Source organism: Comamonadaceae bacterium OTU4NAUVB1 (genome assembly GCA_024372625.1).
Taxonomy (GTDB): Bacteria; Pseudomonadota; Gammaproteobacteria; order Burkholderiales; family Burkholderiaceae_C; genus Variovorax.
Genome location: CP099603.1, coordinates 345,423 through 401,794 on the forward strand (window position 1 = coordinate 345,423; position 56,372 = coordinate 401,794).

Annotated in this window: 51 protein-coding genes and 1 riboswitch (2 of these 52 cut by a window edge); of the genes, 22 read left to right on the forward strand and 29 right to left on the reverse strand. The window is 71.9% G+C overall.

The features are described 5' to 3' along the window. Positions 1-61: the end of an NAD(P)-dependent oxidoreductase gene (locus NF681_01500; protein ID UST52280.1), read on the forward strand. It extends 839 nt beyond the left edge of the window; only the last 61 of its 900 coding nucleotides appear in the window; its start codon lies beyond the left edge, outside the window; the stop codon is at positions 59-61. A 41-nt stretch (positions 62-102) separates the two neighbouring features. On the opposite strand, the gene NF681_01505 is transcribed toward NF681_01500, so the two are convergent. Further along, positions 103-1,101, reverse strand: coding sequence for an aldo/keto reductase (locus tag NF681_01505; protein ID UST52281.1), 999 nt, complete (start codon positions 1,099-1,101; stop codon positions 103-105). Positions 1,102-1,247: 146 nt separating this feature from the next. Between NF681_01505 and NF681_01510 the strand changes: the two genes are divergently transcribed. Beyond that, entirely contained in the window at positions 1,248-2,231 is a 984-nt protein-coding gene (locus tag NF681_01510; protein ID UST52282.1) for a tripartite tricarboxylate transporter substrate binding protein, read from the forward strand. Between the two features lie 67 nt (positions 2,232-2,298). Further along, positions 2,299-3,261, forward strand: coding sequence for a PHB depolymerase family esterase (locus NF681_01515; protein UST52283.1), 963 nt, complete (start codon positions 2,299-2,301; stop codon positions 3,259-3,261). Positions 3,262-3,322: 61 nt separating this feature from the next. Here the strand turns inward: NF681_01515 and NF681_01520 are convergent, their stop codons facing one another. The 3 genes from NF681_01520 to NF681_01530 all read right to left on the reverse strand — a co-directional run bounded on the left by NF681_01520 (position 3,323) and on the right by NF681_01530 (position 6,804). Further along, the gene (locus NF681_01520) at positions 3,323-4,402 is read right to left on the reverse strand and encodes a tripartite tricarboxylate transporter substrate binding protein (protein UST52284.1); all 1,080 of its coding nucleotides are present in this window, start codon (positions 4,400-4,402) and stop codon (positions 3,323-3,325) included. Between the two features lie 96 nt (positions 4,403-4,498). Then, positions 4,499-5,575, reverse strand: a complete 1,077-nt coding sequence (locus NF681_01525; GenBank protein UST52285.1) for a hydroxymethylglutaryl-CoA lyase — start codon at positions 5,573-5,575, stop codon at positions 4,499-4,501. Then, positions 5,572-6,804 carry a CoA transferase gene (locus NF681_01530; GenBank protein ID UST52286.1) on the reverse strand — a complete coding sequence of 411 codons (1,233 nt, stop codon included), beginning with the start codon at positions 6,802-6,804 and terminating at the stop codon, positions 5,572-5,574. The genes NF681_01525 and NF681_01530 overlap by 4 nt, the downstream gene beginning before the upstream one ends. A gap of 106 nt (positions 6,805-6,910) precedes the next feature. Here NF681_01530 and NF681_01535 point away from each other — a divergent pair, with 106 nt between their 5' ends. Continuing rightward, a complete protein-coding gene (locus NF681_01535; GenBank protein UST52287.1) occupies positions 6,911-7,810 on the forward strand; it encodes a LysR substrate-binding domain-containing protein in 900 nt (299 codons plus the stop codon). Positions 7,811-7,812: 2 nt separating this feature from the next. Here the strand turns inward: NF681_01535 and NF681_01540 are convergent, their stop codons facing one another. From NF681_01540 to NF681_01565, 6 genes are all read right to left on the reverse strand, one after another. Next, a complete protein-coding gene (locus NF681_01540) occupies positions 7,813-8,340 on the reverse strand; it encodes a hypothetical protein (GenBank protein ID UST52288.1) in 528 nt (175 codons plus the stop codon). Continuing rightward, positions 8,337-10,025, reverse strand: a complete 1,689-nt coding sequence (locus tag NF681_01545; GenBank protein ID UST52289.1) for a hypothetical protein — start codon at positions 10,023-10,025, stop codon at positions 8,337-8,339. The genes NF681_01540 and NF681_01545 overlap by 4 nt, the downstream gene beginning before the upstream one ends. 100 nt (positions 10,026-10,125) lie before the next feature. After that, complete coding sequence (locus tag NF681_01550) at positions 10,126-11,358, reverse strand: HDOD domain-containing protein (protein ID UST52290.1); 1,233 nt, start codon at positions 11,356-11,358, stop codon at positions 10,126-10,128. 130 nt (positions 11,359-11,488) lie between these two features. After that, positions 11,489-12,061: a manganese efflux pump MntP gene (gene mntP, locus NF681_01555; protein UST52291.1), complete on the reverse strand. Its 573-nt coding sequence runs from the start codon at positions 12,059-12,061 to the stop codon at positions 11,489-11,491. A 10-nt stretch (positions 12,062-12,071) separates the two neighbouring features. Then, positions 12,072-12,240, reverse strand: a riboswitch (yybP-ykoY riboswitch). A gap of 78 nt (positions 12,241-12,318) precedes the next feature. After that, positions 12,319-12,609, reverse strand: coding sequence for a hypothetical protein (locus tag NF681_01560; protein ID UST52292.1), 291 nt, complete (start codon positions 12,607-12,609; stop codon positions 12,319-12,321). Between the two features lie 92 nt (positions 12,610-12,701). Then, the gene (locus NF681_01565; protein ID UST52293.1) at positions 12,702-14,732 is read right to left on the reverse strand and encodes a sigma-54-dependent Fis family transcriptional regulator; all 2,031 of its coding nucleotides are present in this window, start codon (positions 14,730-14,732) and stop codon (positions 12,702-12,704) included. Between the two features lie 286 nt (positions 14,733-15,018). Here NF681_01565 and NF681_01570 point away from each other — a divergent pair, with 286 nt between their 5' ends. Together NF681_01570 and NF681_01575 are read left to right on the forward strand one after the other, a co-directional pair. Then, positions 15,019-16,539: an aldehyde dehydrogenase family protein gene (locus tag NF681_01570; protein ID UST52294.1), complete on the forward strand. Its 1,521-nt coding sequence runs from the start codon at positions 15,019-15,021 to the stop codon at positions 16,537-16,539. Then, complete coding sequence (locus NF681_01575; GenBank protein ID UST52295.1) at positions 16,536-16,946, forward strand: DUF779 domain-containing protein; 411 nt, start codon at positions 16,536-16,538, stop codon at positions 16,944-16,946. The genes NF681_01570 and NF681_01575 overlap by 4 nt, the downstream gene beginning before the upstream one ends. 9 nt (positions 16,947-16,955) lie before the next feature. Here NF681_01575 and NF681_01580 read toward each other — a convergent pair whose 3' ends face one another. Beyond that, the gene (locus NF681_01580; protein ID UST52296.1) at positions 16,956-17,846 is read right to left on the reverse strand and encodes an alpha/beta hydrolase; all 891 of its coding nucleotides are present in this window, start codon (positions 17,844-17,846) and stop codon (positions 16,956-16,958) included. 269 nt (positions 17,847-18,115) lie between these two features. On the opposite strand from NF681_01580, the gene NF681_01585 reads away from it, so the two are divergent. From NF681_01585 to NF681_01600, 4 genes are read left to right on the forward strand one after another with little or no spacing between them, the layout of a single operon-like run. Next, positions 18,116-20,611, forward strand: a complete 2,496-nt coding sequence (locus tag NF681_01585) for a TonB-dependent receptor (GenBank protein UST52297.1) — start codon at positions 18,116-18,118, stop codon at positions 20,609-20,611. Positions 20,612-20,642: 31 nt separating this feature from the next. After that, entirely contained in the window at positions 20,643-21,329 is a 687-nt protein-coding gene (locus NF681_01590) for a Fe2+-dependent dioxygenase (GenBank protein ID UST52298.1), read from the forward strand. Between the two features lie 53 nt (positions 21,330-21,382). Then, a complete protein-coding gene (locus NF681_01595) occupies positions 21,383-21,694 on the forward strand; it encodes a PepSY domain-containing protein (protein UST52299.1) in 312 nt (103 codons plus the stop codon). Between the two features lies 1 nt (position 21,695). Then, complete coding sequence (locus NF681_01600) at positions 21,696-22,232, forward strand: cytochrome b/b6 domain-containing protein (protein UST52300.1); 537 nt, start codon at positions 21,696-21,698, stop codon at positions 22,230-22,232. Positions 22,233-22,262: 30 nt separating this feature from the next. Here NF681_01600 and NF681_01605 read toward each other — a convergent pair whose 3' ends face one another. Continuing rightward, complete coding sequence (locus tag NF681_01605) at positions 22,263-23,786, reverse strand: YdiU family protein (protein UST52301.1); 1,524 nt, start codon at positions 23,784-23,786, stop codon at positions 22,263-22,265. A gap of 971 nt (positions 23,787-24,757) precedes the next feature. Between NF681_01605 and NF681_01610 the strand changes: the two genes are divergently transcribed. From NF681_01610 to NF681_01620, 3 genes are all read left to right on the forward strand, one after another. Beyond that, a complete protein-coding gene (locus NF681_01610) occupies positions 24,758-25,276 on the forward strand; it encodes an MOSC domain-containing protein (protein ID UST52302.1) in 519 nt (172 codons plus the stop codon). A 190-nt stretch (positions 25,277-25,466) separates the two neighbouring features. Then, positions 25,467-26,255 (forward strand): H-NS histone family protein, encoded by a 789-nt coding sequence (locus tag NF681_01615; GenBank protein ID UST52303.1) that lies wholly within the window; start codon positions 25,467-25,469, stop codon positions 26,253-26,255. Between the two features lie 168 nt (positions 26,256-26,423). Continuing rightward, positions 26,424-27,368: a hypothetical protein gene (locus NF681_01620; protein ID UST52304.1), complete on the forward strand. Its 945-nt coding sequence runs from the start codon at positions 26,424-26,426 to the stop codon at positions 27,366-27,368. A 41-nt stretch (positions 27,369-27,409) separates the two neighbouring features. Here the strand turns inward: NF681_01620 and NF681_01625 are convergent, their stop codons facing one another. The 4 genes from NF681_01625 to NF681_01640 form a co-directional block, all read right to left on the reverse strand. Beyond that, positions 27,410-30,235, reverse strand: a complete 2,826-nt coding sequence (locus NF681_01625) for a hsp70 family protein (protein UST52305.1) — start codon at positions 30,233-30,235, stop codon at positions 27,410-27,412. Then, the gene (locus NF681_01630) at positions 30,204-32,078 is read right to left on the reverse strand and encodes an Hsp70 family protein (GenBank protein ID UST52306.1); all 1,875 of its coding nucleotides are present in this window, start codon (positions 32,076-32,078) and stop codon (positions 30,204-30,206) included. Before NF681_01630 ends, NF681_01625 begins: the two co-directional genes overlap by 32 nt. After that, a complete protein-coding gene (locus tag NF681_01635; GenBank protein ID UST52307.1) occupies positions 32,075-32,692 on the reverse strand; it encodes a DUF2760 domain-containing protein in 618 nt (205 codons plus the stop codon). Before NF681_01635 ends, NF681_01630 begins: the two co-directional genes overlap by 4 nt. A gap of 181 nt (positions 32,693-32,873) precedes the next feature. Next, entirely contained in the window at positions 32,874-33,902 is a 1,029-nt protein-coding gene (locus NF681_01640; GenBank protein UST52308.1) for a lipid A deacylase LpxR family protein, read from the reverse strand. A 365-nt stretch (positions 33,903-34,267) separates the two neighbouring features. Here NF681_01640 and NF681_01645 point away from each other — a divergent pair, with 365 nt between their 5' ends. From NF681_01645 to NF681_01665, 5 genes are all read left to right on the forward strand, one after another. Then, the gene (locus NF681_01645; GenBank protein ID UST52309.1) at positions 34,268-35,182 is read left to right on the forward strand and encodes a dihydrodipicolinate synthase family protein; all 915 of its coding nucleotides are present in this window, start codon (positions 34,268-34,270) and stop codon (positions 35,180-35,182) included. A gap of 31 nt (positions 35,183-35,213) precedes the next feature. Continuing rightward, on the forward strand, positions 35,214-35,828 hold the full coding sequence (locus NF681_01650) for a TRAP transporter small permease subunit (protein UST52310.1): 615 nt from the start codon (positions 35,214-35,216) through the stop codon (positions 35,826-35,828). A 2-nt stretch (positions 35,829-35,830) separates the two neighbouring features. Next, a complete protein-coding gene (locus NF681_01655; GenBank protein ID UST52311.1) occupies positions 35,831-37,093 on the forward strand; it encodes a TRAP transporter large permease in 1,263 nt (420 codons plus the stop codon). Positions 37,094-37,173: 80 nt separating this feature from the next. Then, positions 37,174-38,172, forward strand: coding sequence for a TRAP transporter substrate-binding protein (locus NF681_01660; protein ID UST52312.1), 999 nt, complete (start codon positions 37,174-37,176; stop codon positions 38,170-38,172). A gap of 138 nt (positions 38,173-38,310) precedes the next feature. After that, complete coding sequence (locus NF681_01665) at positions 38,311-38,979, forward strand: GntR family transcriptional regulator (protein ID UST52606.1); 669 nt, start codon at positions 38,311-38,313, stop codon at positions 38,977-38,979. 47 nt (positions 38,980-39,026) lie between these two features. Here NF681_01665 and NF681_01670 read toward each other — a convergent pair whose 3' ends face one another. Genes NF681_01670 through NF681_01700 form a run of 7 tightly spaced genes read right to left on the reverse strand, consistent with a single transcriptional unit; the run spans position 39,027 to position 45,319 of the window. Beyond that, positions 39,027-40,268: an amidohydrolase family protein gene (locus NF681_01670; GenBank protein ID UST52313.1), complete on the reverse strand. Its 1,242-nt coding sequence runs from the start codon at positions 40,266-40,268 to the stop codon at positions 39,027-39,029. Next, entirely contained in the window at positions 40,265-40,843 is a 579-nt protein-coding gene (locus NF681_01675; GenBank protein UST52314.1) for a GAF domain-containing protein, read from the reverse strand. Before NF681_01675 ends, NF681_01670 begins: the two co-directional genes overlap by 4 nt. Beyond that, a complete protein-coding gene (locus NF681_01680; GenBank protein UST52315.1) occupies positions 40,840-41,544 on the reverse strand; it encodes an ABC transporter ATP-binding protein in 705 nt (234 codons plus the stop codon). The genes NF681_01675 and NF681_01680 overlap by 4 nt, the downstream gene beginning before the upstream one ends. 3 nt (positions 41,545-41,547) lie before the next feature. Then, on the reverse strand, positions 41,548-42,330 hold the full coding sequence (locus tag NF681_01685; GenBank protein UST52316.1) for an ABC transporter ATP-binding protein: 783 nt from the start codon (positions 42,328-42,330) through the stop codon (positions 41,548-41,550). Next, the gene (locus tag NF681_01690) at positions 42,323-43,210 is read right to left on the reverse strand and encodes a branched-chain amino acid ABC transporter permease (protein ID UST52317.1); all 888 of its coding nucleotides are present in this window, start codon (positions 43,208-43,210) and stop codon (positions 42,323-42,325) included. The genes NF681_01685 and NF681_01690 overlap by 8 nt, the downstream gene beginning before the upstream one ends. Beyond that, positions 43,210-44,091, reverse strand: a complete 882-nt coding sequence (locus NF681_01695; protein UST52318.1) for a branched-chain amino acid ABC transporter permease — start codon at positions 44,089-44,091, stop codon at positions 43,210-43,212. The genes NF681_01690 and NF681_01695 overlap by 1 nt, the downstream gene beginning before the upstream one ends. A 13-nt stretch (positions 44,092-44,104) precedes the next feature. After that, the gene (locus NF681_01700) at positions 44,105-45,319 is read right to left on the reverse strand and encodes an ABC transporter substrate-binding protein (protein ID UST52607.1); all 1,215 of its coding nucleotides are present in this window, start codon (positions 45,317-45,319) and stop codon (positions 44,105-44,107) included. 187 nt (positions 45,320-45,506) lie between these two features. Here NF681_01700 and NF681_01705 point away from each other — a divergent pair, with 187 nt between their 5' ends. Continuing rightward, positions 45,507-46,583, forward strand: a complete 1,077-nt coding sequence (locus tag NF681_01705) for a LysR family transcriptional regulator (GenBank protein UST52319.1) — start codon at positions 45,507-45,509, stop codon at positions 46,581-46,583. Here NF681_01705 and pobA read toward each other — a convergent pair. After that, the gene (gene pobA / locus NF681_01710; protein UST52320.1) at positions 46,580-47,755 is read right to left on the reverse strand and encodes a 4-hydroxybenzoate 3-monooxygenase; all 1,176 of its coding nucleotides are present in this window, start codon (positions 47,753-47,755) and stop codon (positions 46,580-46,582) included. The two genes, NF681_01705 and pobA, sit on opposite strands and share 4 nt — an antisense overlap. 115 nt (positions 47,756-47,870) lie before the next feature. Here pobA and NF681_01715 point away from each other — a divergent pair, with 115 nt between their 5' ends. Then, a complete protein-coding gene (locus NF681_01715; GenBank protein UST52321.1) occupies positions 47,871-48,641 on the forward strand; it encodes a helix-turn-helix domain-containing protein in 771 nt (256 codons plus the stop codon). A 52-nt stretch (positions 48,642-48,693) separates the two neighbouring features. On the opposite strand, the gene NF681_01720 is transcribed toward NF681_01715, so the two are convergent. Both NF681_01720 and NF681_01725 read right to left on the reverse strand, forming a co-directional pair. Next, positions 48,694-49,500 carry a CHASE3 domain-containing protein gene (locus tag NF681_01720; GenBank protein ID UST52322.1) on the reverse strand — a complete coding sequence of 269 codons (807 nt, stop codon included), beginning with the start codon at positions 49,498-49,500 and terminating at the stop codon, positions 48,694-48,696. 134 nt (positions 49,501-49,634) lie between these two features. Next, the gene (locus NF681_01725) at positions 49,635-50,621 is read right to left on the reverse strand and encodes a tripartite tricarboxylate transporter substrate binding protein (protein ID UST52323.1); all 987 of its coding nucleotides are present in this window, start codon (positions 50,619-50,621) and stop codon (positions 49,635-49,637) included. A 241-nt stretch (positions 50,622-50,862) separates the two neighbouring features. On the opposite strand from NF681_01725, the gene NF681_01730 reads away from it, so the two are divergent. After that, positions 50,863-51,873 (forward strand): aldo/keto reductase, encoded by a 1,011-nt coding sequence (locus tag NF681_01730; protein UST52324.1) that lies wholly within the window; start codon positions 50,863-50,865, stop codon positions 51,871-51,873. 330 nt (positions 51,874-52,203) lie between these two features. Further along, complete coding sequence (locus tag NF681_01735) at positions 52,204-53,706, forward strand: Fic family protein (protein UST52325.1); 1,503 nt, start codon at positions 52,204-52,206, stop codon at positions 53,704-53,706. Positions 53,707-53,718: 12 nt separating this feature from the next. On the opposite strand, the gene NF681_01740 is transcribed toward NF681_01735, so the two are convergent. From NF681_01740 to gudD, 3 genes are all read right to left on the reverse strand, one after another. After that, positions 53,719-54,837 (reverse strand): SMP-30/gluconolactonase/LRE family protein, encoded by a 1,119-nt coding sequence (locus NF681_01740; GenBank protein ID UST52326.1) that lies wholly within the window; start codon positions 54,835-54,837, stop codon positions 53,719-53,721. A 68-nt stretch (positions 54,838-54,905) separates the two neighbouring features. Further along, positions 54,906-55,697 carry an aldolase/citrate lyase family protein gene (locus tag NF681_01745; protein ID UST52327.1) on the reverse strand — a complete coding sequence of 264 codons (792 nt, stop codon included), beginning with the start codon at positions 55,695-55,697 and terminating at the stop codon, positions 54,906-54,908. Between the two features lie 76 nt (positions 55,698-55,773). Beyond that, a protein-coding gene (gudD, locus tag NF681_01750; protein ID UST52328.1) for a glucarate dehydratase crosses the window boundary here: on the reverse strand, positions 55,774-56,372 show its end. It continues 736 nt past the right edge of the window; 599 of the gene's 1,335 nt are visible here — the last part of the coding sequence; its start codon lies beyond the right edge, outside the window; its stop codon occupies positions 55,774-55,776.

The following is a 56,372-nucleotide window of genomic DNA, read 5'->3' on the forward strand; positions in this document are numbered from 1 at the left end:
CCCGCAAGCGCTGGTGCCCGAACTGGTCGCGCAACTGACCCGCCGCGGCGACGGCCGCTGAACCGGCCACGGCCACAGCCGACTTCGCGGCGCCGGCGCGCCTCACGCGAGCACGCCGGCGACCCGGCCGCGCCAGAACGCCGCGTCGGGCAGGGGACCGGTGCCCGCGCGGGCGTTGTCGGCCATGTGCTCCGGCCGGCTCGTGCCGGGGATCACGCAGGTCACGGCCGGATGCGACAGCGTGAACTTCAGCAGCACCTGGGCCCAGCTCGCGGCGCCGATCTCCGCCGCCCAGGCCGGCAGCGGCCGCTCGCGCAGCCGGCGCAGCAGGCCGCCGCCGCCGAAGGGCTGGTTGACGATCACCGCCACGCCGCGCTCGGCGGCCAGCGGCAGCAGGCGGCGTTCGACCTCGCGGTCGTCGAGGGCGTAGTTGATCTGCAGGAAGTCCAGGGGCTCGGCGCGCAGCACGGCCTCGACCTCGTCGAAGGCGGCCGTCGTGTAGTGCGTGATGCCGACGTGACGCACGCGCCCCTGCGCCTTCAGCTCGCGCACCGTGGCCAGCTGGACGCGCCAGTCGACCAGGTTGTGCACCTGCATCAGGTCGATGCGCCGCGTGCCCAGCAGCGCGAAGGAGCGCTCCATCTGCGCGAGGCCGGCGGCGCGGCCGCGCGTCCAGACTTTGGTCGCGACGAAGGCCGGCGGTCGCGGCGCCGGCAGCTCGGCGAGCAGTTCGCCGGTGGTCTGCTCGGAGCGGCCGTACATGGGGGAGCTGTCGAGGACGCGGCCGCCGGCGTCGAACAGCGCGCGCAGCACGCCCGGCAGGCGCTGGTGCTCGGCGCTGCCGGGCGCGTGGTCGAAGCCGACCCAGGTGCCGCAGCCGATGACCGGCAGGGCCTCGCCGGTGGAGGGGACGGGGCGGGTGTGCATGGGCGGGGTCGAGGAGGTGGCGGGCGGCGTGGTGGACGGCACGGTGGCGGGCGCGGCGGCGCCGGCCGGCAGCATGGCCGACAGCGCGAGTCCAGCGGCGCCGCGCAGGACCTGCGCGCGGGTCGGGCCCGACCGGGCGAGCGGGGAAGCGGAGCGGTTAACGGGGGCGGGCATGCTTCGGTCTACCGGAATTTGCCCCACCGGTCTGCAAGCCGAAGGGGTCGGATGGCGGCGAACAAGCCGCCTTCATGGCAAATTCCCGGCCGGACCCCGTCCACGCCGGCGCACCCGGCGATTCCAAGCATCCGGAGACACAACCCATGAGAATCCCGCCGACCCTGACGCGACGGCTCGCGCTGCCGCTGCTCGCCACCCTGTTCGCCGCCCCCGTCCTCGCGCAGGGCGCCTATCCCGACAAGCCCGTCACCATCGTCGTGCCGCAGGGCGCGGGCGGGGCCAACGACGCCATCGCGCGCATCGTGGTGCAGAAGCTGGCGGTGCTGCTCAAGCAGAGCGTCGTCATCGACAACCGGCCGGGCGCCGGCGGCAACATCGGCACCGCCTACGTCGCCAAGGCCAAGCCGGACGGCTATACGCTGGTGCTGACCACCAACAGCGCGCACGTGGTCAACCCGTGGCTCTACAAGAACATCGGCTTCGACCCGGTCAAGGATTTCACGCCGATCGGCACGGTGGCCACGGCCGGCTACGTGCTGGTGGCCAACCCGGCGTTCCCGGCGAACAACGTCAGGGAACTGATCGCGCGTGTGAAGGCCGCGCCGCCGGGCTCGATCAGCTACGCGTCGGCGGGCAACGGCACGCTCAACCACCTCATCGGCGAACAGCTCAAGAAGCAGGGCGGCATCGAGATGGTCCACGTGCCCTACCGCACCTCGGCGGCGGCCGTGACCGACGTGGTGGGCGGCCAGCTGCCGCTGTCGGTGCAGAGCCTGCCCTCGTCGATCGCGTTCATCAAGGGCGGCAAGCTGAAGCTCCTGGGCGTGGCCAACGAGAAACGCATCGCCGCCTTTCCCGACGTGCCCACCATCGGGAAGACGCTGCCGGGCTTCGGCACCACGCCGTGGTACGGCCTGCTCGCGCCGGCGGGCACCCCGCAGCCGGTGGTCGAGCGGCTGCAGGCCGCCCTGGCCGAGGCGCTCGACGGCAAGGACGTCCAGGACCAGCTCGCCGCCCAGGGCTGCGAGGTCTTCAAGGGCACCCCGGCCGCCTTCGCGACGCTGATCCGCACCGAGCTTCCGCAGTGGGAGCGGGTCGTGAAGGCTTCCGGCGCGACGCTGGACTGAGCGTCCTCGGGCGGCGCGGCGGGACGGTCGTCTACCATGGGGCGTCCTGTCCGTCACGTGGCTCCGAATGAAATTCTCCCTGCGGCGTCTGTACGAACGCGTCGTCTCTCTCCTCCGCCGGCACCTGCCGTCGCGCCGGGCGCCGGCGCCCCCCGTCACCCTGGTGCCCGAACGCTGGACCGAGGAGCAGGTCACGCTCGAAGGCCGGCGCATCGACTACCGCCTCTACGTGCCGCCGCTGGTCTCCGGTGCGATCCCCCCGCGCGCCCTGGTGCTGATGCTCCACGGCTGCCAGCAGGACCCGCTCGATTTCGCGCTCGGCACCGGCATGAACGACCTGGCGCGCACCCGCAACGTCGTGGTGGTCTATCCGGCGCAGAAGAAGGCCTCGAACACCCACGGCTGCTGGAACTGGTTCAAGACCCAGCACCAGCAGCGCGACCGGGGCGAGCCGGCGATGCTCGCCGGCCTGGTGCGCGCGGTGGTGCAGGCCCACGGCGTCGACCCGGCGCGGGTCTACGTCGCCGGGCTGTCGGCCGGTGGCTCGATGGCGGCCATCCTGGCGGACTGCCACGCCGACCTGTTCGCCGCCGCCGGCGTGCATTCGGGCCTGCCGCGCGGCGCGGCGGGCGACGCCATGTCGGCGCTCGCGGCGATGCGTCACGGCGTGCGGCCGGCCGTCGGCCGGGTCGGTGGCCGGCCGACGATCGTGTTCCAGGGCGATGCCGACGACGTCGTGCACCCGTCCAACGGCGTGGCGGTGGTCGAGGCCGCGCGCGGCCTCGACCTCATGGGCGGCGCCGGCGCCCGGCGCCTCCAGGGCGTCTCGCCCCGGGGACGGCGCTACACCCGCACCTGCCATCCGGCCACGGCCGCGGCGGGACCGGTGGAGCACTGGGAACTCCACGGCATCGGCCACGCCTGGTCGGGCGGCGATGCGCGGGGCAGCTACACCGAGCCGGCGGGCGTCTCGGCCAGCGCCGAGATGCTGCGCTTCTTCCTCGAGAACCCGCGCCGGCCGGGCGACTGAGCCCGGTGCCGGCACCGTCGCCGGCACGGTCGCGGTCGCGGTCGCGCCGGCGGTCGCCCGGTCAGTCCGCCTCGATCTTCGCCGCCCGGATGACCTCGGTCCAGCGCGTCGACTCGGCCTTCACCAGCGCGTCCATCTGCTGCGGGTTCAGGTAGTCCGCCGTCGCGCCCTGGTCCTGCGCCTTCTGTCTGAACGCCGGCGTCGAGACCACCTTGGCGATGTCGGCGGAGAGCTTGTCGACGATCGGCCGGGGCGTCCTGGCCGGCGCGAAGACGCCGAACCACGAGGTGGCGTCGAGCCGGGGCAGGCCGGCCTCGGCGGTGGTCGGCACGTCGGGCAGGCTCGCCAGGCGGGCCTTGCCGGTGGTCGCCAGCACGCGCAGCTTGCCCGACTGGATGTGCGGCACGAAGGGCGGGGCGGTGCCGAAGGTCAGGTCGACCTGGCCGCCGAGGAGGTCCTGCAGCGCCGGACCGGTGCCCTTGTAGGGGATGTGCGTGAGCCGGATGCCCGCCTGCTGCTCCAGCATGGCGCCGGTGGCGTGCTGCAGCGAACCGTTGCCCGACGAGGCGTAATTCAGCTTGCCGGGGTTCGCCTTCGCGTAGGCGATGAGTTCGGCCATCGACTTGAACGGCAGGTCGGCGCGCACGACGACGATCTGCGGCGCCGACAGCACGTTGGCCACCGGCGTCAGGTCCTTGGCGTCCCACTGCGGCGCCTGCTTGCTGACCAGCGGCGTGATGACGTGGTAGCCCGAGTACTGCATCAGCAGCGTGTAGCCGTCGGGCTCGGCGCGCTTGGCCGCCACCGCCGCGATGCCGCCGTTGGCCCCGCCCCGGTTGTCGACCACCACGGTCTGGCCGAGCGCCGTGCCCAGCGGCACGCCGAGCATGCGCGCGGCCAGGTCGGTGGTGCCGCCGGCGGCGGTGGGCACCAGCATCAGCACCGGCTTGTTCGGGTAGTCGGCCGCGCCGCCCTGCGCGCGCGCGGCGGGCCCGGCGGTGCCCAGGGCGGCGAGCGCGAGGCCGGAGAGCGCGAGCACGCCGAACGCGCGCCGTGACGCGCGGGCGGTGACGGCGCGGCCGCGCGGTGCCGTCGTGGTGGGTGCGACGCTGGCGAGGGAAGTGCGTTGGAAATCGGTCATCTTGAAAATTCTCGGGTTGTCTCGTTGGATCGATCGTCCGGCCGCACGGCCGGGATGTGGCCAGGGCCTCGGCCGCCCGCGCGGCCGAGCCGTGGCTCAGGTCTCGGCCGGCGTGCCCGCGTCACGCGCCAGCGCACGGTCGCGCCAGGTCGCGAAGTCCGGCGGCGGCACGTGCAGGTCGAGCCGGCGCCCGGCCTTGGCGATCTGGCTCGGGATCTCGTGGCCGATGAGCGCGGGCAGCCGGTGCGCCGCCGCCAACAGCAGCGACAGGTCGCAGCCGGTGTCGTAGTCCATCAGTTCGAGCGCGTGCACGATCTCCTCGGTGCAGACGTTGCCGCTCGCGCCCGGCGCGTAGGGGCAGCCGCCCAGGCCGCCGAGCGAGGCGTCGAAGCGGTCGGCGCCGGCGTCGATGGCGGCCAGCACGTTGGCCAGGCCCATGCCGCGCGTGTTGTGGAAGTGCAGCGTGAGTTCGGTGCCAGGCAGCCGGGCGCGGAATTCGCGCGTCAGCGCCGCGACCTGCGTCGGGTAGGCCATGCCGGTGGTGTCGCACAGCGTGATGCCGCGCGCCCCGGCCTCCACGAAGCGGCGCGCCCAGTCCAGCACCACCGACGGCTCGACGTCGCCCTCCATCGGGCAGCCGAAGACGCACGACAGCGACACGTTGACCGGCACCCGGGCCTCGCGGGCCATCGCGAGGACGCCCGACAGCGCGGCGAACGACTGGGCGCGCGTCATGCGCAGGTTGGCCAGGTTGTGCGTCTCGCTGGCCGACATGACCAGGTTGAGCTCGTCGGCGCGCGCCTCGATGGCGCGCTCGGCGCCGCGCCGGTTGGGCACCAGGCAGGTGTAGACCACGCCCGGCACGCGCTCGATCTCGCGCAGCACCACCTCGGCGTCGCGCAGCGCGGGGATCGCCTGCGGCGAGACGAAGGCCGTGGCCTCGATCTTGGCCAGCCCGGCGGCCGAGAGGGCGTTCACCAGCGCGATCTTCTCGGCCGTCGGCACGAAGGCGGCCTCCATCTGCAGCCCGTCGCGCGGGCCGACCTCCTGGAGGTAGAGGCGCCGTCGCGCGCCGCGCCACACGTCGGGCGCGTCGGCGGCGTGCACGGCGGAGCGTCCGGTGGCCGGGTTGGCCGTCGGGGTGGGGACGGGGGTGGGCGTGGGCGTGTTCATGCGATGGCTCCTCTGGAACGCAGCAGGGTGATCTGTTCGGGGGTCAGGCCGGCCTCGCGCAGCACGGCGTCGGTGTCTTCGCCGAGGCGTGGCGCGGCCGAGCGCACGCCGCCGGGGGTGAGCGACAGCTTGGGCACGATGCCCGGCACGTCGATCTCGTGGCCGTCGCGCGTGGTCTGGCGCAGGATCATGTCGCGGGCGCGGTAGTGCGGGTCCTCGTGGATGTCGCGCGCGGTGTAGACCTTGCCGGCCGGCACGCGCGCCTCGCCCAGCCGCGTCAGCACCTCGGCGATGGGAAGCGGCAGCGTCCAGGCGCCGATGGCGGCGTCGAGTTCGTCCACGCGCGCCACGCGCCCGGCGTTGTCCTGCAGGTCCGGAGCGGTGGCCAGGTCCGCGCGGCCGACCACCTGCATCAGTCGGCGGAAGATGCTGTCGCCGTTGCCGGCGACCAGCACATAGCCGTCGGCGCACTTGTAGGCATTGGAAGGTGCGATGCCCGGCAGGGCGCTGCCGGCGGCTTCGCGGACGGCGCCGAAGGCGCTGTACTCGGGCAGCAGGCTCTCCATGACGTTGAACACCGCCTCGTGCAGCGCGACGTCGATCACCTGGCCCGGCCCGCCGTGCGCCTTGCGGTGGTAGAGCGCGAGCAGCACGCCGATGGTGCCGTGCAGGGCCGCGAGCGTGTCGCCGATGGACACGCCCACGCGCACCGGGACGCGCCCGGGCTCGCCGGTGAGGTGGCGCAGGCCGCCCATCGCCTCGCCGATGGCGCCGAAGCCGGGCAGGTCGCGGTACGGGCCGGTCTGGCCGTAGCCGGAGATGCGCAGCATCACCAGGCCGGGGTTGAGGGCGCGCAGGTCCTCCCAGCCCATGCCCCAGCCTTCGAGCGTGCCGGGGCGGAAGTTCTCGATCAGCACGTCGGCCTCCGCGATCAGGGCGCGGGCGACGTCCTGGCCCTCGGCCGAGCGCAGGTCGAGCGCGACCGAGCGCTTGTTGCGCGACTGCACCTGCCACCACACGGCCGTGCCATCCTGCAGGAGGCGCCAGTTGCGCAGGGGGTCGCCGCCGCCGGGTGCCTCGATCTTGACGACGTCGGCGCCGAATTCGCCCAGGGTCTTGCCGCAGAACGGGCCGGCGATGAGCTGGCCCATCTCGACCACGCGCAGGCCGGCGAGCGCGCCGGTCGCGCCGGGCGTGGCCGGAGAGGATGAAGGGGTTGGATCGGTCATGGGACGCGATCATCGGCACCCGGGCGGCGCGCGCAAAGCGGCCATTGGCGACGCTGCCATCGCGAACGGCGATGGCGCGGCCGTGGCGGGTGTGTAATGGCCCGCCATGCGACTCGATCCCGTTTCATTGCGCCTCTTCGTCGCCGTCATGGAGGAGGGCACCATCGCCGCGGCCGCCCGGCGCGAGCACCTCGCGCCGGCGGCGGTCAGCCACCGCCTCAGCGAGCTGGAGGGCGCGCTGGGCACCGCGCTGTTCCAGCGCAGCAACAAGGGCACGCGCGCGACCGCGGCGGCGCACACGCTGCTGGGGCTGGCGCGCGGGGTGCTCCACGGGCTGGACGACATCGCCGAGCAGATGGCCGGCCACGCCGGCGGCGTGCGCGGCCACGTGCGCGTGTTCGCCAACATCTCGGCCATCACGCAGTTCCTGCCGGACGATCTGCGCCGCTTCATGGACGCTGCGCCCCGGGTGCAGGTGCACCTGCAGGAGCGCATCAGCAGCGCGATCGCGCGCGCGGTCGCCGACAGCCGCGCCGACATCGGCATCCTGAACGCCGGCGCCCACGGCGAAGCGCTGACGGTGCTGCCCTACCGCGAGGACGAACTGGTGCTGATCGTGCCGCGCGGTCATCCGCTGGCGGCCCGGCGCAGGGTGCGGCTGCGCGACGCGCTGGCGCACGATTTCGTGGGCGCCCACCCGGGCAGCGCCGTCAACGACCGGCTGCACCGCGCCGCCGCCGAGCTGGGCCTGCCGCTGCGCCTGCGCATCCAGGTCGGGGGCTACGACGCGATGTCGCTCATGGTCGCCGCCGGCATGGGCGTGGGCGTGCTGCCGCGCCTGAGCGCGCGGCTCTATCTTTCAGCGCTGAATGTCCGTGCCGTGACGCTCGACGAGCCGTGGGCGCGACGCCAGCTGGTGGTGTGCGTGCGCGCGCTCGACGCACTGTCGCCCGCCGCCCGCAGCCTGGTCGATCACCTGTGCGGGGGCGCGGCGCCTGCGGCCTGAACTCAGCGGACCGGCACGACGATCAGCCGCTCGCCCCCGGGCGCGGTCTTCAGGTTGGGATTGAGAGCGGGTGCATCGCCGGCGGTGCCGACCGGCACGCGGATCGACGTCGCGCTGCCCATGCCGTGCTGCGTCGTGAACACGCTCAGGTAACCCGCGGTCGTGCCCTGCAGCGTCACGTCCACCTCCAGCGTGGTCGCCCGGCCGGCCGGCAGCGCGCGGGGCGCGCCGTCCTGCAGCAGCACCAGGCCACCGTCGGCGGCCAGGCGCACCGACGCGCCGGTGGGATCGGTCACCTCGTCCAGGACCAGCGTGACGCGCACGGTCTGGCCGGCGGCCGTCGCGGGCTGCACCCGGTAGCGGACCTCGATGCCGGAGCCGTTGGCCTTGCGCGGCGCGGTCTCGAACCGCGCCGGGGGCTTGACGCCCGCGCCGGGGCGCTGGCCGGTGGCATCGGCGCAGGCCACCAGCGGGACGGCCAGTCCGGCCACGAGCAGGGCGGTCACGAGGCCGGCGAGCGGGCGTTTCATTGGATGGAGACGTTGAAGCATGGCGAGGCCGTCGTGTTGTTGTAGTCGTGCACGGCGATGACGGCATCGCCGGCCGGCAGGGTGGCGGTGAGGGTTTCGCTGGTGCCGACGGCGCGGGCCTGGGCCACCAGGCCCGCGCCGTTGCCCCAGACCGCCAGTTCCGGATCGGTGCCCGCGCCGCCGCTGACGGCGATGGTGTAGGCCCGCGCGGTGGGCGCGGTGAAGCGCAGGTAGGCGTAGTTGCCCAGCCGGTTGGTCGTCCCCGCCTGGTAGTCGACGCAGACCCGTGTCGTCGCGCCCGGCGCCACCGAGCGGTAGAGCGGCAGCGCCATGGCGACGCCGCCGTTGTTGGCCTCGGAGGTGCCGAAGGGATCGCTGGTCGAGGTGGCGATGGCCTGGCCGCCCAGCAGCCCGGCGAGCACCGGCGCGCTCGCGGGCGCGGCGGCGCCGAAGGCCGCGGCGAACGCGTGGATGGACGTCACCGCCGCGCCGCGCCGGAACGGACCGGTGAAGGCATCGTGGATGGGCTTGAAACCGACCTGGCGATTGAGGTGCCAGAAGATCGACTGGATCGAATCCTCGCGGTACCAGCCGGCACCGGCCGCGGCGCCGTTGCCCAGCACGATCTGCACGCCACGTGCCTGGGCGGGACCGTACGAGTCGGTGTAGTCCGCGCGCTCGAGCGCGATGCCCGACCAGGCGTTGCCCCAGCCTTCGGAAAACGCGACGCGGCGATCGAGCAGGTTGTTCAGGGCATGGGGGCCGCCCGGCGAGTCGTCGCGGCTGAAGGCGGACTGGTAGTAATGGCCCCATTCGTGGGCGATGACCGAGGCGTCGTACTCGTCGGTGTCGACGTTCTCCCGGCCCACCACGTAGATGGTGGCGCCGACGCCGCCCGATGCGCTGCCGACGAAGGCGGTGCTGCTGATGTCGCCCACGGCGACATCGCCGGCGGCGGCGCGGTTGCTGACGCTCCAGAACACCCGCAGCGGCGGGAACACCGTCGGGCCCGCCACCGCCTGGACCTTCGCCTGCGTGGTGTAGATGGTGTCCAGGATCGCGAACGGCGCGGCGGCGCGCGGCGCGCCGTACGCGGTGCCGGTCCAGCCCGAAGGCGCCGTGACGTTGCGCACCGCCGTGCCCGCGTCGACCTCGAAGGCCGGCGTCTCGATGGCGTAGAGGGCGCCGCCCTGGGTGTTGTCGCGCACCGACACGTTGAAGGTGGTGCCACCCGTCGGCTGGCTCAGCTCCGCCTTGACGCGCACCCGCACCGACGTGCCACGCGGGACGACCACGCCGTACGCGCCGTTCGCGTCGGTGCGGGTGGTGGCCAGCACGGCGTCGTTGGCGCCGACGATGTCCACGGTCGCGCCACGGATCGGCCGTGGCGTCACGGCGGCGTAGTCGAGCGCGCCGCCCTGGTTGGTGGGCACGTGGTCGTAGGTGGCGACACCGCCGAGCGACTGGGTCGCTGAGGGGGCGGTCGTGGCCGCCGGAGCGACCGCCGCCCCGGTGGGCGCGGCATCGCCGCCGCCGCCGCCGCCGCCGCAGGCGCCCAGCACCAGCGAGGCCAGGGCACCCGCCCAGACCCGGCCGGGCGGGAGGCCGAAGGAGCGCCCGGTGCGCCGGCGTCCGCGGGTCCGGCCCGCGTCGGAAAGGTCGAGGTCGTTGCTGAATGCGTTCATGTGTCGCCGATTGTCTTCGCAATACGCTGAAATATGGGTCACATCGCCATCGACCCACCCCGCGCGCGTGGCGGCGCTGCCACGCGCGGCGCCGCCGCCGTCAGTGTTCCAGGCGCTCGGCCCAGGCCAGGGCCTGGCCGTGCGTGCGCACGGCGTGGGCCACCGGGATGCCGAAACGCTCGGCCAGGATCGACAGCGTGGCCATGTCGTTCTTCTCGCAGGCCCGGGCGATCTGCAGGTAGCGCCCGAGCGGGCCGCGATCGTGCAGCACGGTGTCGGTCACCACGGTCGGCAGGCACAGCAGCCCGAGCGCCTGCTCGAGCGGCACCTGCAGCAGGACGTCGAGCATCGAGAACATGCCGGCGATGAAGGCGAGGTCGGCTTCGCCCGAGGCCGGGCCGTCGCGCACCAGCAGCTCCATCATCCGGCCCCGCACCACGGCCAGGGTGCTGGCCGCCGGGGCCACCGCGCCGGCGCGGGTGCGCGCCAGCAGCAGGGCGGTCCAGCGCAGCAGCCCGGCCATGCCGATGGTCATGACGGCCTGCCGGAACGACGTCACCTCGCTGCGGCGGCCGAAGCCGGCCGCGTTGAGGTGGCGCAGGAGTTCGAAGCTCGTGGTGGGCTGGCGCTGGAGCAGGGCCTCGATCCGCGCGACGTCGGCGTCCTGCGCGACCATGTTCATCAGTTCGAGCAGGCCGGCATGGCCGAGCGGGGCCGTGGCGGTGCGACGGGCCGGCTCGGCGAACCACAGGCCCTCGTAGAGGGTGACGCCGGCATCGGCCAGGGCGTCGAAGACCGCGGGCGTGCGGACCTGGACGGCGACCGTCTCGGCCTGCTGGCGGCGCTGCAGCGCCCGGGCGACCGTGGCGGCCCGACCGACCTCCAGCGCCGCCATGTCCAGGATCACGAACGAGGTGAGCGGCATGAACGCGGCGTGGGTGGTCTGCAGCAGCTTGGCGTCGAACGCCAGCCGGAAGCCCCGCCCGTGCGCCGACTCCAGCACCGCGCGTTCCTGCAGCAGGCTCGCGGATGCCATGCCCGCGCTCTCGCGCACGTCGAAGACCGTGGTCGCCGCATCGAGCCCCGCGAGGTCGCAGGCCGCCAGCTCGGCGCACGTGCAGCGCAGGAACGTGGGCCGCGTGAGGTTCGGCACGCCGTCGCCGGCCTCGTCCTGCTGCGTGAACGCCGCGATCGATGTCGCGCTGCCGCGCGGGCCGGCGGTCGAGACCCGGTACGCCGCCACCCGGCCCTGCGCATCGACCATGACGCGGCGCAGGGCGGTGCCGGCGGGGATGGAAGGCGGAGCGGAAGTTGTTTGCGGCGTGTGCGCCATGGCGATGCGGACCCGGAAGGAGAGGGGCGCCAGGGTGGCGCGGGCGACGGGCCGGATCCCGGCGCCGCTCGGAAGGCGCGCCGGGGCGCTTCCGGCCCTGCCTGTAGCTTCGGCCGTTCCGGGTAGAACTTTAGGCCAAGCCGTGGAGGTGCTCGTAGAGGATGGCGCTTCCGATGCCGATCAGCAGCACGCCGCCGATCCCCTCGGCCCAGCGCCCGGCGATGTTGCCCAGCACGCGCCCGACCATCACGCCGATGGTGACCATCACGAAGGTCGTGAAGCCGATCGCCAGCGCGACCGGGACGATGTTCACATCGAGGAAGGCCAGCCCGACCCCGACGGCCATCGCGTCGATGCTGGTGGCGAAGCCGGTGATGGCCAGCAGCCAGAAGCCGTGGCGCGCCGGTTTCTCGTCGACCTCCTCAGGATCGGCGTTGAGGGCGGCGAGCACCATGCGCAGCCCCAGCAGGGTCAGGAGCCCGAACGCGATCCAGTGGTCCCAGGACTTGACATAGCCGGCCGCCGCGTAGCCCAGTCCCCAGCCGATGAGGGGCGTGATGCCTTCGATGACGCCGAAGATGCCGCCGGTTCGCAGGGCTTCGGACCAGCGGGGTTTCCGCAGGGCCGTGCCCTTGATGACGGCGGCGGCGAAAGCGTCGGTGGACATCGCCAGGGCGAGCACGACGGTGGAGGCGAGATTCATGAAGCGGGAACGTCTGCGGCCGGGCGAGCGCAAGGGCACGCCCCGCTGCCCGACCTGCGTCGCGGTGGCATGCCGATGGTCTCGCCGACCGTTCAACGGCTGCCCGCGCCACGGCATGTGAAATGCCGAGCATGTTGACACGGGCGCCTTCATGTCGATGAAGGCTGGCTACTCCCCAAGGGAGCCGGGAGTCTAGCCGCTCCCGGTCGTCGTCGGCCGTCCGCCAGCAGCCTTTCGCTGTACTGGACGCCGCAATGTCACGCGGCCGACGGCAGCGACGCCCGGCGATTGCCGTCCAGGGAGTAAAGCGGGACCTGCTTTTCGGCCGCGACGGCGGGCTCGGCGACCTTGTCCTCGCCTTCCATGCGCTGCGGCCGGTACACCTCCGCTTCCAGGCGCTGCACCCGCTCCGCGTACATGCGCGCCAGCGCACCGTGGTGCTCCGCCGCCGCCTCGTGCTCGAGCCTCGCCATCTGGGCTTCATTGAGCATCAGGACGGCACGCTTGAGATGGGCGCTCGGGTGAGCGCCGAACAGATTGAAGAACATCGGAAACCTCTTGACCAAGCATCGATGGATGGATCATCCACAACTTTCGTACCCAAGGCATGTGGGATGAATCCTATGCACCCCACAAAGTACTAATAAACGACACCATCGCGCGCGCCGGCGCCGCCGCCCACGCGACCGAGGTGGCGGTACACGGTGCTGCGATGGACGCCCAGGCGCGCGGCGGCCCGGGCGACGTTGCCCGCCGTCGCCTGGAGCGCCTGGTCGATCTGGCGCCGCGCCGCGTCGGCCAGCGGCAGCGGGGCGGGCGGGACGCGGTCCGGGGGCGCCGTGCCGTCGGGCGGATGGCCGGACGGCACGCGGATGGGCTCGATCGTGGACGCGGCCACGGGCGCTGACGGGCTCCCGGCCTGGAACCGAGGAGGCAGCGCGTCCCGGCCCAGCGTGCGGTCCGGGTCGGCCAGCGCCGCCAGGACCCGCACCACGCTCGCGAGTTCGCGCAGGTTGCCGGGCCACGGATGCGCCTCGAGCGCCTCGAGGGCGTCCGCGCCGAGCGCGAGGCGCCGGTCGCGCCCGCCGGCCTCGGCGAACAGCCGCCGCACCAGCGCGCCCCGGTCGCTGCGCTCGCGCAGGCTGGGCAGGCGCACCTCGTGACCGTCGACCCGGTAGCGCAGGTCGGCGCGGAACCGTCCGGCCTCCACGAGCGCGGCCAGGTCGCGGTGCGTGGCGCAGACGAGCTGGAAGTCGACCCGCACCGCGCGGCCGCCGCCCAGGGGCTGGACCGTCCGGTCCTCCAGCACCCGCAGCAACCGGGTCTGCAGGACCGGCGGCATGTCGCCGATCTCGTCGAGCATCAGGGTGCCGCCGCTCGCCTCACGGATGCGGCCGACGGACCCCTGCCGGCGGGCGCCGGTGAACGCGCCCTCGTCGTAGCCGAACAGCTCGGACTCGATCAGGCTCTCGGGCAGGGCCGCGCAGTTGACGATCACCAGCGGGCCGTCGCGGTGCCGGCTGGCCGCGTGCAGCCGGCGGGCGAAGACCTCCTTGCCCACGCCGGTCTCGCCGGTCACCAGCACGGCGACGCCGGCGTCGAGCACCTTGACGGCCTGCGCCAGCGCGCGCGCGACGCGCGGGTCCTCGGCCACGGGGTCGGCCACGGCGTCGGCGTCGAGGACGGTGCCCGGGTCGTCCCGGGCCGGCGGCCGGAGCGCCGCGCGTCGGTGTGACCCGGCGCTCGCCACCCGGCGCCCGTCGCCGCGCTGCCGGCGCGCGACCAGCGCGCGCCCGTCGGGCAGGGCGAGGCCGAAGTCGGCGCCATCGCCGCCTCCGGAGGCGTCGCCCCGGCGTGCGGCGTGGCCGAACCAGCGCGCCAGCGGCTGGTCCAGGAGGTCCTCGATCGGCCGTTCCAGCAGGGCCAGCGCGATGCGGTTCACCGCGACGATCCGGCCATCGACGACCTCGATCAGCCCCTCGCGCGGGCTGCCCAGGACGGCCGGCCTGGCGTGAAAACGCAGCAGCTCGCCATCGCCCGCGGCGGCGCGGGCCAGCATCATCCGATGCTCGATCTGCTGCGACGCCATGCGCACCAGGCCCAGCGTGTGGCCGTCGATGCGGATGGCGTCGCCGGAGATGTCCAGCACGCCGGCGAGGTCGCGGCGTCCGGCGAAGATCGGCGCCGCCGCGCAGCCCAGCGCGCCGTGGCTCGACAGGAAATGCTCCCCGCCCAGCACGGCCAGCGGCCGCCGCTCCACCAGCACCGTGCCGATGGCGTTGGTGCCGCAGCGGCGCTCCGACCATTCCACGCCCGGCAGCAGCGCGGCGCGCTCGGCCTTGGGCAGGAAGTCGGGGCTGCCGACCTCGTCGAGGATGACGCCGGTCGCGTCGGTGACGATCACCACGCAGCCCTGGCCGATGGCGTGTTCGGCCAGGGCGTCGAGCTCGGGCTGGGCGCTGTCGAGCAGCAGGCGGGCGGCTTCGCGGCGCACGCGCAGCTCGGCCGCGTCCAGGGGCATCGCCACCATGCTTCCGACCCCGGCGCCGCGCGAGCGCGCCCACGAACGCGCGATGTGGGAGGCGACGTCGTCCTTGGGGGTGCGGCCCTGGTTGAAGAAGAGTTCGCGGGCCCGATCGGTCCGCCGCCCCATGCCCGCCGCATCCGTCATCGCCTGTCTCCTGCGTGTCGCATGCCGTCGCGGTGTGCGACGGTCCGAGCGCACTGTGTCGCACTTCGCGACATCGGGCAAGGCGGGTTGCCGCCGGTGACACGCGGGTGTCGCGCCCCGTGGCCCGGCCGTCCCCGGACGGCCGAGGGCCCCCGCACGACGGACGAGCGAGTGCCTAGGGATAGTCCCTAGCGAAACCGGTACGCGGGTTGCGTGGCTTCCCGCGTCGCACCGAGCGACCACGTTCGGACCCCGACGCATCCACCCCCTCCCAGGAGACACGACCATGGACATGCTGGAACCCGGCAAATTCGGCACTGAGGTGCCCTTTCGCAAGCGCTACGACAACTTCATCGGCGGCCAGTGGGTGGCCCCGGCGGGTGGCCAGTACTTCGAGAACGTCACGCCGGTGACCGGGAAGGTGTTCTGCGAGATCGCCCGCTCCGGCGCGGCCGACGTCGAGCGCGCGCTCGACGCCGCGCACGCGGCGAAGGCCGCCTGGGGCCGGACCTCTCCGACCGAGCGCGCCAACGCGTTGCTGAAGATCGCCGACCGCATGGAGCAGAACCTGGCGATGCTGGCCATGGCCGAGACCTGGGACAACGGCAAGCCGATCCGGGAGACGACGCTGGCCGACCTGCCGCTCGCGGTCGACCACTTCCGCTACTTCGCCTCGTGCATCCGTTCCCAGGAGGGCGGCATCAGCGAGATCGACGCCAAGACCTATGCCTATCACTTCCACGAGCCGCTGGGCGTCGTCGGCCAGATCATCCCGTGGAACTTTCCGATCCTGATGGCGGTGTGGAAGCTGGCGCCGGCCCTGGCCGCCGGCAACTGCGTGGTGCTCAAGCCCGCCGAGCAGACGCCGGCGTCGATCCTGGTGCTGATGGAACTCATCGGCGACCTGCTGCCGCCGGGCGTGATCAACGTGGTGAACGGCTTCGGACTGGAGTGCGGCAAGCCGCTGGCGTCGAGCAACCGCATCGCCAAGATCGCCTTCACGGGCGAGACGACGACGGGGCGGCTGATCATGCAGTACGCCAGCCAGAACATCATCCCGGTGACGCTGGAGCTCGGCGGCAAGTCGCCCAACGTCTTCTTCGAGGACGTGATGGCGCGCGACGACAGCTTCCTGGACAAGGCGCTGGAGGGCTTCGCGATGTTCGCGCTCAACCAGGGCGAGGTCTGCACCTGCCCCAGCCGGGCGCTCGTGCAGGAGTCGATCTACGAGCGCTTCATGGAGAAGGCGGTCAAGCGCGTCGAGGCGATCAAGCAGGGCAGCCCGCTCGACATGGGCACCATGATCGGCGCGCAGGCCTCCAGCGAGCAGCTGGAGAAGATCCTGTCGTACCTCGACATCGGCCGGCAGGAGGGCGCCGAGGTGCTGACCGGTGGCGCGCGCAACCTGCTGGAGGGCGAACTCAAGGACGGCTACTACGTCAAGCCGACCATCTTCGCCGGCCACAACAAGATGCGCATCTTCCAGGAGGAGATCTTCGGCCCGGTCGTGTCGGTCACGACCTTCAAGACGGAGGAGGAGGCCCTGGAGATCGCCAACGACACGCTCTACGGCCTGGGCGCGGGCGTCTGGAGCCGCGACGCCAACCGCGCCTTCCGCATGGGGCGCGGCATCCAGGCCGGGCGCGTGTGGACCAACTGCTACCACCACTACCCGGCGCACGCGGCCTTCGGCGGCTACAAGTCCTCCGGCATCGGACGCGAGAACCACAAGATGATGCTCGACCACTACCAGCAGACCAAGAACCTGCTGGTGAGCTACGACGAATCGCCCATGGGGTTCTTTTGACCGACGGCGGCGCGGTCGACCTGCGCCGGGTGATCTGCACGCCGGCGGCGGTGGACCTCATCCGCACCGTGCGCGCCAAGCACGGGCCGGTGATGTTCCACCAGTCCGGCGGCTGCTGCGACGGCAGCGCGCCGATGTGCTTTCCGCAGGGCGAGTTCTTGCTCGGCGATCACGACCGGCTGCTCGGGGAGATCGACGGCGCGCCGTTCTACATCAGCGGGCCGCAGTTCGCGTACTGGCGGCATACGCAGCTCATCATCGACGTGGTGCCCGGGCGCGGCGGGATGTTCTCGCTCGAGGGGCCGGAGGGCCTGCGTTTCCTCACGCGCTCCCGGCTGTTCACGGACGAGGAGTCGGTGCGCCTGCAGGCGCTGGAGGACGCCCCGCACGACGCGGAGGCTGGCTGACGGCTCGGCTCAGTCCAGGAAGCGCAGCAGGCGATCGTTCACCGCCGCCGCGCGTTCGAACTGCGCCCAGTGCCCGGCGCCGTCGATCACCGCGCCTTCGCGCCGGGGGTGGCCCGCGACGAGGCTCGCCACCAGTGGCCGGGGGTCCGCCGTGACGTCGAACTCGCCCCACAGCAGGAGTTGCGGCACGTCCAGCGCAGCCAGCGCGGCCTGGAGCCCGCCGGCGAGCGAGACCTCCTTGCTGCGAAAGCGCGTGGCATGGCAGGAGAGGTCGTGGATGGCGAAGGCGAGCGGATCGATCGCCGCGCGCTCGTGCAGCATCAGCGCGGCGAGGTTGTGCAGCAGCGCGGCGCGTTCGGCGTCGCGGTCGTCGGCGCCGCGCCAGTTCACCATCTCCACGGCCAGACGCCTCAGGGTGCCGTGGCCGCCGCTGCCGATCAGCGCCAGCCGCCGGATCGCCCCACGGCGCAGGGCGAACTGCGAGGCGACGAAGCCGCCGAAGGAGAAGCCGCCCAGGTCGATCGGCACCGTCGGTTCGACCAGCGCGGCGAAGCTGCCGGCGAGCGCCTCCAGCAGGGGTTCGAGCGGCGGTTGCCCGGGGGCCGGCGCGTCGGGTGCGGCCGAATCGCTGTAGCCCGGCAGGTCGGGAAGCCACAGGACGCGCCCGGCCGAGAGCGCCTCGATGTTCCGCGCCCAGTGCATCCAGCTGCCGTGACCACCGTGCAGCAGCACGAGCGGCGGCCGTGGCGTGGCCGCCGGTGTGATCGGGTCGAAGCGTCGCCAGCGCACGTGGACGTCGCGCCACGCGACGTCGTGGTGGGTCGAGAGGGTGTCGAGGCGACGAAGTTCGGCGTGCGCGCGCGCTTCGTCCTGGGGGTCGTAGGTCTGGAAGTAGGGCACGTCGGGATTGTGCCAACGTCGCCGCGCCGCGTCGCCGGACCCGCGTGTCGGGGTGATCGCGCATCGCGACGGGGGCCGTCGCGGCCGGCGCGCACCCATGTGTTGCGGCGATGCAACGTCGGACGGACACGCGTCCGCACGGGCGCTGAATGCGATTGATTGTCATCAACATTGACTTACACTGGCCGCTTCTCTCCGGCAAGCCAGGGCGCGTCCAGCAGCATCAGCCAGCCGATTCTGCTTTCCGACCCGCAATCTGGAGTTAGACCTTGGCCCAAAGAATCGTTCGCCGCCGTGCCGCGGCGCGCCGTCCCGCATCCTCCCCGACCTCGGGCGCCATCGCGGCGTCCGCCCCCCGGGCCACGCCCGGCGGCGGCCTGCGCGAGGGCGCGGCGCTGCCGTTCGGGGCGCTGATGCTGGCGGCCTCGGTCGGCAGCTGGGCGCAGTCGGCACCGGCCGACGCGGGGGCGAACCGCACGCTCGACACCGTCACGGTCACCGACCAGGCGGAGGTGCAGGGCAAGGACCAGGTCCAGACCACACGCACCAGCATCGGCAAGGGCACGCAGGACATCCGCGACATCCCGCAGTCCATCAACGTCATCACCGAGAAGCTGATCGACGACGTCAAGCTCGACACGCTCAAGGACGCGCTGCACTACTCGGCCGGCATCACCTTCGCGGCGACCGAGAACGGCACCGACCAGGACATCCGCCTGCGCGGCTTCCCGGTCGCGAGCACCGGCGACCTGCTGATCGACGGCATGCGCGACCCCTCGCAGTACGAGCGCGACACCTTCAACCTCGACCGCATCGAGGTGCTGCGGGGTTCCGCGTCGATGATCTTCGGCCGGGGCTCCACCGGCGGCGTGATCAACCAGGTCACCAAGAAGCCGGTGCTGGCCGACCAGACCGACCTGGTCGGCACGGTGGGCTCGCGCGGCTATTACCGCGGCACGGCCGATTTCAACAAGCGTCTGGGCGAAGACGCCGCGTTCCGCCTGAACGCCATGTGGAACAAGGCCGACAACGGCGGCGCCAAGGTCGACAAGTACGGCATCGCGCCCTCGTACAGCTGGGGCATCGGCTCGCGCGACGAGTTCAACGTCGGTCTCTACCACCTGAACGTCGACAACGTGCCGCAGTCGGCGGTGCGCTGGGTGGCCTCGGGCGCGCGGGGCGTGACCGGCTACACGGCCGCCGGTGCGCCGATCCAGGGCGGCCTGGGCACGCTGGCGCCGATCCGGCCCGGTGACTTCTACGGCACCACGGCGGACCGTCTGACGGGCCGGGCGAGCTACGTCAACGGCTCGTGGAACCACATCTTCAACGACGGCAGCGAGCTGCGCACCCAGATCCGCAGCGGCACCTTCGACCGCAACCAGTGGTCGACCGCCGTCGGCGCCGGCACCACGCTGGGCCAGCCCACGACGACCGCCAACTTCGGCGACGCCACGGTCCTCACGCGCGCCGGCCTGACGCCGCGCAAGGACCGCTACCAGGGCACCTACCTGCAGAGCGACTACAGCAAGCAGCTCGACTGGGGCAGCACCAAGCACCAGCTGCTCGCGGGCATCGACGCCTCCAGGGAATCGGCCGACCGCTACCAGAACGACGCCTTCACCAACAACGCCATCCTCGGGCGCGGCCTGGGCACGCGGCCCAACACCCTCGTGGGCAACCCCAACGACGGCGCCGGTCTCGTGGGCACCGGCATCGAGCCGCTCTACCGGCAGTCCAGCGGCTACTCGGCCAAGTCCTTCGGCGCCTATTTCCAGGACCTGGTGCAGGTGGCGCCGTACTGGAAGGTGCTCGGCGGCGTGCGCTACGACCGGCTCAACGGCGACTTCGACCAGTACGGCTATGTCAATCCGTCGTGCGTGACCCGCGTGGCCGCCGGCAATGTCGCCGCCGGCACCAACATCGGCACGCCGGTGAACGGCTGCGTCGGCGGCAACCAGCTCTACCGCCCCGGCACCCCGGTGCCCAACATCGCCAGCACCAACCTGTCGCAGGGCGCCTGGAGCTACCGCACCGGCGTGCTGTTCCAGCCGTCGGCGACGCAGTCCTACCACGTCTCCTACAGCACCTCGTTCAACGCCTCGGCCGACACCTACCAGTACGTGTCGCCGCAGACCGCCAACACGCCGCCGGAGAAGAGCCGCAACGTCGAGATCGGCGCCAAGCTCGACTGGCTCGACGGCAAGCTGTCCACGCGCGCCGCGATCTTCCGCACCGAGAAGACCAACGAGCGCACCAGCGACGCCGACTTCGCCAACAACTCTTTCCTGCTGTCGGGCAAGCGCCATTCGCAGGGCCTGGAGCTCGACGTGGTCGGCAGGCTCTCGCCACAGTGGGAGATCTACGCGTCCTACTCGTTCATCCCCAAGGCCACCATCGACGCGGCCGGCAGCACGCCCACGCCCGGCACGGTCGGCTCGCGCGTGGGCCTCACGCCGCGCCAGACCGGCGCGATGTGGCTGAGCTACCAGGCCACGCCCAAGCTGCGCCTGGCCGGTGGCCTGCGCGGCGCTTCGGAAAACCGGCCGCTGCAGGGCACGAGCGGCGCCGCCAGCCTGGCCAACAGCACGCCGGGCTACGTGGTCAGCGACCTGATGGCCGAGTACAAGTTCACGCGCGACCTGTATGCGCAGGTCAACGTGACGAACGTGACCAACAAGCTCTACGGCGACCAGCTCTACCCGGGCTTCGCCATCACCGGCGTGCCGCGCACCTTCCTGTTCACGGTGGGCGCGCGGTTCTGACGCCCCGACGACACCAGGAGACGCGTTCCCCATGCTCGTGCACATCCAGGGCCTGCTGCAGGCCGACGAAGTCCGCCAGGCGCGGCAGATCCTGGACGACGCGCCGTGGGAGGACGGTCGCCTGACGGCGGGCGAGCAGTCGGCGCGCGCCAAGCGCAACGAGCAGCTGCGCGAGGACTGCGACGCGACGCGTGCCGCGCAGCGCCTGCTGCTCGCCGGGCTGGAGCGCCACGCGCTGTTCTTCTCGGCGGCGCTGCCCAAGCAGATCTCGCCGCCGCTGTTCAACCGCTATGGCGGCAGCGCCAACAGTTTCGGCAACCACGTCGACAGCGCCGTGCGCTTCCTGCGCGACGGCTCGGGCAGGGTGCGCACCGACATCTCGTGCACCGTGTTCCTGTCCGCGCCCGAGTCCTACGACGGCGGCGAACTGGTCATCGAGGACACCTTCGGCGAGAAGCGCGTCAAGCTGGCGGCCGGCGACATGGTGCTCTACCCGGGCACCAGCGTGCACCGGGTGCTGCCGGTCACGCGCGGCCAGCGCGTGGCGAGCTATTTCTGGATCCAGAGCATGGTGCGCAGCGACGAGCAGCGGCGCCTGCTGTTCGACATGGACCATCACCTGCGCGACCTGCGCACCCGCCTGGGCGAAACCGATCCGGCCTGCATCGGCCTGACGAGCACCTATCACAACCTGCTGCGCGCGTGGCTCGACGTCTGAGCGTCGGACCGACGGCGCGGCGCCGCCATCATCCCTCCTGCTGATCCCCAATCATGACCAAGACACCGATCTTCCTGGCCCTCGTGGCCTCCCTGGCCTGCTCTGTCGATGCCGCCGCGCAGGCCGCGCCGCCGCCGTGGGTCGAGCACGACAAGGTGCGCTGCGAGCCGGTCGCCAAGGACGAAATGCGACCGCAGATGGAACTCCAGCGCAAGCTGGTCGGTGAGGGATGGAAGGTGCGCCAGGTCAAGACCTTCAACGGCTGCTACGAGGTCTACGGGTTCGACGCCAGGGGCGAACGCACCGAGGCCTTCTTCCATCCCAGGAGCTTCGAGCCCGTCGGCCGGGTCAGGCAGGGTGACTGAAATGCCTTCCCGGCCGCCACGCGCGACCGTGCGCGTCTGGGACCGGGCGGTGCGGTGGATGCACTGGAGCCTCGCGACGGCGATCGCCGTCGCCTGGTTCAGCGGCGAGGAGGAACTCAGGCGCCATGAATGGGCCGGCCACGCGGCGCTGCTCGTCGCGATGCTGCGCACCGCCTGGGGCTTCACCGGCACCCCGCACGCGCGCTTCGCGTCCTTCGTCGGCGCGCCGCGCGCGGTGTGGGCGTACACGGTGACGGTGGTGCGCGGCACGGAGGCCCGCCACCTGGGTCACAACCCCCTGGGCGGCTGGATGATCGTCGCGCTGCTCGCGACCGTGGCCGGTGCGAGCGTCACGGGATGGCTCTACACGCTGGACGCCTTCTGGGGCATGGCCTGGCTGGAATGGACCCACCGTGCGCTCGCCTGGAGCCTGGTCGGCCTGATCGTCCTGCACGTGGGCGGCGTGATCTTCTCCAGCCTGCGTCATCGGGAAAACCTGGTCGCCGCGATGTTCACCGGACGCAAGCGCGACGAATGAGCAGGCGGCGTGCGCCCATGCGCCGCCCGCTCACGTGCCGCAGTAGGTCCGGTAGCAGGCGGTGACTTCCTTGGCCGCCGGTTGGGCGTAGTCCACGTTCTGCGGCGTGGCGTCCCAGGGGTGGCGCACGGCGTCGAGCATCCGTTCGAACGGTCCGAAATCGTCCTGCGCGGAAGCCGCCGAGAGCGCCTCCTCCACGCGGTGGTTGCGGGCGATGATCCACGGGTTGACCCGTCCCATGCGCACGCTCCGCTCGTCGGGCGTCGAGGCGCCCCCGGCCCGGTCCGCTTCGGTGCAGCGCTCGCGCCAGCGCGTCAGCCAGGCCTTCAGCGCGGGACCATCGGCGAACAGGCGCTCCAGCGGCCCGTCGTCGCCCGTCGCGGCATCGCCGAGGTGACGCCAGCCGAGCGTGAAATCGACACCGTCGGCATGCATCAGCGCCAGCCAATCCTCGGCCAGGGCCGCGTCGGCCGGGTCGGTGCTGGCTTCGAGGCCCAGCTTGGCGCGCTGGCCTTCCAGGAAGTGGGTCGGGTAGTAATCGGCGAAGGACTCGATCACCGCCGTGGCGTCGGCCACCACCCGGTCGGCGTCCGCCGCATCGGTGCCCTCGAGCATCAGCGGCAGCAAGGCCTCGGCCAGTCGCGTCAGGTTCCATTGCGCGATGGCCGGCTGGTTGCCGTAGGCGTAACGGCCATTCCGGTCGATCGAACTGAATACCGCTTCCGGGTCGTAGGCCTCCATGAAAGCGCACGGCCCGTAGTCGATGGTCTCGCCGGACAGGGTCATGTTGTCGGTGTTCATGACGCCGTGGATGAAACCGACGTTCATCCAGCGCGCGACCAGCGCCGCCTGGCGCTGCGTGACGTGGCGCAGCAGTTCGAGGTAGCGCGCCGGCGCCGGCTGTTGCGCCAGTTCCGGGTCGTGACGGGCGATGGCGTGATCGGCGAGCCGGCGCAACCCTTCGAGTTCGCGGCGGACCTGGAATTCGAAGGTGCCCACGCGCAGGTGGCTCGACGCGACCCGCGTCAGCACCGCGCCGCGCAGCACGGTTTCCCGGTAGACCGGCTCGCCGGTCTCGACCACGGCCAGGGCGCGTGTGGTGGGAATGCCCAGGGCGTGCATGGCTTCGCCCACGAGCACTTCCCGCAGCATCGCCGCGAGCGAGGCCTTGCCGTCACCGCCCCGGGAGAACGGGGTGCGCCCGGAACCCTTCAGGGCGATGTCGTGCCGCCGACCCTCCGGGTCGAGCACCTCGCCCAACAGCAGGGCCCGCCCGTCCCCGAGCTGCGGCGAGAAGCCGCCGAACTGGTGGCCGGCGTACGCCTGGGCGATCGGCTCGGCGCCCTCGGGGACGGCATTGCCTCCGAAGATCGCGGCGCCGGCCTCGCCATCGAGCGCATCCGGGTCCAGGCCCAGCGCCTCGGCGAGCGCGCGATTGAAGAAGACCATCCGGGGTCGTGGCACCGGGGCGGGCTTCCACGGCCGGTAGAGGCCCGGCAGGTCGCGCGCGAAGGTGTTGTCGAATTGGAAGAGGGGTCGGTCTGCGTTTGACATGCGTTCAGGTTAGCCACGCCCCGGCTTCGTCCGTGTGAGCCGATGCCGACCGATCGGCGCGATTTTTTGTTCTGCGTCGTGTCCGTCGGACACGCTGGGCGAGCGGCACGGCGGCGTCCGATCGGACGCGGGACTGCCGCTGGCGGTCCGCCGACGCGGATCGGCCATGGTTGTCTCACGACGTGAACAATTGAACACGGCGCCCGCAGGATGCATCGTGCAGCCCATCCGGACGACGGGGTCTGAAAGGGTGCTTTGAACCGTCGCAGTGGGGAGTTCGGCAGCTGTCCGGATTGCGTGCGGGTGACATCGCAAGGCAGCCGCCATGAATGTTAACATAACTATTCTTGTATTAATCTTATCGGTTATGGGTTCGACTGGCGCGCATCAGCCAAGTCGCGTCGCGACGCCTGAGGCTTGACGGGACTTCCCGTCACCACAGCGGGTCACGACGGCCGCACATTGAGTTGCACTGGGCGACATCCGACCGTCTTCGGTTCTCGCGTGCGGAAAGCTTGCAGATGGCCGCCACGGTGTGGGCCTCGAAGATCGACCAAGGTTGGGCATCGTGCGCACTCGGCCCTGAGCGAACTGTAGAAACGTACGAACAACAGGCTGCGCAGTCGATCCACCACGCGATGCGTCGATGCGCACTCTCCGCCTCACTCGTTACGGCTGCAACCACCCTTTATAGGCTAACGGGTTAGCAGGTCGATGAGGCACTCAACCTAAATCCCGCGAAAAAACAAAGATCAAGTCCGTGGGTCCGTGGGTCCGTGGGTCCGTGGGTCCGTGGGTCCGTGGGTCCGTGGGTCCGTGGGTCCGTGGGTCCGTGGGTCCGTGGGTCCGTGGGTCCGTGGGTCCGTGGGTCCGTGGGTCCGTGGGTCCGTGGGTCCGTGGGTCCGTGGGTCCGAAGCTTAACCCGTTAGCCTATTTAGTTTTGCGGTGTTGCACGCCATCACAATGGCCCGATGCCCGACCTCCGCGAACTCACCCGCCAGTTTCCCCGGCCAGGACGCCTCGAACGCATCCTCCTGCGTCCGGCCCGGCGGGTGCCCATGGTGTCGGTCGACGAAGTGCTGGCGATCGCCGAGCACGGACTCCAGGGCGACCGAAGCGCCGTGGCGCGGATCGGCGGCGGCCGCCGGCAGGTCACGCTGCTGCAGGCCGAGCACCTGCCCGTCGTCGCTGCCCTGGTGGGTGTCTCCGCGGTCGCGGCGGAGTCGCTGCGCCGCAATCTGGTGATCTCGGGGCTCAACCTCGGCGCCACGCGCTCGCTGTTCGGCGATATGTCCCTGACGCTGTCGATCGGGCCCGAAGTGATCCTGGAGATCACCGGCCCGTGCGAACCCTGCTCGCGCATGGAGGACATCCTGGGCCCGGGTGGCTACAACGCGATGCGCGGACACGGCGGCCGCACGGCCCGCATCCTCCAGGGAGGCGCATTGCGCGTCGGCGACCGTGTCGAATGCCGCTCGGTCGCGAATTAGCCGATCGCGCATTGCCGGGACGCGTCTGCAATGGAATGGCACGTGATCCGATGACGCGATCCGTCGATTGCCAATGCATTGACGCCGCCCGGCATCTTGCTCGTGCGCATTCAACTCGGGAAGCAACGCCTTGGCGACATCACGCTCGCGCATAGACTCGGCACTCCCGATCCATGACACCAAGGCGACCATGACGAAGACCTATGCCCAAATCACGCGTGAAATCCAGGCCTTGCAGGCATCCGCCGACAAGCTTCGGGCGACGGAACTCAAGTCGACGATCGCCAAGCTGAACGAGATGATCGCCACGTATGGATTGACCGAGGAAGACCTGCACTTTCCCGCCTCGGCGTCCACGCCCGCGCGTCGACAGCGCCCTTCGTCGTCGGCATCCGCGCGCTCGAGAAGGTCAAACGACGCGAAATACGGCGACGGTAAGGGCAACACCTGGGGTGGGCGCGGCCCCCGTCCGGCCTGGCTCAAGCAGGGCCTGAAGAAGCGCGGCAGCTCCATCGACGATTTCCTGATCTCGGCGCGGACCGACGCGCCGGCCGAGGCCCCCAAGGCCACGCCCGCGAAGGCCCCCGTCGTCGCGCCAGCGTCGCCAGCGAGCAAGGGCGGCGGAAAGTCCAACGCTTCTTCGACGACCTCTCCCAAGGCCTCGGCCAAGCCCGCGAAGGCCCGCGCGGCCACCCGCACGATCCCGTCCGCTCCGACGGCACGGCCGCCCGCGAAGAAGGTCGTGCAGGCCAGCAAGGTGCCGGACTCGGCGAATCCGGTGCCGGCCAAGAAGGCGCCTGCCAAGGGCAATCTCATGGCCTCGGCGAAGAAGCCCAACCCGCCGAAGAAGGCCCGGTCCGGCGCCGTGGCGCCGGCGGCCGACGCCGCGCCCGCACCGTCGACGGTGCCTGTCGCGGCGCCCATGCCGGCGCCGCAATCGGGCTCGGTCGAAGGTCGCGGCGACATCGCCGGAACCTGAGCGACGCGGCCGCCGGGCCGATGTCCCGGCTCGATCGGAGCGACCCCGGACGCCGCCCGCGAAAGAAAGCCGGATCGTTAAATTGTTGCGCGATGCGGCACCGGTGTGCATGCATCTCGCCCGGATCGCGGCCCACCCGGGCAACGGGTGCCCGATCATCGGCGCGGGATGAAAATCGCGCTTTGCACCTTGTTCGAAAGTCACTACCACTACGGCGTCGCCGCATTGGTCAATTCACTCGCGGCCTCGGGTTACGAGGGGTCGATCTGGGTCGGCCATCGCGGCGACCTGCCCGCCTGGATCGTCGATCATCCCGGCTTCGACCCCCACGTCGGCCGGCTCCAGGTCACGCCGGCACTCGCGTTGAATGCCGTCAGACTGGACCCGACGTTCAGTCTCAATTACTACAAGCCGGTCTTCATGCAGGCGATCCTGTCGACGCATGAACCGGCCTGCGACGCCGTCGCCTACCTCGACCCGGACGTGATCGTGAAATGCGCCTGGCGCGAGATCCAGGCGTGGTTCGAGGAAGACGGCGTCGTGCTGGTCGAGGACATCAACGGGTCGCTCCCCTCCAACCACCGCAAGCGCCTCCTGTGGCGGCTGTATTTCGCGGGTCAGGGCGAGACCCAGCGCCGCAGCCTCGAGCGCTACTACAACTCCGGCTTCGTGGGCGTGCGACGCTCGCACCTGCAATGCCTGCGCGCCTGGCAGCGCATCTGCGAACGCATCGTCGCGGAAGTCGGCACCGCACGGCGCCAGCGCAAGGCGGGGGGACCGGACGACCTCTTCCATTCGACCGACGAGGACGCGCTCAACTTCGCACTGACGCTGAGCGACGTCCGGCTCAACGCCTGCGGTCCGGAAGCGATGGATTTCGCTCCGGGCGGCCGTCACCTGTCGCATGCCATCGGCGCCGACAAGCCCTGGCAGGGCCGGCACCTGCGCCGGGCCCTGCGGGGGCAGCCGCCGAGCATCGCCAGCCGCTGGTTCTACCGCTTCGCCGAAGGTCCCCTGGCGCCCTTCTCCGCCCTGCGGCTGGCCCGCCGACGTGGCTCGCTCGCGCTCGCCATCGCCCTCGGACGCCTCTACCAGCGCCTGCGCACGGCCTGACGTCGGCCCCCCACGCGGACCGCCTCCGGCCGCCCGCCGCGTCAGCCGATCAGCCGCAACCCCGGCGGCAGCGATTCCCCGAACACGCCGCGTTCGCCGGCCTCGTCGAGCACCACGACCTCGCGCACGCGTTCGCTCCAGGCCGGCGGCGCGCGATGGGCCTGGAGCCGGGCAACGACCCGTTCACGCACGTCGTGCGGCAGGTCGCGCACCCGGTCTCCGCTCAGACGCGCCAGGTGCGCGGCGGCGGCGGCGGCGCCCTCGACCTGCTTCCAGTCGAGCGTCAGCACCACGTCGAGCCACGCCGCCGCGGTGTCCGCGGGCACCACGCCGTGCGCACTGCCGTAGAGCGGCGACCGGGCGCCGATGCGCCCGAGCGCCCACAGCGTCCAGACCGCCCCGGCCTGCGACCCACGCCCGGCCGCCAGGCCCCGCACGCGCTCGAGCAGCCATTCGCCGATCTCCACCTTGTGCGCGACCGGCACGCGTTCGAGCGACGCGCCCAGACGCACCATCTCGTCCCACGCGCCCGCCACGAAACCGGCCGGGCGCTCGACGATGCCCGCCTCGTCGCCCTGCAGGTTGAGCGCGAAGTCCTGCAGCAGGCGCTCCTGCGCGGCGGCGTCCAGGCCGCCCGCGATGCGACGCCAGAAGGTCCACCATTCCGCGCGCACCTGGCGGTCGTTGCCGTGCCGCACGCCGCGCTCGAAGAGCGGCCACAGCCGGTCGATCCGCCAGCCGTCCAGCGCATCGCCGAAGCCCGGCCGCAGGCACCAGCCCGCCAGGCTGAACCACAGGCGCTCGTGATCGGCCGAACGATGGCGCCCGCCGGCACGCTGCCACAGCGCGTCGTGGAGCGGCCGCAGCCACGCGGTCGGCCAGCGTTCGCGGCCGCCGAGGAAACTTTCGAGCCGGCCGCGCAGCTGCTTGACGTCGCGCGGACCGACCGACCGGTCGCGTGCGCCGAAGACGCGCTCGATGGCCTCGACCGCCTCGGGAAAACGCGGCGGTAGGGCCGACGAAGTCGCCCCCGGTGCCGCATCGGCGCGCAGTTCGAAGGCCAGCTGCCAGCGCTGCGCCGGGTCGTCGAGCGCGATGCACTGGACGTCGAGCGTGCCGACCTCGCTCAGCGTGGCGACCAGCGCCACCGCGATGGGACGCCGCGCCGCGCCCTCCTGCGCACGCACGACCGTGGCCACCGGCGGCAGCGGCTGCACCTCGCGCGCACCGAGTTCGACCAAGTCACCGGCGCGCGGGCGCACGCCGCCGGCGGCCCCGTCGGTGGTCGACACCAGATCGAAGCGGACCGGCTCGCCCACGCGCAGTTCGAAGCTGCGGCCTTCCAGGCGGACCTCGCGGCCTTCCTCGCTGCCCTGGGGCAGCACGCACACCGCGCGCGACCGGGACGCGTCCAGCGGCAGGAAGTAGCTGCGCGGCGATCCCCCGCCGATCCGGGGCGCCCGACCCCGCCGCGCCAGGGCGTACGCGACCGCGCCGCGCGCGACGGCCACGTCCGGGTCGGCGTTGTGCAGCGAGCGGGGCGGCGCGCCACGCCAGTCGCCCAGCGTGGCCTGGAGCCGGGCGGCGATCGCCTCGGCGCGGAACACGCCGCCGTTGAGGAGCACGGCATCGGGCCAGCCGGCGTCCGCGTGTTCGCGCAGGAAACCGGCGACGTGGCGCGTGACGGCCGGGTCGCTGGCATAGGGCAGTCCGAAGGCGACCAGGCCGCCGGCGCGTCCGCGCCGCGGGCCGTCGTCGGCCTCGCCGCGCGGGAAGAAGCCGTCGACGACGATGCGCTCGACCTCCGCGCGCTCGAGCGTCGCCGAGCGGGCGGCGCCGATCAGGCGCGCGCCGGCGCCCAGCAGGGTGACCTGCATGCTGGCCGGCGCGTCGGCCGCCAGCAGCCGCTCCTTGGCATCGCGGCAACGCTCGACCAGTTGCGCCAGCTGGCCGGGCGACAGCCGGGCGCCGGTCGCGCCGGGCAGCCGGGATTCGGCCAGGTGCGCCAGCGCCAGGTCCATGTTGTCGCCGCCGAGCATCAGGTGGCGACCGACGGCGATGCGCGCCAGGCGGGGCGTGGCGCCGTCGTGCTCTACGCGCACCAGGCTCAGGTCGGTGGTGCCGCCGCCGACGTCGCACACCAGCACCAGCCGGGTGCCGGCCAGCGCGTCGGAGAGCGTGTCGCGGTGGCGGAACAGCCAGTCGTAGAGCGCGGCCTGCGGCTCCTCCAGCAGGCGCAGCCGGGGCAACCCGGCATCGCGCGCGGCCTCGACCGTCAACGAGCGCGCGGCATCGTCGAACGAGGCCGGGACGGTCAGCACGACCTCCTGATCCTCGAGCGGCGCCGCCGGATGGCGGTGATTCCACGCCGCGCGCAGGTGCGCGAGGTAGCTCGCGCTGGCCTGCACGGGTGACACCCGGGCCACGTCCTCGCTGGCGCCCCAGGGCAGGATGGGCGCCAGCCGGTCGACCGCGCCGTGCGACAGCCAGCTCTTCGCGCTGGCGACCAGCCGGCCGGGGACCTGCCCCCCCAGTTGCCGTGCGAGGCGCCCGATCACCGCCCCGGCGACCGGGTCGTCCGGCGTCCAGGGCAGCGCGAGGTCGCCCTCCGCCAGCTCGCCCGGCGCCGGGTGGTAGCGCACCGACGGCAGCAGCGGCAGCGCCGCGACCTCGCCGGGCGCGACCAACTGGTCGATGTCGAACAGCCGGATGGCCTCGGACCCGGCAGCATCCCCCAGCGGCGCGCAGGCGACCACGGTGTGCGTGGTGCCGAGGTCGATGCCGACCACCCAGGCGGCGCCACGGCCGCCGGCGGCGGCGCGCGGACCGGCCCGCTCAGGCGTGCGGCTGGCGCTCGCCGCGCACATCGAACTCGATCTTCCAGCGGTCGCCGCCCGTGCGCGGCACGGCGACGAGTTCGAGCGTGCCCGACTCGCTCACGCGGGCGGCCAGCCGCACCGGCACCACGTCGCCGGCCTGACGGCCCTCGGTGGGGAGCGTGGCGGAGATGGCCGGAAGTTCCTGCATTTCCTCCGGCGCCCAGAAACCCAGCATCGTCCCGACGGTGTCGTGGCGACGCACCGACGAGGCGAAGAAACGGAAGTCCACCGGCTCGCCGACCACCAGGCCGAGCTCGAGCCCGGGCACCTCGGCCTCCGTGCCCTCCTCCATGCCGAACGGCGCCAGGCACAGCGCCTCCACCGGCGGCGCCATGCCGGGCACGGCGGGCATCGACGATTCGACGCCGACGTAGTAGGCGAAGGCGGTGCCGCCACGGATGCGCACGCCGCGGCCCTGGCGCACGTAGCCGTAGTAGGCGGCGCCGCGCGCCACGGCGAGGTCGAGGTCGGCGCCGGCCAGCGTGCGCGCCGGGGCCGCGCCCTCGGCGGCGAGCCAGCCGTCGAGCGTGCGCGACAGGCGATCGGCCAGCAGCGTCGACTTGAAGACTCCGCCGTTGAACAGCACGGCGGTCGGATGCAGGAAAGTGGCGTCGGGCGCGCGGTCGGCGAAGTCCGCCAGCTCCGCCAGGGCGCCGCGCTGGCGGCCGAGGAAGGCCGCCAGGTGGCGCGTGACCGCCGCGTCCTGCGCATAGGGCAGGCCCAGCTGCGCGAGGCCGGCGCGCACCCGGGCGACCGGCCGGGCGGCCGCGTCGACCGCCGGGAAGAAGCCGTCGACGATGACCGCCGCGACCTCCTCGGCGGTGAGTTCGGTGCGGATCGAGCCGCCGATGAGCCGGCTGCCCCGGCTGGGCACGACGATGGGCTGCGCCTCGATCGGGCCGCCGTCCGCGCCCGCGTCGCCGGCCGCGCCGAGGAGCTTTTCCTTGGCCGTGCGGCAGGCGTAGGTCAGCGCGCGCAACTGCCAGGCGTCCAGCGTGGTGCCGGCAGCGGCGAGCTTGCGCGCCACGCCGTGCGCGAGGGCCAGGTCCATGTTGTCGCCGCCCAGCAGGATGTGCTCGCCCACCGCCACACGGTGCAGTTCGAGGTTCCCCTCGCGTTCGAGCACGGCGATGAGCGAGAAGTCGCTGGTGCCGCCGCCGACGTCGACCACCAGGATCACGTCGCCCGTGCGCACCTGCTGGCGCCAGCCGCCGCCGCTGGCCTCGATCCAGCTGTAGAGCGCCGACTGCGGCTCCTCCAGCAGCGTGAGGGCGCGGCAGCCGGCGTTGCGCGCGGCCTCGACCGTGAGTTCGCGCGCGGCGGGATCGAACGACGCGGGGATCGTCACCGTCACGTCCTGCTCGGCGAAGGGTGCGTCCGGATGGGCATGGTCCCAGGCGCTGCGCACGTGCTCGAGGTAGCGCGTGGAGGCGTCGAGCGGCGACACGCGCTCGACCTCGGGCGGCGCGTCGTGCGGCAGGATCGCCGCGCGGCGGTCCACGCCGGGATGGCACAGCCAGCTCTTGGCGCTGGCGACCAGGCGGATCGGCGTCGTCGCGCCGCGCGCCCGTGCCAGCTCGCCGACCACCGGCGCGCCCTCGGCCGCCCAGGGCAGCGCGCGGTCGCCGGGCGCCAGCTCGTCGGCGTGCGGCAGGTACAGGAACGACGGCAGCAGCGCCAGGGCCTCGACGGCACCGGGCGCGGTCAGCTGAGGGATCGCCAGGGTGCCGTGGACGGTGGCTTCGCCGTCGCTGCCGGCGATGTCGACCCAGGCCAGCGCGCTGTGCGTGGTGCCCAGGTCGATGCCGATCGCGTAGCGCGGCGCGCTCACAGCTCGACCTCGGCGGGGGCGACGATGCGCGCGTCGTGTCGCTCGGCCAGGCGCGGCAGGCGCACCTCGGTCGCGCGCCAGCCACGGTGCGCCAGGACACCCGTGAACGGCGGCTGGCCGACCACGTTGCCGGTCACGCGCACGGCGGCGGCGTCGAAGCCCGGCGCCAGCGTGACGCGGGCGCCCTCGGCCTCGTCGCGCACCGGCACCAGCGTGAAATGCTCGCGCAGCACGCGGGCGCAGCCTTCGTGCACGAGGCGGGCGGCGGCGCCGATCTGCGCGTCGGCATAGGCCCCGAGGTCCTCGCCGACGAAGTCGATCAGGCGCGCGTCGCGCTGCAGCAGTGCCAGCAGCTGCAGGGCGGCGTCGGGGCCGTTTTCCTTCAGCACCGGCGCCGGCGGCGGTGCCTTGGCCACCACCGGCGCGGGCGCCGGGGCGGCGGCCGGCGCGGGCGCGGGGGCCGTCGGCGCGACGGCGCCGTCGCGCAGCGCGGCATAGCGCGCGGCCAGGCCGCCGTTGGCCATCAGGGTGAAGAGCGCGCCGAAGGCGAGCGGGATGCGACGCAGCAGCGAGAGCTGGGCGCCGTCGGTGGAATTGGATTGCGGGCTGTTCATTCGTTGCTCCAGATCGGCCGCTCGGGCGACCGTCGTCGGGATGGCCGATGCGCGGTTCGAGGCGCGGGCGCGGAGGTGCGCGGCCGGCCCGGGACGCGGGATCGCCAGGGATGGGATGCGGCGCCGCAGTGTAAGTGAGGCCCGGAAGTCCTCCGCGGCCCATGGGCGTCCCTGCGCCGCCCTAGTCGATGCGGATCAGCCAGGTGAGCGAGCCGAACATCTGCCGGCCGCTGCTGGAGACCAGCGGGTCGGTCGTGCGGACCGCGAACGTCACCGACGAGCGCTCCCACCCGTAGGCCAGGCCCAGGGTGGCGGCCGTGCGTTCACGGCGCAGGCCCGCCTCGTCGCGCAGGCCGGCGTGGTACAGGACCCGGTCGGCCGACACGCCGGCGAAGACGAACCAGCCCGCGCCGACGACGAAGGGGTCGGTGCTGTAGCCGTTGACCACCGCCGCCGGGAAGCTGCGCGACAGGCCGGTGCCGTAGCGCAGCAGCAGGCTCGCGCCGAGCGAGCTTTCCAGGTTGCCCAGCGCACCGCCGGCCTGGAGGATCGCATCGGCACCGGCCGTCCCGGACGATCCCGGCGCGCGCGCGAAGCGCCAGGCGCGGGCACGCTCCAGGCCGACCAGCGGACGGCTGGAGACCTGCGTGTCCCAGCCCTGCGGCGCGGTCGAACCCGTCAGGCGGTGGATGGCGCGCTGCACCTGCTCGGCGCCGGAGGCCGGACCGATCAGGCCGAGGCTGAAGGCGGCGACATCGGCCGTGTCGCCCTGCCGCGCGACCTGCGCCGATCGCAGCACCAGGAAGCCGGCGTAGGGCGCGTCGGCGGGGTCGGGCACGCGGCGCGCGATGTCCTTCGGCGTCACGATGCCCTGGCCGAAGGAGGTCGCGGCCAGCGTCGCGTGCGAAAGCCCGAGCACCGAGGCGAGCGGACCGACGAGCAGGCCCGGTGCGATGCGTTCCTCGTCCGCCGACGCGACGCGGACGCTCGAGAGGTAGATGCCGTTGGTGTAGCCGCCGCCGTCGCGGCCCAGGAACAGATCATTCTGGAACAGCAGCGCGCCGTAACGCGCTTCAGCCAGGGCGGAGGGCGCCAGCGCCGTGGCCAGCAGACCGAGCGCGGCCAGCGCCCAGGGGCGCCGGCCGCCGGTGCAAAGGCGCCGGGCCGGGGCGCGCGCAGAGGCGGGTGGGAATTCGGTCGGTACTTCCATTCGTTCGCGCAAGAAAAAAGCGTGCCGGGACGCGGATCGACGAGCCTACCTCGACGCACGCGGCCAGGGCCGCGCGGGGATGTTCGCGGGCACGCGGCGCCTCATCGTGGTGCTCTGACGCGTCGCCGGCGCCCGGGACGCCCCATCGCGAGACGACGCACGCGGCCGCGGCGCGTCGGTGCAAGTCGCCGGCGGGCGGTGGACGTCGCCGGGCCGCACGCCCGTCCACCAAGCACATCCCGGCCTGGCACGCAATGTGCTAATACCCTTGTCGAATATTCCCGATATCTCATTAATATATTTGCAGACCGTGTCGGCGTGCCGGCCCGGCCGCTTCCACTCCCCGTTCCGTCCCAGGAGAAATCATGAATCCGACCCGCTGGCAAGGCATCTTCCCCGCCATCACCACCAAGTTCCACGCCGACGAGCGCATCGACGCGGAGGGCACCGCGCGCCACATCGACTTCCAGATCCGCAACGGCATCCACGGCCTGGTCACCTGCGGCTCCCTGGGCGAGGCGAGCACGCTGTCCCTCGAGGAGAAGCTCACCGTCGCCGAGATCGCCCTGGAGGCCGCCGACGGGCGCATCCCCGTGCTGGCCAACGTCTCGGAGACGCGCACCACCGAGGCCCTGCGCTACATCGAGCGCGCCAACGCCCTGGGCGTGGCCGGCTTCATGGTCATGCCCTCGGTGATCTACGTGGCCGACGCGCGCGAGGCCATGGCCAACGTGCGCGCCATGGCCCAGGCCGCCCAGCAGCCTCTGATGGTCTACAACAACCCCGTGGCCTACCGCGTGGACTTGAAGCCCGAGCACATGCTCGAGCTGGCCGACTGCGAGTGGATCGTGGCCATCAAGGAGAGCACCGACAACGTGCGCCGCATCACCGACCTCAGGAACCTCCTGGGCACGCGCTACCAGATCTTCTGCGGCGTGGACGACCTCGCCTACGAGGCCCTCGCCCTGGGCGCGGACGGCCTGCTCGCCGGGGTGGGCTGCGCCTTCCCGCGCGAGACCGTCGCGCTCTACGACCTCATGAAGGCGAACCGCTTCGCCGAGGCGCTCGCGCTCTACCAGTGGATGACCCCGATGCTGCACCTGGACGTCTCCACCAAGCTGGTGCAGAACCTCAAGCTCATCGACGTGCTCGCCGGCGTGGGCTCCGAGCACATGCGCAAACCCCGACTGCCCCTGGTGGGCGAGGAGCGCGCCTTCGTCGAGGCCGTCGTCAGGAAAGCGCTCGACGCCCGGCCGCAGCAGTTCCGCTCGGTCGACTGAGCGCCCCTTCCACCCGACGAAGTCCGCCGCCATGCCCGACACCCTGCCCGTCGCGGCGCGCCTCGCGCGCGCCCTGCTCGACGTCTCCGACGTCATCCTGCGTTGCGAGCGCCACCTGCTCACCGGCCTGATGGGCGGACTCGTCGCCCTCATCCTGCTGAACGTGGCGACGCGCTACGGCGGCGTGCCGCTCTACTGGGTGGACGAGGCCTCGGTGTACGTGGTCGTCTGGCTGACCTTCATCGGCGCCTCGGCCATGACGCGCCTGCGCATGGACTTCGCGGTGACGCTGCTGACCGACCACGTCGGCGAGCGGGCCGCGCGCGCGGCCAAGGCCTGCGCCTCGCTCGGCGTGGTGGTGCTGGGCCTCGCGCTGCTGGCGATGTGCTGGGTCTGGATGGACCCGGTGGGCATCGCGCGCCACGGCTTCGACGCCAAGGACTTCGCCGCCGAGTCGTTCAACTTCCTCTACACGGAGCGCACCCAGACGCTCGAATGGCCGGTCTGGGCGATCCAGCTGATCCTGCCGCTGTTCGCGCTCACGCTGAGCCTGCACGCGCTGGCCAACCTCGCGGAGGACCTCGGCCTGCAGCCCCGGCGCGCGCATCCCGAGTTCGGTGTCGCCAACGCCGACGTGGTGAACTGACCATGCTGACCTCCGGCTTCTTCCTGCTGATCATGCTGGTGGGCGTGCCCATCGGCGCCTGCCTGTGCCTGGCGGGCATCGTCTACATCCTGGACACCGGCGCGCCGGTCCTGTTCCAGTCCTATCCGCTGCAGATGTTCGCGGGCGTCGACAGCTACGGCCTGATCGCCATTCCGCTGTTCATCCTGATCGGCGAGATCATGAACGGCGGGGGCATCACGCAGCGCCTGGTGGACATGACGCTGGCCTTCATCGGCTCGGTCAAGGGCGGCCTCGCCTACGTGAACATCCTGGCCAACATGCTGGTGTCCTCGATCATCGGCTCGGCCACCGCGCAGGTGGCCATCATGAGCCAGATCATGGTGCCGGAGATGGAGAAGAAGGGCTACGACAAGACCTTCGCCGCCGGCCTCACCGTCTATGGCGGCATGCTCGGACCGATCATCCCGCCCTCGGTCATGTTCGTGGTCTACAGCGTGCTGGCGCAGGTCGCGGTGGGCGACATGCTGATCGCGGGCATCCTGCCGGGCATCGTGCTCACGCTGCTGTTCTTCGTGGTGATCGCGCTGATGGGCTTCATCTACGACTACCCGCGCACCGAGCGCCGCACGCTGCGCCAGCGGGTACGCACGGTCGTCACCTCGTGCCCGACGCTGCTGATCCCGCTGGTGATCGTCGGCTCGATCCTCACGGGCTTCGCCAACCCGACCGAGGCGGCGGCCGTGGGCGCGCTCTCCGCCGTGCTGGTGGGCCGCTACGTGACCAAGGAATTCAGCCTGCGCACCATGCCGGCGATCCTGCTGAAGTCGGCGATCTACTCGGCCGTGGTGCTGTTCCTGGTGGCGGCGGCCGCCGTGTTCTCGTGGCTGCTGATCTACGGCAAGGTGCCGCAGGCCACCGCCGCCTGGATCCAGACCGTCGCCAAGGACCCCGTGAGCTTCCTGCTGCTGACCAACCTGATCCTGCTGGTCATCGGCACCGTGATCGACGGCATTCCCGGCCTGATCATGACGGTGCCCATCCTGCTGCCCATCGCCACCGAGATCTACGGCATCGACCCGCGCCACTTCGGCGTGGTGGTGGTCGTCAACCTGGTGCTGGGGCTGATGACGCCGCCGGTGGGACTGAGCTTCTTCGTGGCCGCCGCCGTCACCGGCGCCAAGCCCGGAAAGATGTTCATCGTCACGCTGCCGTTCTTCATCATCTGCTGCCTGGCGCTGGTGCTGCTGTCGATCTACCCGAGCCTGTCGCTGGCGCTGCTCTGAGCGCGCCCGCACGCCGCCTCGCGCGCTCTCCCGCCTCCTCCCGTCCTCCCCCAACGTCGTCCAACCCACCGGAGCCCCGCATGACCCTCTCCCGCCGCCATTTCGTCCAGGCCGCCACCGCCGGCCTCGCCGCCTCGTCCGCCGTCTTCGCGCCCCGCGTGCGCGCGGCCGCCGCCAAGGAGTTCCGCCTCGGGCTCATCACGCCGGCCGGGCATTCGTGGAACCGCGCCGCGCTGGCCTTCGGCGAGTCGCTGAAGAAGGCCAGCGACGGCCGCATGAGCGTGACGGTGTTCCATTCCGGCCAGCTGGGCAACGAGTCGGCCATGATGCAGCAGCTGCAGTCCGGCGCGCTCGACATGGGCTGGATCCAGGCCGCCGAGCTGGGCTCGCGGGTGTCGAGCGTGGCGGCCATCAACGCGCCCTACCTGGTGCGCTCCACCACCAACGTCGCCTCGCTGGTGCGCACGCCCGCGGCGCTGAAGCTGCTCGACGTGCTGCCGCGCGAGACCGGCACCATCGGCCTGGGCTGGGGCATCACCGGCATGCGCGTGGTCTTCGCCACCAAGCCGATCGCCTCGCCGACCGACTTGAAGGGCATGAAGCTGCGCATCAACCCGACGCCGGTCTACCGCGATTTCTACTCGATGCTGGGCGCCGCGCCGACGCCCATTCCCACGCCGGCGGTGTTCGACGCCATGTCCAACGGCCAGGTCGACGGCCTGGAGGCGGACATCGAGTTCTCCTGGAACGCGCGCTTCGACAAGGTCTCGAAGGTCATGCTGCCGATGAACGCGCTGTTCATGCCGTTCGCGCCGCTGGTCTCGGGCCGCATCTGGCAGACGCTCGACGCCAAGGACAAGGGACTGATCACCGACCTCGTCAAACAGTCGCTGGACGCACAGATCCGCGACATCGTGACGACCGAACTCGGCCTGATCGAGAAGTTCAAGGCCAGCGGCATCGCCATCCGCAGCGACGCCGGCTACGACCCGGCGCCGATCATCGGCCAGTTCGACAAGCTGTGGCTGCCCAAGGCCCCGGCCATCGCCGAGCTGCGCCGGATCGGCGCCACCCTGTAGACGCGGGGCGGGACGAAGCGGCCCGCGACCCACGTCGGCGCAGCGCCGTGGCGGCAGCCGATGGGACAATGCGTCCGCGCGCCATCACCCACGGCGCGTCCCCGTCCGATGTCCCGTTCCCCAGACCGCCTCTCCCCGATGCCCGCCGCCGTCAAGCCTCCTCCCGCCGCGCCCCGGCGCCGCGCCGCCGACGTCGCCTACGACGCCATCGAGGCGCTGATCGCGACCCTGCAGCTGCAGCCGGGCAGCCCGGTGGTGGAGGCCGACATCGCCGAGCGCACCGGCCTGGGCCGCACGCCCGTGCGCGAGGCGCTGCTGCGCATGAGTTCGGTCGGGCTGATCGACCAGCAGCCCCGGCGCGGCCTGCTGGTGTCGAACATCGACCTGGCCGACCACCTCGACGTGATCCAGACACGGCGGGTGCTCGAGGTCCTGATCGCCGCGTGCGCCGCCCGGCGCGCGACCGCCGCCCAGCGCAAGGAGATCGTGCGCTGCGCCGAGCGGATGGTGAAGGAGGCCGCGCGCGGCCACCTGGAGGCCTACATGCTGGCCGACCACGACCTCGACCGCGTCAACCATCAGGCCAGCCGCAACCCGTCGGCCGTGACCAGCGTGGCGCCATTGATCGTGCGCTGCCGCCGCTTCTGGTATGCCTACCAGCACGAGGGCGACATCGTCGAGGCCGCCGCCGCCCACCTGGAACTGGCCCGGGGCATCGCCACCGGCGACGAGCTTGCCGCGGTCGCGGGCGCCAACCGCCTGCTCGACCACCTCGAGCGCTTCGCCCGCCGCGTGATCGACCGCTGAGGCGTCGGCCGCGCCAGGGCGGCGGCGCTCGCCTCGGGCGTTAGGCGTCAGGCGTCCGGTGCCAGGGTGCAGCGATGCATCCGCCCCTGCTTCATCACCACCGGCATGCGCCCGGGCTGCTGCAGCAGCCGGACGTCGGCGAGCGGGTCGCCATCGATCACCAGCAGGTCGGCATGCGCGCCCGGCGCGACGCAGCCCAGGCGGCCGGTCTGGCCCAGCAGGTCGGCGTTCACGGCCGTGGCACTCCAGACGATCTCGTCGGCCGGCATGGCCGGCAGACGCAGCATGAACTCGTCGCTCTGGGAGGCGTGCATGTCGCCCAGCAGGTCGGTCCCCAGGGCGATCCTGACGCCCGCCGCGCGCGCGATCCGCAGGGCCTCGACGCCCTGGTGCTTCACGCGGTCGGTCTTCTCCCGCATCGCCTGCGACCAGCCGAGGCGGTCCGCGTTGGCGGCGATCGCGGCGTAGGTGGCCAGCGTCGGCACCAGGAACGTGCCGGCCTCGGCCATCAGGCGGGCGGACGCCTCGTCGAGCAGGTTGCCGTGCTCGATGGAACGCACGCCGCAGCGCACCGCCCGCACGATCGCCTCGGGCGAATAGGCGTGCGCCATGACGTAGGTGCGCGCGGCCGTCGCCTCCTGCACGATGGCCGTGAGTTCCTCGATGGAGTACTGCGTGCCTTCGAGCGGATCGTTGGGCGAGGAAATGCCGCCGCCGGCCATCACCTTGATCTGGTGCGCGCCGTTGCGCAGTTCCTCCCGCGCCGCGCGGCGCACGGCGCCCACGCCGTCGGCGATGTGGCCGAGGATGCCGACGGCGCCGCAGCAGGCGCAGCCGACGTTCTGGAAAAACGCCGGGCGGGTGTCGCCATGGCCGCCGGTCTGGGTCAGGGCACGCCCGGCGATGAACAGGCGCGGACCGGCGAAGAGGCCCTGCTCCACCGCCTGCACCAGCCCGGCGTCGGCGCCGCCGGCGTCGCGCACGGTGGTGAAGCCGCGGTCGAGCATGCCGGCGAGCACGTCCTTGGCCTGCGCCGTCACCAGCGACTGCGGCAGCATCGACAGCTTGAAGAAGTCAGGGATCGTGGCCGTGACGTGCACGTGCGCGTCGATCAGGCCCGGCATCAGCGTGCGGCCGGCGAGGTCGAACGACAGCGCGTCATCGACCGGCAGATCGCCGGGCGCGACGGCGGCGATCAGGCCGTCCTCCACCACGATGGTGGACGCCGGCTGCAGACCGCGTTGGAGACCGTCGAACAGACGGGCATTGCGAAAGACGATGCGATTCACGAGGACACTCCCGCCGGCTGCGTGGCCGGCCCGGTGAAACAAGGGGACGAAGACGAGGAAGGCGACGCCCCGGCCGCGGCGAAGGCCGCGCCCAGCAGCACCGCGAACGGCCGGCACAGGGCGGCATCGCCCGGGCGGAACCAGTGCGCCTCGTGCAGCAGGTTCATCGAGCCCAGGATGCGGCCCTGGAAGCAGATCGGCACGTTGAGCGCCGAGGCGCAACCGAGGCCGAAGATGGCTTGGGCATCGGGGAAGTTCCGGCGCACCGCGTCGGCGTCGGGCGACAGCGCCGGGTGGGGATCGGCCAGCAGGCGTTGCAGCCAGGCATCGCCGGCGACGGTTTTCACGCCCCGGGCCGGGTAGGCGTGCGGATCGCTCGAATGCAGGCGTTCGAGGCCGTCGCGCGCGGGTGTCGCGCGCAGCACAGTGAACAGCCGGAAGCCGACGAGTTCGCCCAGGGTGCGCTCCACGGTGGCGCAGAGCGCGGGCAGGTCGGCCGCCGCGCCGAGCTCGCACGCCGCGTCGCCCAGCCGTGCCAGCGCGCGCGCGGCGTCGGGATCGGGACGGCGGCTCACGCGCCGTGCCCCAGGTAGAGCGCGACGGCGCGCGGGTCGTCGAGCAGCGAGCGGGCCGGCCCTTCCAGCGCCACGCGGCCCTGGTCGAGGATGCAGCCCCGATGGCTGATGTCGAGCGCGTCGCGGGCGCGCTGCTCGACCATCAGCACCGCCACGCCCATCGACGGCAGCCGCGCGATGTGGCCGAAGATCGTCTTGGCCATGATCGGCGACAGCGCCGCGGTCGGCTCGTCCAGGCACATCAGGCTCGGCCTGGACATCAGCGCGCGGGCGAAGGCGAGCTGCTGGCGCTCGCCGCCCGACAGCGTGCCCGCCAGCCGCGCGGCGAAGGGCTGCAGCGCCGGGAACAGTTCCATCATCTCGTCGGCCCGGCGGCGCACGCCGCTTACGCCCTGCACCACCCACAGGTTCTCGCGCACGCTCAGGCGCGCGAAGACGTTGGCGATCTGCGGCACGTAGACGATGCCGTCGGCCAGGCGGGTCTCGGTCGGCCGGCCGCGCAGCTCGACGTCGTTCCACAGCACCTGGCCGCCCACGCGCGGCAGCAGCCCCATCAGCGCCTTGAGCATGGTCGACTTGCCCGCGCCGTTGGTGCCGGCCACGGTGACGATCTCGCCGGCGTCGACGTGCAGGTCGACGCCCTTGAGGATGTCGGTCTCGCCATAGCCCCCGGAGAGGGATTTCAGTTGCAGTCGGTTCATTCGTCAGGCTCCCATGTAGGCGGCCTGCACCCGGGGGTCGGCCAGGACGTCGTCGGGCGTGCCCTCGGCCAGCAGCCGGCCGCCGTCGAGCACCAGCATGCGGTCGACCAGCCGCGAGAGCGCATGCAGGTTGTGCTCGACGATCACGAAGCCGATGCCGCGCGCGTGCAGCTCGCGGATGCGTTCGGAGATCTGCTCGATGAGCACCGGGTTGACCCCCGCGTAGGGCTCGTCGAGCAGCACGCAGCGCGGCTTGAGCATCAGGATGCGGCCGAGTTCGAGCAGCTTCTTCTGGCCGCCCGAGAGCTGTCCGGCCGGCGTCGCGGCGACATGGTCGAGCCGCAGGAAGCGCAGCCACTCGGTGGCCTGGTCGGTGTGGTCCCGCTCGCTGCGACGCACGCTGGCGCGCCGGAACAGAAGCGATGCCAGCGACTCGCCGGGCTGGTCCCACGGCGCGGCCAGCATGTTCTCCAGCACCGTCAGGTGGCGGAACTCGCGCGGCACCTGGAAGGTGCGCATCAGGCCGAGGCGCGCGCGCTGTTCAGGCGGCATGCGTCCCAGGGTCCGGCCGTGGTAGACGACCTCGCCGGCCTGCGACTTCATGAAGCCGCTGAGCACCGAGAACAAGGTGCTCTTGCCGGCGCCGTTCGGCCCGATGAGGCCGGTCAGGCGCGTGGTGTCCAGGGTGAGCGACAGGGTGTCGAGCACGACGTTGTCGCCGTAGCTCAGCACGATGCCGCGCGCCTCCAGCTGGCGGTCGCTGGCGAGGGTCGACGGCTCAGTCACGAGGCGCTCCCCACAGGCCCTGAGGCCGGAAACGGATGAACAGGATGAGCGCGACGCCGATGACGGCCAGCCGCACGCTCGACATCGCCACCTCCGGGATGCCCGGGAACAGGTCGCGCACCGCGCGCGAGCCCTCCAGCACCACCAGCAGCAGGAAGGCGCCCGCCACCGCACCGCGCAACCGGCCGACCCCGCCCATGATCATCGCCATCCAGACCTGGAAGGTGATGATGGGGAGGAACTGGTCGGGCGTCACGTAGCCGACGTAATGGGCGTAGAACGACCCCGCCAGTCCGGCGATGCCGCCGCCGAGCATCAGCACCTGGGTCTTGAAGCGCGCCGGGTTCTTGCCCAGCGCCAGCAGCGCCGTCTCGTCGTCCCGGATGGCCTGGATCAGGCGCCCGTAGGGGCTCCTGACGATGCCCCGGATCACCCCGGCGACCAGCAGGCAGGCCCCGAGCAGCGCCGTGGCGAGCCACAGGTCGCCCGTCAGTCCGCCGCCATCGCCGCCGAAGAGCTTCGGCACGCCGGCGATGCCCTGGCCGCCGTTGGTCAGGGTCTTCTCGTTGATGATGACCAGGCGCACGATCTCGGAGAAGCCGAGCGTGACGATCGCCAGGTAGTCGTCGCGCAGCCGCAGGGCCACGCGCCCGAGCGGCCAGGCCAGCAGGAACGGCACCACCATGCCGAGCGCGAAGCCGCTCCACGCCGGCCAGCCCAGCCGCGCCGTGCAGATCGCACTGGCATAGGCGCCCAGCGCGAAGAAGCCGACGTAGCCGAAGTTGATGAGGCCGGTGAAGCCGTACTGGAAGTTCAGGCCCAGCGTCAGCAGCACGTAGACCAGCGCCGTGATGAGGATGGCGAGCAGGTAGGCTTCCATCAGCGGACTCCCTGCACGCGGCCGAACAGCCCCTGCGGACGCCACAGCAGCACCAGCAGCATCACGACATACGACAGCGCGATCTTGTAGGTGAAGCCGACGAAGGGCGTCGAGAGTTCCTGCAGGATGCCCAGGCCGATGGCGCCGAGCACCGCGCCGAGCGGATTGCCCAGCCCCCCGACGACGGCGGCGGCGAAGGCCGGCAGCAGCAGGTCGGCGCCCGACTCCGGGCTGACCTGCGTCTTCAGCCCGTAGGCCAGCCCGGCCACGCCGCACACGACGCCCGAGAGCAGCCACATGCGCGTCATCGCGGCGCGGCCGTCGATGCCCACCACCCGCGCCAGGTCCATGTCGTCGGCGATGGCGCGCATGGTGCGCCCGGCGCTCGTGAAGCGCAGCAGCGCGAACACCAGCAGCACGCAGGCGAGCGACATCGCGCCGACGGCGGCGTCCAGCGGATTGACGATCAGGCCGCCCCAGCGCCAGGCGCGCATGGGAGGCAGGTCGAACAGCTTGATCTCGTGGCCGAAGCCCAGCCCCATGGCCGCGCGCAGCACGAAGCCCACGCCGATGGAGGTCAGCAGCAGCGCCAGGCCCTTGCGCCGCAGCAGCGGCGCGAAGGCCAGCCGCCAGGCCAGCCACGTCCCCGCCATGCCCGCGGCCACGGCGCCCACGCCCGCGGCCAGCATCGAGCCGCCGGAGAGCCGGTGCGCCGTCAGCGCGCCGAAGCTGCCGAGCGAGACGAAGTCGCCGACCGCCGCGTTGGGAAATCGCGCGACGCCGAAGACGAGCGTCACGGCCAGCGCCGGGAGCGCGACCAGCAAGCCTTCGGCCAGGCCGTTGAGGGCCAGGTTCAGGAAATCCGAGAAGACCAGGTCCATGGGGCGTTCGGCTTCAGCCGTTGATGGCGTAGGCGCGCTGCCACTTGCCCGCGCGGATGACGAAGGCGGCGAAGGTCGGGTCGACGTCGTTCTCGTCGTCGAAATCGATCGAGGACGAGGCGCCCTCGTAGTTGATCGCCTTCTTCTGCGCCAGCAGCTTCCTGCCCTCCTCGAAGCCGCCCACGGGCTGGCCGCTGCCGGTCGTGACCTCGCGCACCTTGGCGGCCACCGCCACCGCGTCGGCGCCCGGACCGGCCGCTTCCATGGCCAGGGCCAGCACCTGGACCATGTCGTAGCACATGGCGGCGTAGACGTTGTTCTCGGGCGCCTGCTTCATCGCCAGCGCGTACTGTCGCGCGAAGCGGCCGTAGGCGCTGCTGCGCTCGTTGACGACGGACTCCACCACCACGATGCCCTCGGCGACCTCGGGCGTCACGCCCTTGATGAAGTCCACGTTGGCGCCGAAGCCGGGGATGATCCATTTCATCGGCGTGCCCAGCTGCGCCCAGTCGCGCACGATGGCCGTGGCGTCGGCCGCGTAGGCCGACAGGATGATGCCGTCGGGCCTGGAACGCAGCACCTGCTGCAGCTCGGAGCGGTAGCTCGGGCGGCCCGGCTCGTAGAGCACGAAGTCGGTCAGCTTGCCGCCGGCGGCCTCCCACACCTTGCGGAAGCCCTCGGCGTGCGGCGCCAGGGCCGGGTTGTTCTGCGCCATGACGGCCGGGCGCTGCAGGCCCTCCTTGCGCGCCGCGGTGACGAAGGCGCGGCTCAGGTGCTTGGAGCTGCCCTGGTAGCGGAACGCGAGCTTCTTGCCGTTGACCTTCGCATCGGCCAGAGCGACCGCGCCGGAGGTGTGCATGAGGATGGCGTTGGCCGCGTTGGTCATCGGCAGCACCGCCAGCGACACGCCCGAGGCCCAGGTGCCGAGGATGGCCTGCACGCGGTGGACCTCGAGCAGCTTCTTGGCGGCCAGCACGGCGGCATTGGGACTGGTCTGGTCGTCCTCCGAGAACACCTCCAGCTTGCGGCCGGCCGCGCCGCCGGCCGCGTTCACCTCCTCCGCCGCGAAGACGATGCTCTTCTGCATGCCCGAGCCGAAGTTCGCGCCGCTGCCGGTGATCGGATTGAGCGCCCCGATGCGGAAGGTGGCCGGGGACTGGGCCCAGGCGCCACGGCTGCCGAGCAGCGCGGCGGTGGCAGCAGAGATGAGGAGTTGACGGCGGTCCAGGCGATTCACGGCGGGCCTCTCGAAGTGGGTTGGCGAAAATGGAAATGGCAAGGGAGGAAGCGATTACAGATTCCTCCCCGGACGACGTCCAACGCATTGTGGAAATGAGGGATAACTGCCGCGTCAATATCCCGGCGCCCCGTCATTCATCCGGTGCTGGCACGCTCCCTGCTCAACGTCTTCCGCCATGCCACTCCTGACGACCGCACCCACCGCCTGCCCGCAGGGCCCGGATGACGCGACCCCGTGCGCGGGCCCGCCGCCACCGGGCGCGGCCCCCGGGGGGCGCACCGCCGCGTCCGGCATCCGCCGCAGCACCTTCGACGGCCTGGACCTGAACCTGCTGCGGGTGTTCGCCGCCCTCATGCGGGAGCGCAACGTGACCCGCGCGGGCGCCGCGCTGTGCCTGTCGCAGTCGGCGGTGAGCAACTCGCTGCAGCGCCTGCGCGCCGCGCTGGGCGACATGCTCTTCGAGCGCACGGCCTCGGGCATCCGCCCCACCAGCCACGGCCTGGAACTCTGGCAGCAGCTGCAGCCGCACTACCTGCAGATCGAGAAGGTGCTGACCCCGGAGGCCTTCGACCCCCTGACCTACGAGGGCGCGTTCACCATCGCCATGTCCGACTACACGGCCGAGCGGATCATGCCGAGGCTGGGGGCGCACCTGGAGACGCACGCGCCGCGCGTGCAGCTCAACCTGCTGCCCTACAGCGTGGCCAACATGTTCCCGATGTTCGAGCGCGAGGGCATCGACCTGGCGATCGGCGCCAACCGCGACGACGCCCAGCACGCGCGCGGGCTGCGCGCCAGCACGCTCTGGCCGATCCATTCGCGCTGCCTGATGCGCCGCGACCACCCGCTCGCGCAGGGCGAACTGACGATGGCGCGCTTCCTGTCGGCGCGCCACCTCGACGTCTGCCTGCCGGGCATGACGATGCCGCTCTACGACAACCTCCTGGCCGCCCACGGCATCCGCCGCAACCTCATCCTCACGCTCAACCACTACACCCAGACGCTGGCGGTGCTGGCCGCGACCGACTACATCGGTGTGCTGCCGGTGTCGCTGCTCGACCTGAGCGCCTACGCCGACCGGCTGTGCCAGCGCGACCCGCCGATTCCGATGCCCGAGCGGCCGCTGGGACTGATCTGGCACCAGCGCCACGACAGCAGTTCGCCGCAGGTGTGGCTGCGCCAGGTCCTGATCGACCTGTTCGCGCAACCGGAGGGCGGCGCGGCGTCGTCCCCGCCGTTGCCCCCGCGCTAGGCCAGCGGCAGCCCCACGTAGTTCTCCGCCAGCGCCGTCGCCGCCGCGCGCGAACCCACGAGGTAGCCGAGTTCGGCCTCCTGCATGCGCTGGCCGAACTCGCCGGTCTCCGGAAACCGGTGCATGAGCGAGGTGAACCACCACGAGAAGCGCTCGGCGCGCCAGACGCGGCGCAGGCAGCGCTGCGAATAGCCGTCGATGCCCGCGGCGCTCGCCTCGCCGTAGAACTCGGCGAGCGCCTGGAACAGGAAGCCGACGTCCGAGGCCGCGAGGTTCAGGCCCTTGGCACCGGTCGGCGGCACGATGTGGGCGGCGTCGCCGGCCAGGAACAGGCGCCCGAAGCGCATCGGCTCGGTCACCGAACTGCGCAGCGGCGCGACGCTCTTCTCGATCGACGGCCCGGTCACCAGCGCCTCGCGCACCTCGGGGTCGAGCCGCGCACGCAGTTCGTCCCAGAAAGCCTCGTCGCTCCAGCGCGCGACGTCCGTGTCCGCCGGCACCTGCACGTAGTAGCGGCTGCGCGTGGCGCTGCGCATGCTGCACAGCGCGAAGCCGCGCGGCGTGTGCGCGTAGATCAGCTCGTGGGACACCGGCGGCGTGTCCGACAGCACGCCCAGCCAGCCGAACGGATAGACCTTCTCGTAGGTCTTCAGCGCGCCCGGCGGCACGCTGCGGCGGCTCGCGCCGTGAAAGCCGTCGCAGCCGGCGATGAAGTCGCAGCGCAGCGTGCGCGCGACGCCGTCCTGGGTGAAGTCCACCGCCGGCGACGTGCCGTCGAAGCCGCGCGGAGCGACGTCGGCCGCCTCGTAGACCGTGACCAGCCCGGCGGCGGCGCGGGCGGCCATCAGGTCGCGCGTCACCTCGGTCTGCCCGTACACCGTGACGCGGCTGCCGCCGGTGAGCGCGTGCAGGTCGATGCGATGGCGCCGGCCCTCGAACAGGAGCTCGATGCCGTCGTGCGGCAGGCCGTCGCGGTGCGCCGTGGCGCCGACGCCGGCCCGGTCGAGCAGGTCCAGGGTGGTCTGCTCCAGCACGCCGGCGCGGATGCGGCCGAGCACGTAGTCCGCGCTCTGGCGCTCGAGGATGACGTTGTCGATGCCGGCGCCGTGGAGCAGCTGGCCGAGCAGCAGTCCGGCCGGGCCGGCGCCGATGATGGCAACCTGGGTGCGCATGGTGGGGTGTCTCCGTTCGATCTGGACCCGCGACCTTAGGCCCATCGTCCCCTGGCCGTGCGTCGCGGTGCCGGGTTTTGCGCGATCACCGGAGCGCTTGCGCGATGATCGCGCAATGACCATCTCCCCCGCCGATCTCATCGCCGGCATGGCCAAGGGCATGGCGGTGCTCGAGAGCTTCGACACGCAGCGCCAGCGCCTCAACGCCACGCTGGCCGCGGAGCGCGCAGGCCTCACGCGCGCCGCCGCGCGCCGCCACCTGCTCACGCTCGCCCACCTGGGTTACCTGGAGACCGACGGCAGCCATTTCTGGCTCTCGTCCAAGGTGCTGCGCTTCTCGGGCAGCTACCTGGCGTCGGCCCGCCTGCCCCGCGTGGTCCAGCCCGCGCTCGACCACCTCACCGCGCTGACCAGCCAGGCGTGCTCGGTGGTCGTGCTCGACGGCCGCGAGGTCGTGATCGTCGCGCGCAGCGGCCACCCCGGCCCGGCCGGTCGGGTGACCGCCTACGGCCTGCACCTGGGCGCGCGCCTGCCCGCCCACGCCACATCGACCGGCCACGTGCTGCTCGCGGCCCTGCCGCGCGATGCGCTGGCCACCTGGCTGGACGGCGCCACCCTGTCGCGCCTGACCCTGCACACGCCCACCCGCGCGCCGGCGCTGCGCCGCGCGCTGGCGCAGGCGCGTCGACAGGACTGGAGCCTGGCCAGCGAACTGCACGAGATCGGCGTGCACGCGCTCGCCGTGCCCCTGCGCGACGCGCAGGGCCGGACCGTGGCGGCGCTCAACGCCGTGGCCCCCGGCGCGCCGGACGACCTCGATCGCTGGCGGGAGCGCCTGCTGCCGCGCCTCGTCAGCGCGGCACGCGACCTGCGCGGCCTGCTCTGAGGTCGCGGATCCGAAGGGCCGTGACGCCGCACGGCGTGACGCCGCCAGGACCTCAGGTCCCGGGCATCCGCTTGACGGCCGCCAGCGCCGCCTTCAGGTTCGCCGCCGCGCGCCGCTGGCGCAGCTTCACCAGCAGCAGCGCCAGACCGATGCGGGTGCCCACCGACATCAGCGCGATCAGCAGGCCGACCCGGATCACCTCGCGCTCGCGTTCCTGCGCGACGCCCTGGCGTTCCTGCAGCAGGGTGCGCTCGGCCGTGCCGACCAGGGCGACCTCGCGGCGCACGTCGTCCATCAGGTCCTTGCCGACGTTGCTGGCGATGTCGGTGGCGGCGACCCGGAAGCCGGCGGCGCGCCGCAGCACGATGGTCCGCCCGAGCTCGGCGAGCTTGTCGTCCACCAGCATGCCGAGCCGGCCGATGCGGATCGACTGCGTCTCGCTCTCCGCGGTGAGTTCGCGCAGGTGCGCCAGGGTGGGCGTCAGGGCCGTGACGGCTTCCTGGTAGGGCTTGAGGTAGCTCTCGTCGCCGGTGATGACGAAGCCGCGCTGCCCGGTCTCGGCGTCCTGCAGCGAGATGAACAGCTGGTTGAGCGTGGCGATCACCTGGTGCGTCTGCTCGATGCGCTCCCGGCCGACGGCGATCTCGGTGTGCAGGTTGTGCGAGAGGTAGGCCCCCACCAGGATCACCATGGTCATGGGCACGGAAGAGACCACCGACCACAGCACGACGCGCCGGGGCGGCACCGGCAGGCGCCACCTCGGTCGCCAGGCGGGGCGCATCGACGCCAGGCTCGGGCGGCGCCAGTGCGGCCACCACGTCGGACGCGGAGACGGGGCGGCATGGGGGAGGACGGCCATGGGGTGGGGATCGATCGGACGCTTCGGGAGGAAGCACCGATGCTGGGAGCACGCCCCCGGCCCGCACGACGGCCACGCCCGTCAGGCGGCGTAGGTGCAGCCGCCCAAGCGCCGTGTGGGCGCCGTCGTCCGCCTCAGTCGGCCTTCACGCCGGCCGTGCGGATGACCGTCGCCCATTTGGCCGTCTCCGCGGCGATGAAGGCATCGAATTCCCGGGGCGTGCTGCCGGCCGGGAAGGTGCCCATCGCGTCGAGCTTCGCGCGCGTGTCGTCGCTGCGGATGATGGCGGCGACCTCCTCCGACATGCGCCGCACGATCTCTGGCGGCGTGCCCGCCGGCGCCAGCATGCCGGCCCAGGTGCTGCCGGTGAAGCCCGCGAAGCCCTGCTCGATGAAGGTCGGCACGTCCGGCACCGCCGCCAGCCTTCGCTCGCCGGCCACGCCGATCAGCCGGACCTTGCCGGCGCGCGCCTGCGCGATCAGGCCGGTGGGCGCGTCGAGGAACAGCTGGATCTGTCCGCCCATCAGGTCGGTCAGCGCCGGCACCGCGCCGCGGTACGGGATGTGGGTCATGTACGTCCGCGTCAGCGACTTCCACAGTTCGGTCGTCAGGTGCGCCGCCGAGCCGTTGCCCGACGAGCCGAAGCTGACCTTGCCGGGGTTGGCGCGCGCGTAGTCGATCAGTTCGCGCCCGGTCTTGAAGGGCGCGTCGTTGTTGACGGCCGCCAGCAACGGCGACACGCCCATGAGCGACACGCCGGTCAGGTCCTTTTGCGGGTCGTAGGGCAGCTTCGCGTAGAGCGTGGTGTTGGCCGCGTAGGCCGCGATCACGACGCCGAAGGTGGCGCCGTCCGGGGCCGCCTTGGCGAGGGCGTCGACCCCGATCAGGCCGTTGGCACCCGGCCGGTTGTCGATCACCACCGGCTGGCCCAGGCGCTGCTGCAGGCCGACCTGCACCAGCCGGGCCATCTGGTCGGTGAAGCCCCCGGGCGTATAGGGCACGATGATCCGGATCGGCCGCGACGGCCAGGCGCCCTGGGCGAAGGACGGGGCCGAGAGCGTGGCGCAGGCGGCGCAGGCGGCGAGGTGGAAGCGGCGGCGGGACGGCGAGGTCGGTTGCATTCGGATGGGAGGGTCTGTGGGCGATCTCCCATTCTGGGAGCCCGTCGCGTGCCGTTCCGTCGGGGTTTGCCCCTGCGCGGGCACCTGGGGGACAGGCCCCGGCGGGCGGCGCCGGCCGGTGCTGCCTATGATGGACCGGGCCTCGGCGCGCCGCCGCGCCCCGTCGCCGCCATCGGGCCAGCGCCCCCGCGTCGGCGCCCGGCCCCACCCTCTTTTCTCCACCGCTTTCGAGGACCCCGCCATGACCCTCCCGACCACCCGCCTGGGCCGCACCGGCCTGACCGTCTCGCGCCTCGCGCTGGGCACCATGACCTTCGGCCTGCAGACCGACGAGGCGGTCTCGCACCGCATCCTCGACACCGCCGCCGACGCCGGCATCGACTTCCTCGACACGGCCGACGTCTACCCGCTGGGCGGCACGCTGGAGACCATCGGCCGCACCGAGGAGATCATCGGCCGCTGGCTCAAGGCCCGTGGCCCGGCCGCGCGCGGCGATTTCGTCATCGCGACCAAGGCGGTCGGCAAGGTCGGTCCGCGCGCCTGGGACCAGGGCGCCTCGCGCAAGCACCTGCTCGACGCCGTCGATCGCTCGCTCGCGCGGCTGCAGACCGACCACGTCGATCTCTACCAGCTGCACAGCGACGACCGCGAGACGCCGCTGGACGAGACCATCGAGGCGCTCGACGTCATCGTGAAGTCGGGCCGGGCGCGCTACGTGGGCGTGTCGAACTACCTGGCCTACCGCCTGGCGCGCGCGCTGGGCCGCTCCGACGTGCTGCGGCTGACGCGCTTCGTCTCGGTGCAGCCGCGCTACAGCCTGCTGTTCCGCGAGATCGAGCGCGAGCTGCTGCCCCTGGCGGTCGAGGAAGGACTGGGCGTGATCCCGTACAACCCGCTCGCCGGCGGCCTGCTCACCGGCAAGTACCGCAGCGGCGCCGCTCCCGAGGCCGGCACGCGCTTCACGCTCGGCACGGCCGGCGGCATGTACCAGTCGCGCTACTGGAAGGAGCGCGAGTTCGAGACCGTGGAGCGCCTGCAGGGGCTGGCCGACGAGGCCGGCGTGCCGCTCGCCACCCTGGCGGTGGCCTGGGTGATGGCCAACCCGGCCATCACCGCGCCGCTGCTCGGCGCGAGCCGGCCCGAGCAGCTCGCGGCCACGGTCGCGGCCGCCCATTACCAGCTCGACGCGGACCTGAAGCAGAAACTCGACGACGCGACGGCCGACTTCCGCAAGGGCGACGCGACGCGCTAACTGCACCAGAAACGTGCACTTTTGTCCCCGCAAAACGGGGACAAGCATGTGGACAAAGTTGTGGGTTGTGGGCGGAATCGTTGCTGGGCGTGGCTTCCGGCACGGTGCTCACGAAGTAGGCACATCGCCTGACATCGGGCGGTCCGGGCCGGTTCGCCGACCGTCCCACGGGTGCGACATCTCAGGACCGGTCGGGTCGGTTCGTGGGCATTGGCGGCACCGGGCCGCGACGGCCGAGGACCCACCGCCGGCGTCCATGGCCGTCGAGACTGAATGAAAAACGAGATCGACCGCCTAAACTGACAAGAAAATGGGATTCCTGACAGAAAAATGAGGTCCGTCGGCTACGCGTTCGTTCGGGAGGCCTTGGCGCTGGCGGTGTTCGCACCGGCACGGCCGGCGAGCGTGCGGCCGGTGACGCGGCTCGAACGGGGACCCGACGCCCTCGCGGTGCCGGCCCATGTCGCGCCATCGGGCGACGAGCCGCTCTCGCACCTGCTCTTCGCCATCAAGCACGAGGGCATCGACCTGCAGATCCTGGCCAAGGCCCTGCCCCGCATCCCCCCGGAAGCCATGCAGGCCGAACTGCGCTCGGCGCCCAACGGCCAGTACATCCGCGTCGCATGCCATCTCTGGGAAGCCTTCGCCGGTCGGTCGCTGGGCGAGCGGCCGGACATCACGGCGCGCTATGTCGATGTGTTCGACCCGTCGCGCTACGTCACGGGGCCGTCCCGGCGCGATGCGCGCTGGCGCGTCAACTTCAACGGCCTGGGGTCGCTGCGCTACTGCGTGAACGTCGAACGCACGCCGGCCCTGGAGGCCGCGATGGCATCGGACGTCCTGGGCCGCACCCGGGCCTTCGTCGAGGGCCTGGCGCCGGACATGATGGACCGCGCGCTGTCGTGGGCCTACCTGCACGAGACCGAGGACAGCTACGCCATCGAGCGCGAGGCCCCCACCGAGGACAAGGCCCGGGCCTTCATCGCCCTGCTGAAACAGGCGCACGAGGGACGCCCGCTCGACGAGGACTACCTGGTCGAGCTGCAGTCGTCGATCGTCGCCAACCCGTTCGACAAGGCCGTGCAGTTCCGCACCGAGCAGAACTGGCTGCGCGGCGCGGCGCGCGGCGCGGCCGGCGTCTCTCACGTGCCGCCGCCGCCCGGCGACGTGCCGGCGCTGATGGACGACTGGATGGCGTTCGCCAACACGGCGCCCCGCACCATGGACCCGGTGCTGGCGGCCAGCATCGCGTCGTTCGGCTTCGTCTTCATCCATCCGTTCATGGACGGCAATGGCCGGCTGTCGCGCTTCCTGTTCCACAAGGCGCTGTGCGACTCGGGCCAGCTGGCGCGGGGACTGCTGCTGCCGGTGTCGGTGGCGATGAAGCGCCACGAGGGCGACTACCTCGCGACGCTCCAGGCCTTCTCGCGCCCCGCGCGCGAACTGGTGCAGGTCACGGCCGTCGACGCCGACGACTTCCGTTTCGATTTCCGCTCCGACGACGTCGTCTACCGCTACTGGGACGCCACGCGCTGCGTCGAATTCGGCTTTCGCATGGCCGAACTCGCGCTCGACGTCGAGCTGCGCCGGGAGACGACCTACCTGATGCACTTCGATGCCGTGCATCGGGCGATCGACGAACGCTTCGACGTGCGCGGCTCGGTGCTGGCGACGCTGGTCGCCATCGGCCTGCAGGCCGACGGCACGATCTCCAGGACGAAGCGCGCCCGTTACGCCGCCGTCGTGCCGGCCGCCGTCTTCGACGCCATCGAAATGGAGATCCGGCGGGTCCTGGCATCGCCGGAGCTCACCCCCGACGCCGGGACCGGCTGACGCACCGGGGGCTCAGACCGCGCCGTGCGCCTCCACGTAGAGCGCGTAGAGCGAATGGCAGCTCGCCATGTAGAGCCGGTTGCGCTTCGGCCCGCCGAACTCCAGGTTCGGGCAGCGCTCGGGCAGGCTGATGAAGCCGATCGGCTTGCCTTGCGGATTGAACACCTTGACGCCGTCCATCTCCGAGGACTTGGCCACGGGCAGGTGCGCCTTCATGCCGCCGCCGATGTCGGTCGCCTCGGGCGCGAAGGCGCCGGTGAAGCCCCAGCCGCACCACAGGTTGCCGTCGCGGTCGACGCGGAAGCCGTCGAGCGCCCCGGGACCGTCGGCGTCGATCAGCTTGGTCTTGTTGGAGACGCTCGCGCCGTCGGCGGCGACGTCGTAGCTCCAGATGCTGCGGTTGGGCGTGCCCTTCCACTCGACCACGTAGAGCTTCCTCTCGTCGGGCGAGAAGGCCAGGCCGTTGGGGTTGACCAGGTCGGTGATCACGGCCGTCACCTTGCCGTCGGTGGCGATGCGGTAGACGTTGGTGGTGGCCTGCTCGGGCGTCGCGCGCGAGCCTTCCCATTCGCCGTTGATGCCGAAGGTCGGGTCGGTGAACCAGATCGTGTCGTCCGAGCGCACCACGATGTCGTTGGGCGCGTTCAGGCGCTTGCCCTCGAAGCTGTCGGCCAGCACGGTCATGCGGCCGTCGCGCTCGGTGCGCACCACGCGGCGCGTGACCGAGTGCTCGCAGGAGATCAGGCGGCCCTGGCGATCGCGCGTGTTGCCGTTGGTGTAGTTGACGTTGGTCTTGTGGACCGAGAACTTGCCGGTCTTCTCGTCGTACTTCATCAGCCGGTTGTTGGGGATGTCGCTGAGCAGCAGGTGGCCGTGCTCGGGAAAGTACACCGGCCCCTCGGCCCAGCGCATGCCCGAACCCAGCTGCTCGACGGTGCTGCTGTAGATGCGGTACTTGGCGAAGCTCGGGTCCAGGATGAACACGCGCGGATCCGGATAGCGCTGGTTCGGCTGGAAGTCGAACGACTGGGCGCCGGCCAGGCCGCCCAGGGCGGCGAGGCCCGTGCCGGCGGCGGTCTTCAGGAACCGGCGGCGCGGCTCGGACGTGCTGGGGGATGTCCCTCTGTTCATGGCATGTCTCCTCATCGGTGGTTTTTCTCTGGGCGGCGACGGACCCCGGGGCCGCCGCCGCCGCGCGGTCAATAGGTGCCGGTGGCCGGCGGCGGCGCGGGCGTCGCGCGCATCTTCGAGACGATCTGCTGGGCGCCGGCGGCCATCAGGCGCGCGTCCGAGCTCACGGTGGTGAACTGGAAGCCCTTGGCGATGCGCGCCATGGCGCCCTCGGGCGTGCCGTTGTGGATGCCCGCGACCAGGCCGTGCGCCTTGGCGCGCTCCAGGATGTGGTCGATCGCCTCCTGCGCCTTCGGGTCGACGTCGTCGAACACCGGCCGGCAGCCCAGCGCCAGCGACAGGTCCGACGGCCCGATGTAGATGGCGTCGAGCCCCTCGACCGACAGGATCGCGTCGAGGTTGTCGAGCGCCTGGGCGGTCTCGATCATGGCGAAGGTGACGATGGTGTCGTTGGCGTGCTGCGGGTAGTCGGCGCCGCCGTAGAGGAAGGCGCGGATCGGGCCGAAGCTGCGCGTGCCGCGCGGCGCGTAGTGCGACCAGGCGACGAGCTTCTGCGCGTCCTCGCGGGTGTTGATCATGGGACAGATCACCCCGTAGGCGCCGGCGTCGAGCGTCTTCATGATGATGCCCGGCTCCAGCCACGGCACGCGCACCACGGGCACGGTGTCGGTGGTGGAGATGGCCTGGAGCATCGGCACCATCGACTGGTAGTCGACGACGCCGTGCTGCAGGTCGATGGTCAGCGAGTCCCAGCCCTGGTGGGCCATGGTCTCGGCCGAGAAGCTGTTGGGAATGGCGAGCCAGCCGTTGATGGCGGCGCCGCCCGATTTCCACAGGGTGCGAAGGCGGTTTTCTCTCATGGGGACGTTCCTGTCTCGGTGGGATGTGAAAGCCCCGATCTTGACGCACGCGGCAAGCCGCCGCGTGCTTTTCGCCTCAGCGGTCCAGCGCCGGGCGCTTGGCGTCGAACTTCCAGCCGGGAACGAGGAACTGCATCGCCGAGGCGTCGTCGCGCGCGCCCAGGCCGTGCTGCTTGTAGAGCTGGTGCGCCTTCTCGACCTCCGCCATGTCCAGCTCGACGCCCAGGCCGGGCTTCTCGGGCACCCGGACATGGCCGTCGACGATCTGCAGCGGCTCCTTCGTCAGGCGCTGGCCGTCCTGCCAGATCCAGTGCGTGTCGATGGCCGTGACGCGCCCGGGCGCGGCCGCGCCGACGTGCGTGAACATCGCCAGCGAGACGTCGAAGTGGTTGTTGGAGTGGCTGCCCCAGGTCAGGCCCCAGTCGCGGCAGGTCTGCGCCACGCGCACCGAGCCCGCCATGGTCCAGAAGTGCGGGTCGGCCAGCGGGATGTCCACCGACTGCAGCGACAGCGCGTGCGTGAGCTGGCGCCAGTCGGTGGCGATCATGTTGGTCGCCGTGGGCAGGCCGGTGGCACGGCGGAACTCCGCCATCACCTCGCGCCCGGAGAAGCCGTCCTCGGCGCCGCACGGGTCCTCGGCATAGGCGACGACGCCGCGCATGCGCTGGCCCAGGC

What these genes read in the sequence shown, in the direction of transcription:
- NF681_01650 (UST52310.1), top strand. Translation starts at nt 35,214, where the DNA reads ATGCCCGACACCCTGCCCGTCGCGGCGCGCCTCGCGCGCGCCCTGCTC.
- NF681_01600 (UST52300.1), top strand. Translation starts at nt 21,696, where the DNA reads ATGCCTTCCCGGCCGCCACGCGCGACCGTGCGCGTCTGGGACCGGGCG.
- NF681_01695 (UST52318.1), bottom strand. Translation starts at nt 44,091, where the DNA reads ATGGACCTGGTCTTCTCGGATTTCCTGAACCTGGCCCTCAACGGCCTG.
- NF681_01660 (UST52312.1), top strand. Translation starts at nt 37,174, where the DNA reads ATGACCCTCTCCCGCCGCCATTTCGTCCAGGCCGCCACCGCCGGCCTC.
- NF681_01620 (UST52304.1), top strand. Translation starts at nt 26,424, where the DNA reads ATGAAAATCGCGCTTTGCACCTTGTTCGAAAGTCACTACCACTACGGC.
- NF681_01545 (UST52289.1), bottom strand. Translation starts at nt 10,025, where the DNA reads ATGAACGCATTCAGCAACGACCTCGACCTTTCCGACGCGGGCCGGACC.
- NF681_01725 (UST52323.1), bottom strand. Translation starts at nt 50,621, where the DNA reads ATGCAACCGACCTCGCCGTCCCGCCGCCGCTTCCACCTCGCCGCCTGC.
- NF681_01735 (UST52325.1), top strand. Translation starts at nt 52,204, where the DNA reads ATGAGGTCCGTCGGCTACGCGTTCGTTCGGGAGGCCTTGGCGCTGGCG.
- NF681_01640 (UST52308.1), bottom strand. Translation starts at nt 33,902, where the DNA reads ATGGAAGTACCGACCGAATTCCCACCCGCCTCTGCGCGCGCCCCGGCC.
- NF681_01625 (UST52305.1), bottom strand. Translation starts at nt 30,235, where the DNA reads ATGTGCGCGGCGAGCGCCAGCCGCACGCCTGAGCGGGCCGGTCCGCGC.
- NF681_01550 (UST52290.1), bottom strand. Translation starts at nt 11,358, where the DNA reads ATGGCGCACACGCCGCAAACAACTTCCGCTCCGCCTTCCATCCCCGCC.
- NF681_01525 (UST52285.1), bottom strand. Translation starts at nt 5,575, where the DNA reads ATGAACACGCCCACGCCCACCCCCGTCCCCACCCCGACGGCCAACCCG.
- NF681_01635 (UST52307.1), bottom strand. Translation starts at nt 32,692, where the DNA reads ATGAACAGCCCGCAATCCAATTCCACCGACGGCGCCCAGCTCTCGCTG.
- NF681_01730 (UST52324.1), top strand. Translation starts at nt 50,863, where the DNA reads ATGACCCTCCCGACCACCCGCCTGGGCCGCACCGGCCTGACCGTCTCG.
- NF681_01515 (UST52283.1), top strand. Translation starts at nt 2,299, where the DNA reads ATGAAATTCTCCCTGCGGCGTCTGTACGAACGCGTCGTCTCTCTCCTC.
- NF681_01565 (UST52293.1), bottom strand. Translation starts at nt 14,732, where the DNA reads ATGACGGATGCGGCGGGCATGGGGCGGCGGACCGATCGGGCCCGCGAA.
- NF681_01570 (UST52294.1), top strand. Translation starts at nt 15,019, where the DNA reads ATGGACATGCTGGAACCCGGCAAATTCGGCACTGAGGTGCCCTTTCGC.
- NF681_01715 (UST52321.1), top strand. Translation starts at nt 47,871, where the DNA reads ATGACCATCTCCCCCGCCGATCTCATCGCCGGCATGGCCAAGGGCATG.
- NF681_01690 (UST52317.1), bottom strand. Translation starts at nt 43,210, where the DNA reads ATGGAAGCCTACCTGCTCGCCATCCTCATCACGGCGCTGGTCTACGTG.
- NF681_01705 (UST52319.1), top strand. Translation starts at nt 45,507, where the DNA reads ATGCCACTCCTGACGACCGCACCCACCGCCTGCCCGCAGGGCCCGGAT.
- NF681_01745 (UST52327.1), bottom strand. Translation starts at nt 55,697, where the DNA reads ATGAGAGAAAACCGCCTTCGCACCCTGTGGAAATCGGGCGGCGCCGCC.
- NF681_01740 (UST52326.1), bottom strand. Translation starts at nt 54,837, where the DNA reads ATGAACAGAGGGACATCCCCCAGCACGTCCGAGCCGCGCCGCCGGTTC.
- NF681_01595 (UST52299.1), top strand. Translation starts at nt 21,383, where the DNA reads ATGACCAAGACACCGATCTTCCTGGCCCTCGTGGCCTCCCTGGCCTGC.
- NF681_01510 (UST52282.1), top strand. Translation starts at nt 1,248, where the DNA reads ATGAGAATCCCGCCGACCCTGACGCGACGGCTCGCGCTGCCGCTGCTC.
- NF681_01530 (UST52286.1), bottom strand. Translation starts at nt 6,804, where the DNA reads ATGACCGATCCAACCCCTTCATCCTCTCCGGCCACGCCCGGCGCGACC.
- NF681_01505 (UST52281.1), bottom strand. Translation starts at nt 1,101, where the DNA reads ATGCCCGCCCCCGTTAACCGCTCCGCTTCCCCGCTCGCCCGGTCGGGC.
- NF681_01645 (UST52309.1), top strand. Translation starts at nt 34,268, where the DNA reads ATGAATCCGACCCGCTGGCAAGGCATCTTCCCCGCCATCACCACCAAG.
- NF681_01665 (UST52606.1), top strand. Translation starts at nt 38,311, where the DNA reads ATGCCCGCCGCCGTCAAGCCTCCTCCCGCCGCGCCCCGGCGCCGCGCC.
- NF681_01720 (UST52322.1), bottom strand. Translation starts at nt 49,500, where the DNA reads ATGGCCGTCCTCCCCCATGCCGCCCCGTCTCCGCGTCCGACGTGGTGG.
- NF681_01590 (UST52298.1), top strand. Translation starts at nt 20,643, where the DNA reads ATGCTCGTGCACATCCAGGGCCTGCTGCAGGCCGACGAAGTCCGCCAG.
- NF681_01540 (UST52288.1), bottom strand. Translation starts at nt 8,340, where the DNA reads ATGAAACGCCCGCTCGCCGGCCTCGTGACCGCCCTGCTCGTGGCCGGA.
- NF681_01520 (UST52284.1), bottom strand. Translation starts at nt 4,402, where the DNA reads ATGACCGATTTCCAACGCACTTCCCTCGCCAGCGTCGCACCCACCACG.
- NF681_01610 (UST52302.1), top strand. Translation starts at nt 24,758, where the DNA reads ATGCCCGACCTCCGCGAACTCACCCGCCAGTTTCCCCGGCCAGGACGC.
- NF681_01680 (UST52315.1), bottom strand. Translation starts at nt 41,544, where the DNA reads ATGAACCGACTGCAACTGAAATCCCTCTCCGGGGGCTATGGCGAGACC.
- NF681_01535 (UST52287.1), top strand. Translation starts at nt 6,911, where the DNA reads ATGCGACTCGATCCCGTTTCATTGCGCCTCTTCGTCGCCGTCATGGAG.
- pobA (UST52320.1), bottom strand. Translation starts at nt 47,755, where the DNA reads ATGCGCACCCAGGTTGCCATCATCGGCGCCGGCCCGGCCGGACTGCTG.
- NF681_01655 (UST52311.1), top strand. Translation starts at nt 35,831, where the DNA reads ATGCTGACCTCCGGCTTCTTCCTGCTGATCATGCTGGTGGGCGTGCCC.
- NF681_01560 (UST52292.1), bottom strand. Translation starts at nt 12,609, where the DNA reads ATGTTCTTCAATCTGTTCGGCGCTCACCCGAGCGCCCATCTCAAGCGT.
- NF681_01605 (UST52301.1), bottom strand. Translation starts at nt 23,786, where the DNA reads ATGTCAAACGCAGACCGACCCCTCTTCCAATTCGACAACACCTTCGCG.
- mntP (UST52291.1), bottom strand. Translation starts at nt 12,061, where the DNA reads ATGAATCTCGCCTCCACCGTCGTGCTCGCCCTGGCGATGTCCACCGAC.
- NF681_01615 (UST52303.1), top strand. Translation starts at nt 25,467, where the DNA reads ATGACGAAGACCTATGCCCAAATCACGCGTGAAATCCAGGCCTTGCAG.